Source organism: Trichodesmium erythraeum IMS101 (assembly GCF_000014265.1).
GTDB lineage: Bacteria > Cyanobacteriota > Cyanobacteriia > Cyanobacteriales > Microcoleaceae > Trichodesmium > Trichodesmium erythraeum.
On sequence record NC_008312.1, the window covers coordinates 7598706 to 7656376 of the forward strand.

General features: G+C 35.4%; 39 protein-coding genes and 3 pseudogenes (1 of these 42 only partly in view). 31 read left to right on the forward strand and 11 right to left on the reverse strand.

The features are described from left to right. Positions 1-270: 270 nt before the first annotated feature. The 4 genes from TERY_RS23995 to TERY_RS24010 form a co-directional block, all read right to left on the reverse strand. Complete coding sequence (locus TERY_RS23995; protein WP_011614184.1) at positions 271-1818, reverse strand: FAD-dependent oxidoreductase; 1548 nt, start codon at positions 1816-1818, stop codon at positions 271-273. Between the two features lie 326 nt (positions 1819-2144). Then, on the reverse strand, positions 2145-3371 hold the full coding sequence (locus TERY_RS24000; RefSeq protein WP_011614185.1) for a DUF1501 domain-containing protein: 1227 nt from the start codon (positions 3369-3371) through the stop codon (positions 2145-2147). A gap of 307 nt (positions 3372-3678) precedes the next feature. After that, positions 3679-5130, reverse strand: a complete 1452-nt coding sequence (locus TERY_RS24005) for a DUF1800 domain-containing protein (RefSeq protein WP_370496254.1) — start codon at positions 5128-5130, stop codon at positions 3679-3681. Between the two features lie 760 nt (positions 5131-5890). After that, complete coding sequence (locus TERY_RS24010; RefSeq protein WP_011614187.1) at positions 5891-7627, reverse strand: trypsin-like peptidase domain-containing protein; 1737 nt, start codon at positions 7625-7627, stop codon at positions 5891-5893. 765 nt (positions 7628-8392) lie between these two features. On the opposite strand from TERY_RS24010, the gene TERY_RS24015 reads away from it, so the two are divergent. Then, a complete protein-coding gene (locus TERY_RS24015; protein ID WP_011614188.1) occupies positions 8393-10708 on the forward strand; it encodes an EAL domain-containing protein in 2316 nt (771 codons plus the stop codon). Between the two features lie 516 nt (positions 10709-11224). Here TERY_RS24015 and TERY_RS26075 read toward each other — a convergent pair. After that, on the reverse strand, positions 11225-12238 hold the full coding sequence (locus TERY_RS26075) for a Gfo/Idh/MocA family oxidoreductase (protein ID WP_011614189.1): 1014 nt from the start codon (positions 12236-12238) through the stop codon (positions 11225-11227). Positions 12239-13653: 1415 nt separating this feature from the next. Here TERY_RS26075 and TERY_RS24025 point away from each other — a divergent pair. Further along, positions 13654-14106 carry a COP23 domain-containing protein gene (locus TERY_RS24025; RefSeq protein WP_011614190.1) on the forward strand — a complete coding sequence of 151 codons (453 nt, stop codon included), beginning with the start codon at positions 13654-13656 and terminating at the stop codon, positions 14104-14106. 307 nt (positions 14107-14413) lie between these two features. Here TERY_RS24025 and TERY_RS24030 read toward each other — a convergent pair whose 3' ends face one another. Then, positions 14414-17089 (reverse strand): AAA-like domain-containing protein, encoded by a 2676-nt coding sequence (locus tag TERY_RS24030; RefSeq protein WP_011614191.1) that lies wholly within the window; start codon positions 17087-17089, stop codon positions 14414-14416. A 704-nt stretch (positions 17090-17793) separates the two neighbouring features. Here TERY_RS24030 and TERY_RS24035 point away from each other — a divergent pair. Then, complete coding sequence (locus tag TERY_RS24035; RefSeq protein ID WP_011614192.1) at positions 17794-18231, forward strand: helix-turn-helix domain-containing protein; 438 nt, start codon at positions 17794-17796, stop codon at positions 18229-18231. Between the two features lie 478 nt (positions 18232-18709). Here TERY_RS24035 and TERY_RS24045 read toward each other — a convergent pair whose 3' ends face one another. Beyond that, the gene (locus TERY_RS24045) at positions 18710-22747 is read right to left on the reverse strand and encodes a HEAT repeat domain-containing protein (RefSeq protein WP_011614193.1); all 4038 of its coding nucleotides are present in this window, start codon (positions 22745-22747) and stop codon (positions 18710-18712) included. 749 nt (positions 22748-23496) lie between these two features. Here TERY_RS24045 and TERY_RS24050 point away from each other — a divergent pair. The 5 genes from TERY_RS24050 to TERY_RS24070 all read left to right on the forward strand — a co-directional run bounded on the left by TERY_RS24050 (position 23497) and on the right by TERY_RS24070 (position 32959). Then, a complete protein-coding gene (locus TERY_RS24050) occupies positions 23497-25035 on the forward strand; it encodes a TAXI family TRAP transporter solute-binding subunit (RefSeq protein WP_011614194.1) in 1539 nt (512 codons plus the stop codon). A 481-nt stretch (positions 25036-25516) separates the two neighbouring features. After that, on the forward strand, positions 25517-26620 hold the full coding sequence (locus tag TERY_RS24055) for an acyl-CoA dehydrogenase family protein (RefSeq protein ID WP_011614195.1): 1104 nt from the start codon (positions 25517-25519) through the stop codon (positions 26618-26620). Positions 26621-26885: 265 nt separating this feature from the next. After that, entirely contained in the window at positions 26886-27740 is an 855-nt protein-coding gene (locus TERY_RS24060) for a hypothetical protein (RefSeq protein WP_011614196.1), read from the forward strand. A 41-nt stretch (positions 27741-27781) separates the two neighbouring features. Continuing rightward, entirely contained in the window at positions 27782-31543 is a 3762-nt protein-coding gene (locus tag TERY_RS24065; RefSeq protein ID WP_071820720.1) for an NB-ARC domain-containing protein, read from the forward strand. 255 nt (positions 31544-31798) lie between these two features. Further along, positions 31799-32959 carry a radical SAM protein gene (locus TERY_RS24070; protein WP_011614198.1) on the forward strand — a complete coding sequence of 387 codons (1161 nt, stop codon included), beginning with the start codon at positions 31799-31801 and terminating at the stop codon, positions 32957-32959. A gap of 630 nt (positions 32960-33589) precedes the next feature. Here the strand turns inward: TERY_RS24070 and TERY_RS24075 are convergent. Beyond that, positions 33590-34393, reverse strand: a complete 804-nt coding sequence (locus TERY_RS24075; protein ID WP_011614199.1) for an EamA family transporter — start codon at positions 34391-34393, stop codon at positions 33590-33592. A gap of 333 nt (positions 34394-34726) precedes the next feature. Here TERY_RS24075 and TERY_RS24080 point away from each other — a divergent pair, with 333 nt between their 5' ends. From TERY_RS24080 to TERY_RS26080, 19 genes and pseudogenes are all read left to right on the forward strand, one after another. Beyond that, on the forward strand, positions 34727-35827 hold the full coding sequence (locus TERY_RS24080; RefSeq protein ID WP_011614200.1) for a Rieske 2Fe-2S domain-containing protein: 1101 nt from the start codon (positions 34727-34729) through the stop codon (positions 35825-35827). Between the two features lie 666 nt (positions 35828-36493). Continuing rightward, positions 36494-37429, forward strand: a complete 936-nt coding sequence (phnD, locus tag TERY_RS24085; protein WP_196797167.1) for a phosphonate ABC transporter substrate-binding protein — start codon at positions 36494-36496, stop codon at positions 37427-37429. A gap of 273 nt (positions 37430-37702) precedes the next feature. After that, on the forward strand, positions 37703-37786 hold the full coding sequence (locus TERY_RS37980) for a hypothetical protein (RefSeq protein WP_081432517.1): 84 nt from the start codon (positions 37703-37705) through the stop codon (positions 37784-37786). Positions 37787-38022: 236 nt separating this feature from the next. After that, positions 38023-38190: a hypothetical protein gene (locus tag TERY_RS34170; RefSeq protein WP_155994616.1), complete on the forward strand. Its 168-nt coding sequence runs from the start codon at positions 38023-38025 to the stop codon at positions 38188-38190. Positions 38191-38290: 100 nt separating this feature from the next. Further along, positions 38291-39073, forward strand: a complete 783-nt coding sequence (gene phnC, locus TERY_RS24090) for a phosphonate ABC transporter ATP-binding protein (protein WP_011614202.1) — start codon at positions 38291-38293, stop codon at positions 39071-39073. Beyond that, complete coding sequence (gene phnE, locus TERY_RS24095; protein WP_044137055.1) at positions 39042-39839, forward strand: phosphonate ABC transporter, permease protein PhnE; 798 nt, start codon at positions 39042-39044, stop codon at positions 39837-39839. The genes phnC and phnE (TERY_RS24095) overlap by 32 nt, the downstream gene beginning before the upstream one ends. A 39-nt stretch (positions 39840-39878) precedes the next feature. Beyond that, entirely contained in the window at positions 39879-40673 is a 795-nt protein-coding gene (phnE, locus tag TERY_RS24100; RefSeq protein WP_011614204.1) for a phosphonate ABC transporter, permease protein PhnE, read from the forward strand. Continuing rightward, a complete protein-coding gene (gene phnG, locus TERY_RS24105) occupies positions 40673-41137 on the forward strand; it encodes a phosphonate C-P lyase system protein PhnG (protein ID WP_011614205.1) in 465 nt (154 codons plus the stop codon). The genes phnE (TERY_RS24100) and phnG overlap by 1 nt, the downstream gene beginning before the upstream one ends. After that, positions 41124-41702: a phosphonate C-P lyase system protein PhnH gene (gene phnH, locus TERY_RS24110; RefSeq protein WP_011614206.1), complete on the forward strand. Its 579-nt coding sequence runs from the start codon at positions 41124-41126 to the stop codon at positions 41700-41702. The genes phnG and phnH overlap by 14 nt, the downstream gene beginning before the upstream one ends. Positions 41703-41793: 91 nt before the next feature. Then, entirely contained in the window at positions 41794-42888 is a 1095-nt protein-coding gene (locus TERY_RS24115) for a carbon-phosphorus lyase complex subunit PhnI (protein WP_011614207.1), read from the forward strand. Further along, entirely contained in the window at positions 42885-43832 is a 948-nt protein-coding gene (locus tag TERY_RS24120; protein WP_011614208.1) for an alpha-D-ribose 1-methylphosphonate 5-phosphate C-P-lyase PhnJ, read from the forward strand. Before TERY_RS24115 ends, TERY_RS24120 begins: the two co-directional genes overlap by 4 nt. Then, positions 43816-44646, forward strand: a complete 831-nt coding sequence (locus TERY_RS24125) for an ATP-binding cassette domain-containing protein (protein WP_011614209.1) — start codon at positions 43816-43818, stop codon at positions 44644-44646. The genes TERY_RS24120 and TERY_RS24125 overlap by 17 nt, the downstream gene beginning before the upstream one ends. A 6-nt stretch (positions 44647-44652) precedes the next feature. After that, positions 44653-45396, forward strand: coding sequence for a phosphonate C-P lyase system protein PhnL (gene phnL / locus TERY_RS24130; protein WP_011614210.1), 744 nt, complete (start codon positions 44653-44655; stop codon positions 45394-45396). Between the two features lie 127 nt (positions 45397-45523). After that, on the forward strand, positions 45524-46672 hold the full coding sequence (locus TERY_RS24135) for an alpha-D-ribose 1-methylphosphonate 5-triphosphate diphosphatase (RefSeq protein WP_011614211.1): 1149 nt from the start codon (positions 45524-45526) through the stop codon (positions 46670-46672). Positions 46673-46933: 261 nt separating this feature from the next. Beyond that, positions 46934-47155 (forward strand): annotated as a pseudogene (locus TERY_RS37985) (Rieske 2Fe-2S domain-containing protein); the annotation flags it as partial. Next, entirely contained in the window at positions 47156-48268 is a 1113-nt protein-coding gene (locus tag TERY_RS24140; RefSeq protein ID WP_370497343.1) for a hypothetical protein, read from the forward strand. Positions 48269-48450: 182 nt separating this feature from the next. Beyond that, positions 48451-49020, forward strand: coding sequence for a hypothetical protein (locus tag TERY_RS35665; RefSeq protein ID WP_011614212.1), 570 nt, complete (start codon positions 48451-48453; stop codon positions 49018-49020). 91 nt (positions 49021-49111) lie between these two features. After that, on the forward strand, positions 49112-49282 hold the full coding sequence (locus tag TERY_RS31830) for a hypothetical protein (protein WP_011614213.1): 171 nt from the start codon (positions 49112-49114) through the stop codon (positions 49280-49282). 988 nt (positions 49283-50270) lie between these two features. Next, on the forward strand, positions 50271-51467 hold the full coding sequence (locus TERY_RS26080) for a HEAT repeat domain-containing protein (protein ID WP_011614214.1): 1197 nt from the start codon (positions 50271-50273) through the stop codon (positions 51465-51467). Positions 51468-52993: 1526 nt separating this feature from the next. Here the strand turns inward: TERY_RS26080 and aroB are convergent. After that, on the reverse strand, positions 52994-54085 hold the full coding sequence (gene aroB, locus TERY_RS24160) for a 3-dehydroquinate synthase (protein WP_011614215.1): 1092 nt from the start codon (positions 54083-54085) through the stop codon (positions 52994-52996). A gap of 83 nt (positions 54086-54168) precedes the next feature. Between aroB and TERY_RS24165 the strand changes: the two genes are divergently transcribed. Next, positions 54169-54270 carry a cytochrome b6-f complex subunit PetL gene (locus TERY_RS24165; RefSeq protein ID WP_044137056.1) on the forward strand — a complete coding sequence of 34 codons (102 nt, stop codon included), beginning with the start codon at positions 54169-54171 and terminating at the stop codon, positions 54268-54270. 671 nt (positions 54271-54941) lie between these two features. Here the strand turns inward: TERY_RS24165 and TERY_RS34175 are convergent. Continuing rightward, positions 54942-55127, reverse strand: a complete 186-nt coding sequence (locus tag TERY_RS34175) for a hypothetical protein (RefSeq protein ID WP_047155828.1) — start codon at positions 55125-55127, stop codon at positions 54942-54944. A gap of 17 nt (positions 55128-55144) precedes the next feature. Between TERY_RS34175 and TERY_RS34180 the strand changes: the two genes are divergently transcribed. Together TERY_RS34180 and TERY_RS35670 are read left to right on the forward strand one after the other, a co-directional pair. Next, the gene (locus tag TERY_RS34180) at positions 55145-55288 is read left to right on the forward strand and encodes a hypothetical protein (RefSeq protein WP_155994617.1); all 144 of its coding nucleotides are present in this window, start codon (positions 55145-55147) and stop codon (positions 55286-55288) included. Positions 55289-56207: 919 nt separating this feature from the next. Next, positions 56208-56372: pseudogene (locus tag TERY_RS35670) on the forward strand (IS630 family transposase); the annotation flags it as partial. Here the strand turns inward: TERY_RS35670 and TERY_RS34185 are convergent. Beyond that, on the reverse strand, positions 56344-56511 hold the full coding sequence (locus tag TERY_RS34185) for a hypothetical protein (protein ID WP_155994618.1): 168 nt from the start codon (positions 56509-56511) through the stop codon (positions 56344-56346). The pseudogene TERY_RS35670 and the gene TERY_RS34185 overlap by 29 nt on opposite strands. 710 nt (positions 56512-57221) lie before the next feature. Between TERY_RS34185 and TERY_RS34190 the strand changes: the two are divergent. Then, a pseudogene (locus TERY_RS34190) lies at positions 57222-57671 on the forward strand (transposase); its annotated part runs 175 nt beyond the window's last position; the annotation flags it as partial.

Below are 57671 nucleotides of genomic sequence, written 5' to 3' on the forward strand. Positions count from 1 at the left end.
CATTAATCTTTGTGTTACAAACTAACTATTTATTAACATAATTTTAAATGATAACTTCTACATTTATTTAAATATATTCATGTTTAAACGAGGAAAATAAACTATATTTAGTATTTGAGTTTAGGTTATAAATTTTGTGTTTTAGGGGATCTAGAGAACTTAGTAAAGAGCAGCAATATCGAGATAGTCTTAAGGGTTAAGACTATATAAACACCCTTGGGTAATTTCTGTCATTATATTGTGAACTACCCAACCTTAAAGGTACAGTAACTAATTACCTGGAGTTGATATTACTAATCTTTCCAACATTTCTCTGTGCTTCGATACAGGAGCAAGAGTATTTGCTGCTATCATCCCACTTACTGCCACTGCAGGTAAACCAATACCAGGAAAAGTAGAGTCACCACAACATAATAACCCCGGTAATGCTATAGGTCCAGGGAATAACCCCTCCCCAGCACGAATTGCCGGACCATAAGACCCCCGATGACGACGAAGAAAACGTTCGTGAGTTATGGGAGTTCCTACTAATTTAACTTCACAACGGGAACGAATATCAGGTATTATTCTCTCTAACCCTCGCCACATTACCTCAGCTCTTTCCTGCTTTTGTTGTGCATATTCTTGACTCTTTCTATCCATACCCTGCCATAGTTGATATGGTTCATTTCCTGGAGTATAAACATGAATAACGTGCTTTTTTGGGGGTGCAAGAGTAGAGTCTATTAAGGATGGAATAGATACTAATACAACATTTTGGGGCGCATCTATTTGATCCCAATGATTGACAATAATATGATGACAGGATAGATCTGGTTTGATATCTGTAGCATCAATACCTAAATGTAAGTGCATAAAACTATTACATTCTGGTGTTGCTTGTCGTTCTTCCCGCCAAGATGTTGAAACAGCATCCTCTGAAAGTAATTTCAAAGTATCCCAGACAGAAGCATTTGAAACTACTGCTTGCTTTGCCCGAATTTCCTCTCCATTCTGCAACAATACCCCAACAGCACGCCCACCTCTAATTACTATCTCTTCCACATGAGCATTTAACATTAGTTGACCGCCATGACGTTTTAACCCCCTCACTAAAGCATCAACTATTGCTCCACTACCACCTATAGGATAGTCAAGTACAACTCCCGGTCGATACCATTCAGCAAACATAAATGCAACTTCAGCAGCACTGGTACCATTTGCTGGCAAGCCTGAAAGTAGGAAGCAAAGCAAATCAAACCAATTTCGGATAAAAGGGTCTGTGACAACCTCTTCAAGAATTTCGGAAAACGCTCCCGTTAACTTAGCAATGTTAAAAGTGTGCTTTGCCATAGTAGGTAGAAATTGCCCCATTGTCATTATTGCTCCTAGGTCAAAACGGACAGAAGCAGGAGGAAGAGCGATCGCTGCTTCTGCTAGTGGAGCCATAATTTTTTGTAGTTTACGCCACTCTGCTACAGCACCTTCACCTCTCAGCTTTTGGAGAACATCACAAAATTGGTCTGCACCCACTGATGTATTAAAGTTACCTTCTGGTAAACAACAACCCCAAGTCTTATAAGTTACACAGGGTACTGACTCACCGATAGCATCCAAAACTTGTGCTAGTGGGTTAGTAGAAGGGCGATAGGAAAGACCAGAATGTAAAGATGGTCCTGAGTCAAATTTAAATCCCTGACGCTCAAAACTATGAGCAGCACCTCCAGCAATAGAATGACTTTCGCAAACTACGACATCAAAACCATAGTGCGCTAGTAAAGCAGCACAGCTTAAACCACCAATTCCACTACCAATTACAATTACATCTGTTTGAGACATTTTATTTGGTTAATTATTTTATTTGGTTAATTATTTAATTTAGCGTTTTATTGATCAGGATAACAGCAAAAGTCTAAAATTTGTAGAAAATGTGCTAAACCTTAGTCCAATAATATAGACGGGTGGGTTAGTAATCTTGGATAGTTAACTTTCTACAGTTGAAAACTAGTATTTTTGTACACAGTATGGTAGAGTAGTAATAAAAATAACACTCCACCTCAAGTGTCAGAATTAATCCAACAGTGGAAAAGGTTGTATTCAAAATCTCTATCCATGAGCACTGATGTTTTTCAATTTTGATGACAGAATGTTCCACCAACAGCATTTTAAAATAAAGGTAAAGGTTGATTGAAATCATAACCAGGAAACACCCGTGCTATTTGCGATTTACTGAAACCAAAGTGCTGTTGAAAAATACTAGCGATCGGATTTCGGAAATCTGTCGTTACAGTTAAATCACGTTTTTGGAATAATTCTGATTCATCTAAACCAGGCCATTCTCCATAAACCTGACCCCCACGCAAGCCACCACCTAAGATCCACATCACATTACCATGACCATGATCGGTGCCACCATTACCATTTTCTTTAACTGTGCGACCAAACTCTGATATTACTAAAATCACGGTATTTGAGTAAAGTGAACCCAATTCCTGAACTAGAGTAGCTAAACCTTCCCCAAGAGGTTTTAATCGTCTTGCTAACACACCTTGACTGTTGCCTTGGTTAACGTGAGTATCCCAACTACCCAGAGCCAAAAACCCTAATTGCGTTCTGGAATCACCAACCATAATTTGAGCCAAATTTTTAGCATCACTTGCAAAGCCTGTTGGCGGTGGTGCGCCACCCGAAGATTCTACCATTTCTTTCTCCAAGTCAGCTAATAATAAGTCCCTTGCTTGACGACCTTCTTGGTAAACTATACTCAGTTCATCATTGCCGTTATAAAGGCGATCGAATGCTGCATAAACTTTGGGGCGATCTATTGGCAAACTGCGGGTAGACTTTTTACCTGTGGGGAGACTGGCAACTGGCATTTCACCCATGAGAATGCGAGGTGGTGTATTGCCTAAGTTTACTGCTTGAGTAGGTCTATCTTTTGGGATGTTTGCTAACAGACGATTCATCCATCCATCAAGTATTTTTTTGTTACCTGGTATGCCTGTTTCCATATAATATTGAGCATCAAAATGAGAGCGAGTATCGTTGTTTAAACCACAAGCGTGAATAAAAGCTAAACTACGATTTTGCCAGAAAGGCATGATGCTTCCTAAAGCTGGATGTAAACCAAATTGACCGTCTAAATTTATTGCTCCATTTTCTTCTCCTGGGGCGGGAATGGCTATTTTGGGTCGCACATCATAATAAGCGTCTTCTTGATAGGGAATAACTACATTTAACCCATCGACTCCTCCTCGGAGAAAAACAACTATTAATTTTTGACGATTATTGGTTTGAGCTAATCCTTTTGCCACCCAAGCATGACTACCAATAGAGATAATTCCTGAAGCAGATAATAAACTAGCTAATTGTAAAAATTTTCTTCTTTTCATACTTCCTCCAAAATATTAAATATTGTCAAGTTTATTTTCAAATTTTAGGTATTTTTTGCTTCTAAAAATAGCGGTATCTATAGTTAATTTTTAATTTTTAATATCATCACAACTGGAAGATAATTCTCCTTGTAATTAAAAGTTGAATCTTGAGCTAAAAATCAGGTCTCAAGCCTCCCATTTCAAGAGGATAAAAAAATTAACTTCACTATTTCAAGCTATATCTTCAGTCATAGGTATTGATAACTAATAACTGATAACTAAAATGACAGATTAATCAGTAGAAAAATTGACCATAACTTTTAATTTATTTTTTCATCATTTCTGGACTACCTAAAATTAATGCTGCCTGTAAATTATCTGGACTATTGTTAATAACGGCTTGAGTTTGGGTAGAAAATCTATTTCCTAAAGTTGCCCTAAGTTGCTGATAATTTACCAGTTTAGGCTTTCCTTGATTCAACTGACCACGGGATATAATTGTAGCAAAACTAATCCGACGCATTATAGCATCAGGATTTAACCATGCTTCTTGAGTGTTTTTATAGCCGTCAGGAGTCTTACAGCCATAAAGGTTCATTCCTAATTGACCTAAAATTCTTTTAATTCTGCCGAATCTTGGGTTTTCGGTACCCGTTGATCTAGCAGCAGAAATAATATATTGATAAGGGTTTTTAAACTTACTATCATAATATTTTTCATTCCAAAACTCAGAACTATTAAATAAGGTTTCTAATACATAACGAATATTGCCATTAGTTTCTTGAAATCTTTGATCTAGTTTATTAACTAAGCTACTGGGAGGTACATCGGCAACAAAATATTGAGCTAATTTATAACTAATAAAATGGGCAGTAGATGGATGTTTTGCTAAAATATCTAAAGCCTTTTCTCCCTCTTCTACTCCACCACCTTTAATGGGTACTCCTAGGAATATTTTGTCACTATTATCATGGCGATTTTGATAAAACTTAAACCCACTACCATCTTCACTAAGGTACTTTATTCCCCAACCTGTAAAAATTCTTGCTAAAGTTATTATCTCTTGTTGTGTATAACCTCCATTAATTCCCATACTATGAAGCTCCATAAGCTCACGGGCATAGTTTTCATTTAAGCCTTTAAATTTGCCACGGGCACCTTTACTACCAGGGGCAGTATTTAGCCAATTATCTAAATAAAATAGCATTGCTGGATGATGGGCTGTTGCTCCTAATAAATTACGAAAATTACCAAGTGCATAAGGTCGAATAGCGTCTCTTTCGTAAGTCCCTACCCAGAGGCGAGTTAAGTAACCTTTACCTACAGAAATATTGAAGTGGTTAAACCAAAAATCTACCATTACTTCTTGTAGTTGTTTGTTGCTCAATATTCCTTGAAGTAAACGTGCATTTTCTGATTCCCGTAAAATTTTTCTGATATTTTTATTTCTTATTTCTATTCGTTGTTTTTGAGTCAAATTTTTATCTCTTTTTTTAACTGGAGAGACAGTTTTTTGATATAATTCTGTTGGTGATAAGTAGAAATTGGTTAACTTAGCCATTTTTTGTGTAAGTTGAGGAGATTCTCTAATAGTTTCTGGTCTCAGTTGAGATTTAATATAATTATCAATTCCTATAGACTCAACTCGTTCTATATCTCCTGGCCTAGGGCCCAAAGTCAGACGATTTAAAACATGGATTGTTTTGGTAGTAATAGATTGACTATAGGCGTAGCTAGGACTTGATATACCTAGGCAGATAATTAAGCTTAATAGCAAAGATATAATCCAGTATCTAAAGGTTTTTGGTATCAACTATTCCTCCTGAAATACTCTAATTTTTTTGACTTGTATTATTTAACTTTTATATATTTTATAGCAGTTTTAATTCTAATTTTTTTTGCTTTTAGTCAACATTATTTACAATACAGCATATTTAAAGGATATAAATTACAAATATTAACAATAAAATGTTTGTTATGTCGGCTTTTTACCTGCGTATGTCTGCCTCACCAAGGTTGAATTTACTATATCATTCACAAAACAATTAAGTAATACCAATTCACCTTAGGGATGTCAGAAATAGTTTCCAATTTCAAATGTAAAATAATAATTTGCTTAAGCTATTGTTTAATCAAAATTTTTAGTCAATTAAATTGAGCCTTGTAACTTATTTTTTTTTTAATTCTGACTTTAGTCAAACAGTATAAGTTGGCGTTAAAATCTGTCGCTATATAACAAAATGTCAATACTACTCAAGTCAACTTTTTAAATAAGCTTGGACTTAGTATACAAATCTTAATATAGTTCAGTTTTTTCATACCTATCTAACTTATAACTCCAATATTTTAATTTTACCACTACAATATTTATTACAGTATTTCTAAAAAAGTTTTGAGCCTATAAAATCTTAATGTATGGCTTTTGACTCTGCCCTTTGGTCGGAATAAAAATGTTAGTTGACTTGCATAAAATTATATAACTCATTTATTTGTGCCATAACCTATGTCTAGCTTTGCCTCAATCTAATAAACTCTAATTAGGGAGCTTTCCAAATATTAATCTTCCGGTCCCAACCACCACTAACGATGATTTGCCCATTAGGACTAATTGCTACGACACTAATATAACTGTTGTGTCCCCTTAAACTTCCTTTTAATTTACCTGTACTCAGTTCCCAAAATTTGATTGTTTTATCCCAACTACCACTAATTAAAGTTTTTCCATCAGGAGTAATAACTATTGACCAAACTCCATCTAAATGTTCTTTTAAATTATGGATTAATTTACCTGTCTGTAAGTTCCAAATATTAATTGTGCCATTACTACTACTACTAGCTAAGATTTGACTATCAGGACTAAAAACTACAGACAAAATTGAAACAGAATTAGTATTAATAGTACGAACAAGTTGTCCTGTCTGCAAATTCCACAATTTAATCTGATTATCCTTGCTACCACTAGCTAAAAATTGCCCATCTGGACTAATGGCGATCCCATTGACTATCTCAGAATGTCCGGCTATTGTTTGCAGCAACTCCCCGCTAGCCAAATTCCAAATTTTAATAGTCCCATCCCAACTCCCACTAGCAAAAATCTTACTATTGGGAGCGATCGCAACTCCATCTACCACATCAGTATGTCCTGTGAGAGTTTGCACCAAGCTAATATCATTGATATTTTTATTTTTAGGTAGTTTCCATATTTTAATAGTTTTGTCATCACTTCCACTAATAACAAATTGTTCATCAGGAGTTACTGCAACTGAGTTTACTGACTCTGGATGTGCTTTCCAGATAGCTATAATTTCTCTATTCTCGATATCCCAAACTGAAATCATACCATTACTGCTTCCCATAACGATGTAAGCATTTAGAACAACTATTGAATTAACTATTCCACTAATTTCATCAGTAATTGCTTTTGCGAGAGTAAAGTCCAGGACAGTTTCAGTATCGTCCTCTCTGGTAGCAGTATTTGTAGCAACAGGATTTGTTGTTTCTGTTGGACTTGCTGGAGCTTGGATATTTTCAGGTATTTGAGAAACAATGGGCAATGAAACTCCTTGTCGCCAGTCCCAAAAAGTATTAATTTCAATCCCTCCTGAGACAATGACATCAGAGTTTTCTTGCAATTTGACAATACCATTAATAGCTACTAAGCGACCTTCTTCATTAAGTACAGGTCCACCACTCATCCCCGCTCTGACTAAATTATCATATAGTAAACTATAACCAGCAACAGGTTGCTGACGACCTTTCACCACTCCTGGGGTGCTCAGAAAAATTCGTTGCTTGAGATTGCTACCAGAACGAGGCCATCCCCCCACAAATACCTTAGTTCCAGAAACTAATTTAGTGGAGTCTCCTGTTTCGGCAATGGGGTAGTTTTGAGAACTGCTAAATGGTATGATGGCTAAGTCTATATTTGGCAATTGCTTGATTAAGGTATAGTAAACAGGGTGCATTTTTCCATCAGGTGTACGTACTTGGTAATCTCCTACTGTATTAACAACGTGCCAGTTGGTGAGTACATAATATGTGTCTCCTTGTTTTTCAACAATTACTCCTGAGCCACTTCTGTTTCTTCCGTCAATTCTAACTGTAATTTCGGCTGCAATTTTATTAATTTCTGATGCTGTTGATCCCAGAGCAATTTTTTGTGTTATTAGTGAATTAGTGATGGTAATAGCAACAATAAAATTCCTGATATTGGTTGTGTTTATATTGAGTAAGTTGCTAATAATAATTATGACAATTGTTTTCTTTAAATTCATTTTTTTTTAGTCATACAGCAATCCTATTTTTACTTTTTCCAAAATCTTGGCGCTTTCGGGAAATAGGGGATAGGTTTGGAAGAAATTGGCAAAAGTTTTGCAGTTTATTTCTTTTTAAATTTTCACAATCATTTGATAGGATTGCTATGGGTAATTTTTTAAGCTAGATGTTTAATCCTATATTTTCAAATCCAAAATATAGCTCAAATGCTATCTATACATAATTAATTCCTCCTCAAATATTCAGGATAAAGGATATGAGAACTATTCTATCGCAGTGAGTCCTGGCATATTTACAGTTCAAACCCTCTAAAGATACTCCAAACCCTTTACAGTAAGTCTTTATTAAAAAGCTTTAAATATACCAGATAACTTCGCTATAAATTGTTTTAGGGAGTACATAAGGACTTTCTATACACAGTTCCTAGTTCGTAGCAGGGCAAGCTCATCTAAAATTTTATTGACAAATCAATATTTTTGTCACCTGCTTGCAATACAAGCTTTTCAAGGAATTATAAATATCACAGAATTTTCATATTATCGGTTTTCGCGGTTTAACAATTGGAATGTATTTTCGTCACTAAATTAATCCCAAAACCTTTCAGAGCAATAGGTTCAGAAAATATACTATTTGTTAATGATTGTTAAGATGAGCTGACCCTATAGCTCGTAGTAATTTGGGAAACAGGAAGTAAAAAAAACAAAAATTTTCTAATTGTAATATAATAGTATAAATAAAGTGCTAAATCTTATAAATTCTTAACAATGATAGAGATCAAACATGGGATGTATCAAATTAGACCAGCAGCTAGCCAAGAGTTACACTTGCTAATTGTGGAAGACGTTATGGAAGATGTGGAGTTAATCATACAGATCTTAAAATCTGATGGTATAAAGTTTACTTACGATTATGATATTGCAAAAAGTTATCTAGACTATCGACAATTGCTTAAAGATAATGTATATGATGCAATATTATCAGATTATCATGTAGTTCATTCTGATATCTTTGAAGTGCTAGGATTACTACAACAATCAGAGCAAGAAATTCCTTTAATTTTAATTGCAGAGGAGTTAGAAGAAAAGGAAGCTTTGAAAGTTTTAAAAGCTGGAGTTAATAGCTATGTTTTAAAAAATAAATTATTTACTTTATCAATTATTTTAGAGCGGGCGATCGCTGAATATAAATTAAAAAAAGAACAGCAACTGACAATTAAAAAATTAGAACAACAAGTTCAACAGAAAGCCAAAGAAACTGCTATTACTAGTCAACTAGAGCCGATCAAAATGCTTAAAGATATGCATAATATTACTGAGGGCAAACAAGCAAGAAAAGCAAAGCTAGAAAATGAACGAAGATTGCGTGCTCTGATAGAAAATACTACAGATTTAACATGGATTATTGATGCTCATGGAACTTCTAGTTATGTCAGTCCATCAGTAATGAAAACTTTGGGGTATGTACCAGAAGAAGTTGTGAGCCAAAGTATATTCGATCTAATTCACATTAATGATTTATTATTAGTGACTTGCACTATCAATAAAGCAATTAAAAATCCCAATATAAGTCAAACAGCTATTAAATACCGAGTTAAGAATAGTTCGGGTTCTTGGTGTTTCTTTGAAGGTATTTTAACTAACTTTTTAGACGATCCAGGAGTTAGAGGCATCATTATCAACAGTCACGATATTACTCAACGTAAGCTAACTGAAGAACGATGGAAATATAACGTATTCCACGATGCACTAACTCATCTCCCTAACCATGACCTGTTTATAGATCGTTTGGAGGAAAAAATCAAGGAAACTAAGTGTCGAAAAAAACTTTTGTTTGCAGTCCTACTGGTAGATATTGATAGATTTAAAGTTTTGAATAATCGTTTTGGTCATCAAATAACAAACAAACTGATAGTTATGATAGCCAAGAAGTTAAAAACATTGTTGAATCATGGAAATACAGTTGCTCGTTTGAGTCCAGATGAATTTGGAATTTTGTTAGAAAATATTTCAGATATTAGCGATGCTACGTATATTGCTGATCAAATCAACAAACAGCTAACTTTACCAATTATTTTAGATGGAAATGAGATATTTATTAATCCTAGTATCGGTATTGCTGTCGGTTCCAGAAATATCAGTTCAGCAGAACATATTTTGCAAGATGCAGAAATAGCGATGTACCATGCCAAAAATTTAAGTAGAGGGTCTCATCAAGTTTTTTGTAATTCTATGCGGAGTCAATTTTTACAGCGTGTTCAGTTAGAGAATGATTTACAAAGTGCTCTCAACAATATTCAGAGTCAATCACTTAGAAAGCAATCTGAGTTTATACTTTATTATCAACCAATTGTTTCCCTAGCTACAAATGAGATTACTGGTTTTGAAGCACTGGTACGTTGGCAACATCCAAAACTTGGTTTCATTTCTCCTGATGAATTTATTCCTCTTGCAGAGGAAACAGGATTAATTATACCTCTCGGTTTGTGGATATTAAGAGAAGCTTGTTTCCAATTACGTAAATGGCAAAATCAATTGCCGAATAATTATCATTTAAACATTAATGTTAATCTTTCTGCGAAGCAGTTTGCTCAAGTAGATTTAATTGATCAAATAGACAAAATTCTGCTAGAAACTCAGCTTGATGGTAAGAGTTTAAAACTGGAAATTACTGAAAGTACTTTGATCGAAAATAATGAGTCTATCAGAGGAAAAATGTCTCGGTTAAGAGCGAGGAATATTGATTTATATATTGATGATTTTGGCACGGGATATTCTTCTTTCAATTATTTATACAACTTTCCAATGAATACTTTAAAAATTGACCGTTCGTTTATCAATAGAATAGGCCTTACTAATTTAGTAAATAATAAGTCAATTAAAACAATAGAAATTCTTCGTTCAATTATTACTTTATCTCATAATTTGGGTATAAACGTTGTTGCTGAGGGGGTAGAAACTCCAGAGCAAGCACTTCAGCTTCAAGCTTTAAAGTGTGAATATGCTCAAGGTTATTTATTTTCTAAACCCCTTGATATGACTGCAGCAACAGGTTTAGTCGCTCAGATAAATAACCAGAAATAAGTAATCTCTTTTCTTCATAATCAGGACTTAGGTAAAAGCAATATATGTTGTAGGATTTAATAATTATAATTTTTCTTTATTTGGACTGCATATGTGTGACCAAGTTTTGTTAGAGAGTTGATTTTGTTAGAGAATTGAATTGCTCTACCAAGTCTTAGAAATAGCCTTTCTGCAAAAATATTTTACCTGGAGTATTTGCTTGGTGAATATTAGTAATAATTAACATTCGATTATGTAGCAGCTATTTCCCCACTATAATAATGTCCTGCTCACTTCATACATACTACAATACATCCTTTTGTATTTATCGGGTTATTCTTTTATCTTCAAAATAGCAGCTCCCGTATCAATATATTTTCCTTATTGCTTATTATTTGCCCGGAGAACTATAAATTAAAAAACTGCTTAGAACCAGGTCAATAAATTTGTAAAAAAACAAGTTTCATGTCTTATCTTGCCTAGTTCTAGCAAATAGTTACCAACCCACTAAATCCTTTGTAATGACTTAATAATAAGTTATATTGTTATCCAAATACCTTCATTATGACTAGAATAATTTGCTTTCTCAATTATATCAAGAACTAGACCAGCTTCGATTAATGGGAATGGTTTAGTGTCTTCAGTCTTAATACAATCTAATAAATTATCAATCAATCCATTAAACCAATTTGCATGACCAGGATTGTCAAAATGTGTAGGTACAAAAATCTGTTGAACAGGCTGATTTTTCACGCTTAAAAATATATCGTTATTTTCGATACTAATTTCTCCTTCTGTTCCCTGAATTCTGTAATAAGCTTTTGGTGTTGATCCTAAAGAGCTAACACTAATGTTAATTAATTTTTCCTCCCAATCTAAACAAAAAACAGCTAAGTCTTCTAATTTATTATGTGTTTGATTGAGATTTTTAATATGTGCAGATATGCGTTGAGGAGAACCTCCAAATAGAGTTTGAGCAACAGAAATTGCATCTAAACCATGGTCAATCATAATACCATCACCAGATAGTTCTTGATTTTCTTCCAAGCCTGGTTTGTACTGGGATACCTCACTTTGCAAATCTGCACCAAATATATTAAAAGACGCAAATAAAGGTTTGCCTATTTTACCCGAGTTAATTAAGTAAGCAGCATGTACTATTGAAGGAGCAAATTTATAATTATGACATGGATATAAAATACGTTTTCTGTTATTTGCTATATTTACTAATTCAGAGTATTCATCTTTCTTTAATACTAATGGTTTCTCGCATAAGACGTGTTTATCTGCTTCTAATGCTTGTTTAGCACTTTGGAGATGAAAAGCATTAGGCAAACAAATATCAACTATATCTATTTCATCAGAGTTTTCTTCTAGTAAATCATCAAATTTCTCATAAACTCGGATGTTTGGGTATTGTCGCAGTGCAGCTGCACGTCTTGCTGTTACAGGATCTACTACTGCTGTGAGATGAATATCAGAACGATTCTTGTAAGCTGGTAAGTGGCTTTTCTCAGCACTAAATCCAAAACCAACAATAGCTATTTTCACAATCTAAGATCCTCTTAACTATATGAGTTTTTAACATTTTTTAACAAAAGTTATAATTTTTGTCAAGTCTAGTTCAATAATTAGTTAAGCTTATAGGTCTATAAATTTGATTACTAGAAATATAGAAGCTTTCAGTTATTAAATAGTCTTGCAAACAAAATAAATTTCTGATCAGAGTTTTCCTATTTTTTTTATCTAAGCTAATCTTAAAAAACCAGATGATTTTAACATGATTTGATTTTATCAAATAAATTAAGCCTGATGAAAATTATAATTTCCCACACCGGAATGTGAGATTTTTACTACTTACTTAAAAAGCCCTGCTTTTACACCTGTTCCGAGATTAATTTTTATCCCATAAATTTTCTGATTTCATGAGGTAATGGATAAGATAGTTAATAGATATGTTCAGGGAAATTATGTACCAATTGTACCTGAATTATTTTGGCGTTAAAAACTATAAATTTAAATGTAAAACCAATCTAAATATAACTAAAAAAACATTTAAAATTAATCTATTTTTGATAAAATTAAATAGTTAATAAATAATTTAATTTTTATTATTAAGAATCTCAAATAATTACTATAATTATCTCCATAATTTTCAATTTATCTTTTGGTTTAAGAGGTAAAATTGCTGATTTTAGAGAGAATTGTTCCCTAGCAAGATGTAATGTTAGTGATTATGGAGTTTGGATGAAAAAAATATTGATGAAGCAGCTAATATCCAACATCCATTAATGCTTAATATTGCAAAAAAAAATGATTATATTTATCCATAAATTAAAACTCATTTCAAAGTATAATTAAGGGATTTTCCACTAGTATAAATACATTTTTATCCAAATATTAATTATGTTTTACATCGGATAGGTGGAAAAGATTATGACTTAGAAGCAGCTAATCTTGCTCATAGTCGCATTATGAATTTTTCTAAAATATTTTGGTTAGATTTTTTGTCAGGAAAAAGAAAGACTAAATCTTGAAGACCAAAGTTGGAGTAAATTTTGAAAAAATGACTAAGGTTAGCTGATCAACTTTTTCCTTCTTGGGTTATGCTATAAAACATAACATTTAATTTTCCTTGGAGACTAATTTTTTATTCCAAGATCATGAGTTCATGATTCATAGTTGAGTGGTGAAGTTCCCACCCAGGAAGCTAGCTGATAGCTTTTAGCTGAATACTTCAAATAACCGAAGTTAAGGTAGATAATAAATTGTAAAGGGAATATAGGTAAGCAAACTAATTAATGAGTCTGACAATGAACAATATATAAAAACCATTTATAATCATAATTTCCAGGACTTCCCAAGTATACTTGCAGAACTTTTTTCTTAAAATCCATTACTGGCACTCAATAAGTATATATAAGTTTATAAAATGTTTGTAGTGTTATACATATAGATTATAGTCCATGAAAATTTTATCATTAACTTCTATTTTTACTGCCACAATAATTGGTTTTTTAAATCTCTCTATCAGTAACCTTTCTGCTAAGGCTCAAACTCCTAATTTTTTTTGTGGTAAAATTGGGAATACTCCAGCTACAATAGCTAATAAACAAGGTAATAATATTCCGATTATTCTCTGGAGCGCTAATAATTATTTTGCTCAATCAGGAGAAGATACTCTTACCAGATGTACCAGAGTATCTGGAATTTTATCTACTCAAAAACAAAATGGATATAGGAATATTACTGTTAGTATATACAAACAGGGACAACCCATTATTTGTGCTGCTATAGGTGGTTCTTGTCGATTATTATATCAAGTTCCTCATGGTCAAAATCCTCAACAAGCTCAACAAGAATTATTGAAAAGAATTGTTGATCCTAAACCAAATTTACTACCCATTAATATTCATTAATATAACAAATAGTACCTATTTTATTCATTAATTGTATACTTAGGTAATATTTCAGTTATTAAGTCATTAATACTAGATAAGTTACCTTCAATGTAATTAGATTGCATTGCAATATTAATTATTCTTCTGATGCTAGGCATCTTACATACTTCCCTACTTTCAAAATGGTACAAGAAGTAAAAAGGTAAGAGAGAATCAGGAATAAATATTGAATAAAAAAAGACAAGAATGATAGCTATAAAGGCTCTGTAATGTTTTAACTAACCATGAAGTGAAGATATTTTATTCCTAAAAACCCTAATCCCTACTACCTACTATTCTGACAAAATTCTTCTACCCTCATAAAATAGTTTGGTCTTTTTAATAAAAACCTACATCCTTTACTCAAAAGCTCCTCTAAATTTTCCAAATAAATCAACCAAATTTGACCGTTACTATCAGCTACAGCAATTTTTTTTCCATCTGAACTAAAGGCTATATCAATTACATTTTCGGAAAATTCAAATTGGTTAATTTGTCGCCCTGATAAATTCCAAAGTCTTACAATACTATCAATTCCAACAGTAGCTATTAATCTTCCATCAGGACTAAAATTAACTAGCTTAGTATCTAAATGTAAACTTTGAAAATTATTGACTAATCTCCCAGTATAAGTCTGCCACATTTCTACTATTCCATTTGACGTTGCTGTTAGTAATATCTGAGGTTTATTAATGCTAAAATTCATACTAATAGCTTCTACATCTAGGATTTTAAATTTATTTTCAGATAAATTCCATAATCTAATAGTAGATTTCCCATCTAATGTAGCTAGAAAATTATCATTAGGGCTAAAATGAATGTTTCTAATTAAACCATGATCATCCAAAACTTGATCAGATGATATATTTATCGGCAGCGATGATAAGTTCCAAATTTGTACAGGAATATTTATGCCAGCAGTTGCTAAATACTTACCATTAGCACTAAAACTAATACTATTAACTTCAGTTTGAGATATTTCTAATACATATAATTTTATCCCTAAATTTTTCTTTAATAGACTCCATATTTTTACTGTGCCGTTACTACCAGCAGTTGCTAAATATTTATTATCAGGATGAAAAATTAGACTATTAATTGATTTTTGTTCTGTTTCCCATTCTGTAATTTTTTTGCCTTCCAGATTCCAAATAATTACTTTTCCATCTACTCCTGCTGAAGCTAAAAATTCTTGATTTGGACTAAATTTTACACTGGTAACTGCACCATTATGCCCTTGCAAAATAATTTTTCTTTTCTGAAGTATACTATCTTGAAATTGTTCTTGTTCGTCAAGTTTATCAAGAATCATTTGTAAAGCTAATATTGGTCGAGTCCCAGGATATTCTGCTAGAGGAGTATTGTTATTTACTAAAGATTTTAATCTTTTTCCTGCAGATATAGCTTTGGGTAAAGCTTCTAATAATTCCTGATTTGTTGCTGACTTTTCGATAGCTAATAATAAAGCGTCAGTGCCAATTTGTTCAATTTCATGACTAGATTGTGCTAGTTTAAATTTTTGATAGGCTAATATAGAAAAACCTATGGATAAAATCAAAGATATGCTAAAAATAGTGGAGCCTATTTGAATCCAAAGTTGAGCTTTTTGTTGTGCTTTTACAACTTCTGCTTGAGCTTTTTTAGTTTCAATTTTTGTTAATTCTAGAGCTTGTGTCTGAGCATCTAATACTAATTTTTGGCTAGTAGTCAAAAATTGGAAATCTTGATTTCTTAAACTTTTTCCTGTTGCCCAAACTAAAGCTGATTGTAAATGTTTTCCTTGCAATAGATATGATTTATCTGCACAGTTAGAATTAATCCATGCTTTAATTTCTTCTGAATAGGGAGGTAATTTTTCCAATTCTTCAAGAATCATATTTTCATGAAAAACAGTCCTATATATTAGATTAGCAACTATTAACTTATTATCTCGTTTAACTACTAATCCAGATAACCTAAGTTCCATTTGTTCTGAACTATTATCTGCTATTATTCCAGTCAAGTTATTCTGTAAAATTTCTTGATATAACCCTAATCTTCTGACTATTCGTTTATTCTTTCTTAAAATGCGGTTGCGAATAGTCTTTAAATGTTCTGGCATGTCTTGTGCTTCCCAATTATGAACAATTTTTGACCTAACAATTCCTGCTACTTCTTCCGCTGGGTTAATAATTAACTCTCCATTTTCAATTAAGAGTTTACAGACTTTTTGAGTTAAAAATGGTTGCCCTCCAGTCCAAAGTAAAACCTCTTTTAAAACTGCTTCTGGTTTCTGACAAATTCCCACTAGTCCATCTATTAATGAGAAAGCTTCATCTAATTGAAAGCCAGTTAATTCAATTGCTCTTCCAATATTAAAAGGTGTACTACTTTTATCCTGACATAAATCTTGAGGTGTACTAACTCCTAACAAAGCAAAAGTTAGACGATTATATTCATTATTATGAGCACGTTTGTTGTAACAAGCTCGAATAAATCCTAAAAAATCATCGACTGGAAAATCTAGGGCTAGAATACTATCAATTTCATCAATAAAAATTACAATATTCTGATTTATTTTTGTTAGTAATACAGTGTTAATAAATTCACTTAATCTTTGCACGGGGGCAAGATAATCTCGCTCTCGCCACCAAGTACGAATATTTACATATTCTGACAGATTAAAATTATTTTCTAATATCCGCAGAATACCTGCATACCACTGTTCGATGGTTACTCCCCGATTACCTATTTCTGAAATGTCGATTGCTGCACAACAAATACCTTGTTTTTGTAATCTTTGAATTGTTCTAACTTGCAAACTAGATTTTCCCATTTGACGAGAATTAAGAACATAACAAAACTCACCTGCTTTCAGACCTTCATAAAAGTATTCATCTGCTCGTCTTTGAACATAATTCGGTGCATTTATAGGAAGACAACCACCAACTTGATAATAAGATTTTTGCCTTGAAGTGTTCATATTATAGAAGTATTTATTGCCTAAATGAATAGTTATTTATATGATACTAATTAATAATAGTTTTGATAGTAAATTCTGATGATTGATAAACCAATATATTTTAGTAATAGATTCTTTTTTAAAGTTCTGGAATTTGAAAGGCTTATGATTTTGCTTCTATACCAGAATAGTTTTGGTTTTATCTAAATCCTATTACATTTAACCTTTGCCAATAACTTTTGATAAAAAGCAGCGATCGCTTTTTTCTGCTTGACTAAATTTATAAGTAAATATTTATAGAATTATTTAATTAACATATTGTATATTCTAGCTAACTTTTGTAAAGATTATGTAATAATTTGATAGTTGAAATACATTCATGCTTGACCTACCGTAATATTATCTGAGGCTAGCAAATATATATTAAGGGTTACCCCTGAAAAAGTCTGTCATTTTGTATATACTGATTAAGCTTAATTTATTTAGATAACTTGATTTATTTAAACCGATATGATAAAGTATTTGAAAGTAAATATATAAACCATTAAACCGTTAACACAATTGATGTAGATAAAAAATAATTTTAAGTTGTAACGGTTGATATGGACTTTACAGGGTCATCTACGTGAGGAAAGTGATCGATTATTTCCACTAGTGAAAGTTAGTCTTATTACTTTCTAATGTTGAATTGTTGATATTTCATACCCCTGATAAAGTAGAAAAAGATGCCTAAAAAAGCCTATCTCAAATCCTACTTGAGTGAGACAGAAATCAAAAACCGCTATCTCCAAATTAGAGATAGGGTTGAATCTCGGCGCTGGCACCTGCTGTGGTTAGTGTCTCAAAACTGGACTATTAAAGAAGCAGCTCAAGCTTTGGGTCTTAACTATGATTATGCTAAGGATATAGTTAAAAACTATAATCAAAAAGGGCCCGAGGGTATTTTGAACCGACGGAAAACCCGAAAGTTTTACCCTTCTCATGCTTTACTGACTCAAGAACAACAAGAACAATTACGCATAGTACTGAAAAGTCCACCTCAAGACCAAGCAGTATGGACAGGGCCAAAAGTAGCAGAATGGATTGCTAAGACAATTGGACGCGATCGCGTTTCTCCCCAGCGTGGCTGGGAATATATGAAAAAATGTAGTTCAAATGTCTGATATAGGCTTAAAGAGTCAGCTATCAACTATCAGCTGAGTCCCAAACTATTAAACCTCTCTAAAAATACCGATTTTAAGGATATATTAAGGACTTAAGAACCTGTTGGAGGAGAAGTATAATGGTTGTAAAGGATTTCAATTCTATCAATGTCTAATATTGTATTGCTATGAATAAATATTAACAGAATAAACATTAACGAAAAATTTGGTTTGCAGCTTTGCCCATAAGGGAGTGACTTTTTAGTTGTTTTTTTTGAATATATATCTTGTCCTAAATTTTCATTAATTAGTTGCCCTAGGAGAGTCCGAAACAAAAAACGGACGCGAAGACTAGCACAAACCACCCCAACCAACCCCCAAGAGGGTTGGCAAATTTCCAATGCTTTTCAGTTATATCACTAGGCGTTTTCGGCTATTGTCGAGATGAAACCCTAGGCTACATGAAATGCGGTAAGGATATAGTTTAAAGATGGTCACACTAGCTATTTTCTAATCCCTGCAATTTCTTTTTTGCCCAGTGGCGTAGTTGTTCGTCTGGGTCGTTTGCGACTCTGTCTTGTAATAGTGGGAGAATTTGCGGATGGTCTGGATATTGTTTGACTATTGCCGCTAGTACAATTTGTCGAGGGTTCTTATCCAAATATTCTTCACGTTGAAAGGGGTCATTGAGAGCGATGTGATAAAACAGCTCAAAAATTCCCGGTTCATGTTTCCAACCAGTAACTATTTGTCGCACTGCTTCACCTCGCACAGTGGAACTATGATCAGAGCTCACCCTTTCCTTGAGTAAATCTAAAATTCCCGGTTCATGTTTCCAACCAGTAACTATTTGTCGCAGTGCTTCACCTCGCACAGTGGAACTATGATCAGAGCTCATCCTTTCCTTGAGTAAATCTAAAATTCCCGGTTCATCTTTCCAACCCGCAGCTATTTGTCGCAGTGCTTCACGTCGCACAGTAGAACTATGATCAGAGCTCACCCTTTCCTTGAGTAAATCTAAAATTCCCGGTTCATCTTTCCAACCAGTAACTATTTGTCGCAGTGCTTCACGTCGCACAGTAGAACTATGATCAGAGCTCACCCTTTCCTTGAGTAAATCTAAAATTCCCGGTTCATCTTTCCAACCAGTAACTATTTGTCGCAGTGCTTCATGTCGCACAGTGGAACTATTATCAGAGTCTACCCATTGTTTGAGTAAACCAAAAGTTCCCCGCTGATGTTTCCAACCAGTAGCTATTTGTCGCACCGCTTCACGTCGCACATCCCAATTTTTATCAGACTCTACCCTTTGTTTGAGTAAATCAAAAATTCCTGGCTGATGTTTCCAACCAGCAGCTATTTGTCGCGCTGCTTCACGTCGTACATTTGGGTCATCATCAGACTCTACCCTTTGTTTGAGTAAATCAAAAATTATCGGCTGATATTTCCAACCAGTAGCTATTTGTCGCAGGGCTTCAACCCTCACATACCAGTCATCATCAGATACCAGCCTTTGTTTGAGTAAATCAAAAATTCCCGGCTGATGTTTCCAACCAGTAGCTATTTGTCGCACTGCTTCACGTCGCACATCCCAATTTTTATCAGATACTACCCTTTGTTTGAGCAAATCAAAAATTCCCGGCTGATGTTTCCAACCAGTAGCTATTTGTCGCACTGCTTCACGTCGCACATCTGGGTCATCATCAGAGACTACCCATTGTTTAAGTAAATCAAAAATTCCCGGCTGATGTTTCCAACCAGTAGCTATTTGTCGCACTGCTTCACGTCGCACATCCCAATTCTCATCAGACTCTACTCTTTGTTTGAGTAAATCAAAAATTTCCGGCTGATGTTTCCAACCAGTAGCTATTTGTCGCAGGGCTTCACGTCGCACATCCGAATTTTCATCAGAGAATACCCATTGTTTAAGTAAATCAAAAATTTCCGGCTGATGTTTCCAACCAGTAGCTATTTGTCGCACTGCTTCACGTCGCACATCCGAATTTTCATCAGAGAATACCCATTGTTTAAGTAAGTCAAAAATTTCCGGCTGATGCTTCCAACCAGTAGCTATTTGTCGCAGAGCTTCACGTCGCACATCCTGGTCATTCTCAGAGAATACCCATTGTTTAAGTAAGTCAAAAATTTCCGGCTGATGCTTCCAACCAGTAGCTATTTGTCGCAGAGCTTCACGTCGCACATCCTGGTCATTGTCAGAAGCTACCCTTTGTTTGAGCCAAGTATAGGTTAAACGCTCATCTCTCCAGGTTGTAGCTACTACTTGCACAGCTTGAGTACGAATTTCATAAACTAAGGCTGCATTTTTCTGATAAATTTCTTTAGAATAATTGTCATATTCTTCATAAGAATAACCAAGGTCATACCCAGTCAAGTGTTTTAATTTATTTAATAACCGATATCCGATATCACTAAAACTAATATTCTGATTATTTCTGACTTCAAACAAACACTTACCAGCTAAAAATAAATTCAGAAATTTTTTCTCTTCTCCATCTTGCTCCATTAAATAATAAATTATTTTTCTCGCAAACTTAGTATCTATCATCCCTACAATTAACCGCAAAACTTCATGCCATTTTTCATCCTGCCAGTGCTGACCAAAAACTTCTTCTATAAGTCTGTCTGGAGACATTTTCTGTTCTTTTTCAAACAGCCAAACAAAACTCCAAGCACAAAAATATTCTAAAAAAGTTCTATGCACAAAAGCATAATATTCTGCGCCAACAAAACACAAAATAAAATTGCGACTTCGCAACTGTTCCATCAGGGCTCTAGCCACAGTTTTTGGATCATTAATATCTTCACTTTTTAGATAAGCTCTGATAATCTTTTCTAAATCATTTCCATGAATCAAATTACCAGCTAAACCTGCCTTATTTTCCTGCATAAAAAAAGCTACCTGACGCAAAATTGCTTGCTTATCTTTATAGTCAATAGTCATGGGGTTAAGATTCGCATCAATTAATGCCCTTTCCATATCCCATTGCTGCAGTAAAATCCGGGAAGCTTGATGATAAAGTTCTGCTCTATCTCTGGGTAATTCTTGATGACGATTCAAAATAGCCATCATTGTTAATAACAAGGGATTTTCTGACAATTGCTTAATAGCTGAAGAATCTTTAATTGCCCGTTTTAACCTTTCTCTTTTCCGCTCCTTTTCTCGCTCATCTTGATAAGTCAAATCGTGCCAACGTTGAATAAAAGTTTCAATTTGTTCCGACTCCAAATCTTGCAATATAAAATGATAAAATTCTGCATCCCGGAGTTTTTGTGGCTTATAACCAATTACCCGAGAAGTAACAATAACTTGCACATTTTTATAGTCATTAGTAAACCTATGAATATCAGTAATTATCTGTTCTCTTTTGGCAAGCTCGAAAACTTCATCTAACCCATCAAACATCATAATTGCATTACCATTTTGCAATTTAGTATGAAGTTCTTCCTGAGGTAAATGGCAACTTACACCACTACCTTTTTCCAAAAAATCTAGAAAACTATTACATTTATTCTCATTATGGTTGCGTACATAAGTCCGCAGTTCAATTAATAGAGGAATTGGGTTTAAAGATAAATCTTTCAGAGGTAATTCTGCCCATTGCAAAGCGATATATTGTAATAAAGTAGATTTACCAGAACCGGGGTCTCCCAGAATAACTAAATATTTATAGTTGTTATATTCTATTAATTCTAAAACTGAGTGAGTCTGTTGCTCAAAATACCTACGCCGGACACTTTTCAGTTGTTCTTGAGAAAGTTCTGCTTCTAATTGTCTAGTGTCTCTTAATTTGGAGAGATATTCTTTAGGAATTTCATGTATTTGAGGCATAAATTCCTGAGATTCTCGGACATTTTGAGGAATAAACATTTTCCATAATTTCAATTCATTATAACTATAACCACTGGTCTCTAAACTTTCTAATTTGAGATTTCCATATTGTTCTAGGATTCCTTCTTGATATTTTTTTAAGTCAAATTCTGGTCTGATTTTAATGTCTTTGTTTACAATCTCTTCCAGATTTTTTGAATCTAATATTGACCGTAGTTCTTGGGAATTTCGGATAATATTTTTGACATTTCTCTGATGTTGCTTTGCTAGAAATTCCCAGTCAAAATTATCTGGTAAAGGTGGGTTTATTTGTTTCCATGAAATAGCCAGCTTGTGAGTATCTAAAATTTTGATTTTATTATCAAAAGCACTAATCAAAACCTCTAAAACAGATCCTTCTTTAATAAAAGATTTGAAATATTGAGAATACTTATTTAAGTCACTTTCACTCAATTCAGCATTTTCTAACTCTTGATATCCTAAGTCTAAAAAATCTTTAATTGCTTGTTTAGTAGCTTTTTTTAAAGGTTCTCCATTTGCTATTCCACCAAAAGCATCAGAGAAACTTTGCTTAAAAAAATCTTTAACATAGTCTTCGGCAGCGCCCTTAGCTAATACTCCGACAACTTCATTCGCAATACATTTAACCGCTTCACTACTTCCCCAAGTAATTAACCATTCAATCATAATTATTTAACATCATTGGTATAGTTATTATTAATTATAACCAAAAATATCTATTTGTAGTTACCCTTTAACATCAGTTTATTTAAGTAGTTCAGTGAGACTACTTGGACAAAAGAATTCATTAAACAGGTACATCTTAATCAGGTTAACTGAAATGGTTTATACATAATTTTTCTAGTCTGATGCTATATTTCTATTCAGTTCCTCTTTTTTTCAATATTTACTCTAATTTCAGTTTTTCTTATTCTCTATTACGTTTATAATAAACATTTATAACCTTTGGTATAACAAAACTGAAATAGTGTATGATAAGAGGTTAGATATTCCTAAGTATTTTTGATGATTTAAATTTTTATTTAAACATTTTATTGTAGCACATCTAGATTTATTTTGTGGGTAAGTTTCATGATTTAAGGTCTATTCCTCGACCCAACTCCAGGGAGGAGAGGGGAGAGATACTGTCCATACCCTAATAGGGAATGGGGTCTCAGGTCTAGGTCTTACTAGAATTTAAGCTAAGAGGTTTAACTACAATAATGAATGAAACATGATTTTTAGAGTTTTATAATATTATGTATAAAAATTTGGTATAGTGAAATTAATCAAATTTAATTAAATTATAGCTATTTTCAGTAAACTATAAATATGGAGATGTTGCATGAAAACTTCTTACAAGATGATCATTTTTTTGTAATTTATTTATTGGCCTTAAAACTGTTGTAAATTATTATAAAAATAGGTTACTTTAAATGTTAAATAACATATACTCCCATCACCAAAAAATCAGTAAATTAATAGGAGGAATATTATTATCAGCGATCACATTAACTAGCTGTACTCCCCAAAATCAGACCCTCATACTCTCAAGCGGCGTTGAAGGTGGAGCATACGAGCGTATTGGCAGACAAATAATACATTCAGCTAGTGATGTTGGGAAAATATCTATTGACGACAATATATCCCAGGGTTCACAGGAAAACCTACAACGCCTGCGCAATAGAGAAGCAGATATTGCCCTAGTTCAATTAGATGTAGCTAGCGAAGCTATGAAAGCTGGACAAATACAAGCAGTAGCTGTTCTTGCTAATGAATATTTGCACCTCATTACCCTATCTGACTCGGAAATAAAAACTTTTCAGGATCTCAAAGAAAAAAGAGTTAGCTTTAGTACTCCTGGCAGCGGTACTTACTTTACTGCTAAACGACTATTCAGTGCTACAAATTTAAAAATCATAGAAGAAGAACTTGATCTAGAACAAGGGTTTAATAAACTTAAACAAAGAGAAATAGATGCTTTAGTTTATGTCGGTCCCTTGGGAGGCAGTAAAAAAGTGAAAAGCCAACTAACGAGTCCTCCTAGTCTTAAATTAGTTCCCATAACGACTTCTTTTATTAACTATTTAACTATTCAATTTCCAGAGTCATACCAAAGTACAGTCTTTCCCAAAGGTAGTTATATGCCTCTATCACCAATACCGGAGAAAGATTTACCGACTATTTCTACTGCTGCTGCTTTAGTAACTCGCCCTGATGTTAGCAAAGAAAAAATTGCTCTTTTAACTTGGTCTTTGATTTCATCCTATCAAAAATACTCGTTATTTGATCCAGAATTTTCTCAGGACGACCCTGAGTCTTTGTTGAGTAATGGTTTACTATATCTCCATCCTGGTGCTAAACTATCATTTGAGCAAGGGGATCCTAGAAAAATTTGGATGCGTTACTTTGAGGAAAATCAAGACTTACAAGCTAGTTTTATTATTATTTTGTTTACAGGTATTCTCGGTTTTATGCTACGAATGTGGCGTCATAAACAGTGTAAAAAGCTGATTATAAATACCCATTTAGCTCTCAATGAAATAAGTATGTCTGCACAAACAAATCCTAGTAAAGCTCTTAAAGAGGTGGAAGAGTTAAGACACCAACATCGGTTAATGTTGGTTGAAGGAAATTTGTCTAGAGAAGCTTATGAAAAACTAGAGCATATGACACAAGATCTTGCTAATAAGTCTCGAAAACTACAAGAAAAACAACATCGAAAAGATATTCAAAATACAATAGCATTAATTGATGAGTTTCAAAGTCTTTCAGGAATATGCCAAGAAAAAATGAGAGAAAGACTGGAAACTGCAGCTAATAAATATAGGGAAATGTTATTATTAAATCAAATTGATATTCAGACTTACATTCATCTAAACCAGCAGGTTCGTTCCTATCTCAACCAAAATAATAATCATTATTATCAGGTTAATAATAATCGTCATTTTCCTATAGGTTCAGAGGATAATTGATTTGTCAAGTTTGTTGTTGTTTATGGTTCGGGTTTAGCTCTTTTTGTTAATTAATTACAATAGCAAAATTTGGTGTATAACTTTGGTTTATAACTATTGAGTTATATTTGAGATTATTTAAATGACCATTAGCACTTCCAAATACGTTAAGAAAAAATAGTTGCTACACTTTTGAAACGATAAACAGAAAATATCAATTCGCATTTGTGGCCGTTATTTTTTCTGTGACTAAAAGTTTAGTCCAAAAACTGGTAAAACAATACAAATAAAAATAACTCTTTTAGGGTAAGTATATCTCAAGATGTTAAGTTTTATTAACAAATTCAATATTTATGCTCAAACCCTTATGTTCTCGTTGCCAAAAATACACTACGAGGGTTTCAGAAGCTTCCTGAACCTGCCTTTTCTTCTTGGATATTTCCTGTTGCTAAAAATTTAATTGTGATATGATGTAGTCCAAAAACTAGTTGAGGATTTGCTTATGACTATATCACTTCCCCCTAAAAATTCAGAAAGAAACCAAAATGTAGAGCAAATTGACTATTCAATTTTACAAAATATTACTCCTGTAGCTAATGAAATTGACAGTAACCCACGAGAATTAGAAAAGGCTTTAATGAGTTTGGGAAAATCAGGTTTATTAGGACTACGAGTTCCTAAAAAATGGGGGGGTTTAGAATTAAATCAACAAGATTATTTTAATTATCAATTACTTTTAGCAAGACATTCTGGTGCGTTATCTTTTCTCCAAACCCAACATCAAAGTGCAGCGGCAATGTTAGCATCAAGTCAAAATTATCAATTACAAAAACAATATTTACCCCATTTGAGCTACGGCAAAATATTATTAGGAATAGCCTTTTCTCAACTTCGACGCTCTGGGGAAGCACCTGTGAAAGCTGTTCCAACTACGGATGGATATTATATAGAAGGAGTTGTACCTTGGATAACTGGTTGGGGTATATTTCAAGAGTTTATTATTGCAGCAAAATTACCTGATGGTCAAGCAATTTTTGGTATGATGCCTTTTGTTGAAAATAATCAATTAAATGGCAATATTACTTTCTCAAAACCTATGCAGTTGTGTGCTATTAATTCAACTAATACTGTTAGTGCTACAGTTAAGAATTGGTTTTTACCTAATTCACGTTTAGTTTCTATTAAACCTAAAAATTATATTCAAGAAAACGATATAAAAAAAATATTATACTTTACTTCGTTTGCTTTAGGATGTGCTTTGGCAGGTATAGATGTTATGATAGAAGTGTCAAAAAATAAATCTCTAGCTTTTATTACAGATACTATAAGTTCTCTGACAGCAGAGGTTAATCAATGTCGAAGTTCTATAGAATTAGCTAATAAAAATCCTGACATAGATTTTGCTACAAAACTTAATCTTAGAGCAAAAGCTATTAATTTAGCTCAACGTTGTGCTACTGCTGCTGTTACTGTTTCTAGTGGAGCAGCAAATGATAAAAATAATGCGGCGCAACGGGTTTATCGAGAGGCTCTAGTATATACAGTTTCTGCTCAAACTACAGATATTATGGAAGCTACTCTCAAAACTTTAATTCCTAGATTTTAACTAATACTAATTTTCTAAAGTCTGACTACAGATAATGTTTTAAGAATAAAATTATATCTTTTATAAACTTTAACTTACTGGCAACGGAAAGTACTGTAATAATTATGGAAATTTTATGCTATAGTCTAAAAGGTTTACCTATAATTACTAACTTTAAATAGGATTTTTCATTTTACGGAGCACTCCAAAAATGTTAATTCCTATTTTTATTGTACAATTTTATATTTTCCGTAAGTCAAGATGTGCTTTTTAAACTGAAAATAATATGACAGAAGAAAAGATGCTTGGTTTATCACGAGTATTTGAGTGTGAAAATTCTCATCCTAGAGGTGATATTGTTTTTGTTCATGGGTTAGCTGGCCACCCCTGGGGGACATGGCATCCTCAAGGTAAAAAAAATAATCAAAATTTGGACTTTTGGCCTTTTTGGTTGGGGCAAGATTTACAGAAAGATGAAATAGCTGTTAATGTCTGGACTTTTGGATATGATGCGCCTCGCTTTGGATATGTTGGTGAGGGCATGCCGCGTTTTGACTTAGCAAGTAATCTATGGGAATATCTAGATGTTAATGATATAGGCGATGGCCCTTTAATATTTATCACTCACAGTATGGGTGGTCTGGTTGTTAAAGATTTAATTCGCACTGCTCAAAATTTTGATGAGAAAAAAGCTATTATCCAACAGACTCAAGGAATAGTTTTTTTGTCTACTCCCCATCAAGGTTCACATCTGGCTAATTTAATTGATAATTTTAATGTCTTGACAAAAGCGACGGTTAATGTTAAGGAGTTGAAAGCCCATGGGCCTCAGTTACGGGACCTGAACGAATGGTATCGACAAAATATTGAAAATTTGAATATTAAAACTCATGTCCTTTATGAAACTAAGCCTATGGCTGGGGTTTTGGTTGTAGATGAGGATAGTGCTAACCCAGGAATTAAGGATGTTAAACCTGTTGCTGTTGAAGCAGATCATAATTCTATTGCTAAACCTCGAAAAAATGATTTGGTTTATCTTTCCGTAAAAAAGTTTGTAAAAAAATATTTGGTGCCTCCACCTACACGACAAAAGTTAGAATCAATATATTTGAGGCCCCCCCACTCCCAAAATATTATGTAGACCGCCCCGAATACAGTGACAATTTAAAGGCTAATCTACTGATAGATTCATTAGATAGGCCTGCTATTGTCGTGACTGCTATCCACGGTTTGGGTGCTGTGGGTAAGTCTACTCTGGCAACCGCTTTGGCTTATGATGGGGATGTACAATCTCGTTTTTGTGATGGTATTCTCTGGGTGACTTTGGGCCAAGAGCCTAATATTTTGCCTATGCTTGGTCGTTGGGTCCAGAAGTTGGGTGACTATGATTTTAAACCGACAAGTGTGGAGGTGACTGTTAATCATCTGCGGATTTTGCTTTCTGATAAGGCTGTGCTTTTGGTGGTGGATGATGCTTGGAATTCGGACCATGCTCAAATATTTAATCTGGGTGGTCCCCGTTGTCAGGTTTTGGTGACTACTCGGGAAAGGGCGATCGCTGAGGCTTTGAGTGCTAAGACTTATAGTCTGGATGTGATGACCTTGGAGCAGTCGATGTTGTTGTTGAGTGGGAGGTTGGGCCGTGAGATTTGGGGAGAGGAGGCTCGGCAGGCGGAGGCTTTGGTTCAGGAGTTGGGATATTTGCCTTTGGCTTTGGAGTTGGCGGCGGCTCAAGTTGAGGATGGTCTGTCTTGGGGTGTGCTGTTGGAGGATATTCAAGGAGAAGTTGCTCGGTTGAGAACGTTGGATCGACCGGGGGCGAGGGATGTTGTTGATGAGGCTAGTTTAAAACGGTTGAGTTTGACTGCTTCGTTGAATTTGAGTCTTAAGAGACTGGAGCCGGAAACTAGGGAGGGTTTGATTTGGTTGGGGATATTGCCGGAGGATGTGAATATTACTCAGGGGATGACGGCTGTACTCTGGGATATGGATGATGAGCGGGATGCCAGGGATGAGTTGGGGTATTTGCGGAGTAAGGCGTTGTTGTTGGATGGTGTGGCTTTGTCTGATGGTAAGAAGAGTTATCGTTTACATGATTTATTTCATCATTTGGCTCGGAATTTGTTGAGTGCTCCCCTAAAGCCAAGGGGTAGGGGTGCTCTGGCGGGGTTGGGTATTGGTCTGGCTGAGGCTCACGGAATATTTTTGGAGAAATATAGGAGGTTAACTGATAATTATCTTTGGCATACTTTGCCTGATGATGGTTATATTCATCAGCATCTGGTCTGGCATTTTGAAAGGGCGGGGATGATAGGGGATATTCATGGGTTATTGGGGGAGGAGTCGAAAAGTGGGGCTAATGGTTGGTATGAAACCTGCGATGGTTTGGGGCGAATTGGGATTTTTATTACTGATGTGGCTCGTGCTTGGGAGTTAGCAGAGGTTGACTGGGATGAAGGTCGGTTGGCTCAAGTTGTTGGTTGGCAGTGTCGTTATGCTTTGATCACTGCTTCTATTAATAGTTTGGCAGCGAATTTACGAAGGGAGTTATTGGTGGCTTTGGTTAAAAACAATGTATGGAGTCCTGAGCAAGGGTTGGCTTATGCATTACAAAAGCCAGATCTACTGGATAAAGTAAAATCTCTGGTAATGTTAGTTGATTATTTGCCAGAAAACTTCAAAAAACAGGCGCTTTCAGAAGCACTGGCTGCTGCTCGACAGACTCAGGATGAAGACGATCGCGCCAAAGCTCTCAGTGTTTTGGCTAAGAAATTGACACCAGAGTTATTACCAGAAGCTCTGGCTGCTGCTCGACATATTCAGTATGAAGACGATCGCGCCAAAGCTCTCAGTGCTTTGACTGATAAGTTACCAGAGTTATTACCAGAAGCTCTGGCTGCTGCTCGACATATTCAGGATGAAGACGATCGCGCCCATGCTCTCAGTGCTTTGGCTGAGAACTTGACACCAGAATTATTACAAAAAGCTCTGGATGCTGCTCGACGTATTCAGTCTGCATGCTATCGCGCCCAAGTTCTCAGTGCTTTGGCTGAGAAATTGATGCCAGAATTATTACCAGAAGCTCTGGCTGCTGCTCGACAGATTCAGGATGAAGACGATCGCGCCCATGCTCTCAGTGCTTTGGCTGATAAATTGACACCAGAATTATTACCAGAAGCACTGGCTGCTGCTCGACAGATTCAGGATGAAGACGATCGCGCCCATGCTCTCAGTGCTTTGGCTGATAAATTGACACCAGAATTATTACCAGAAGCACTGGCTGCTGCTCGACATATTCAGGATAAATACGATCGCGCCCAAGTTCTCAGTGCTTTGGCTGATAAATTCCCAGAATTATTACCAGAAGCACTGGCTGCTGCTCGACATATTCAGGATAAATACGATCGCGCCCAAGTTCTCAGTGCTTTGGCTGATAAATTCCCAGAATTATTACCAGAAGCACTGGCTGCTGCTCGACATATTCAGGGTGAAACACATCGCGCCCAAGTTCTCAGTGCTTTGGCTAAGAAACTGACACCAGAATTATTACCAGAAGCTCTGGCTGCTGCTCGACATATTCAGCATGATAAATATCGCGCCCAAGTTCTCAGTGCTTTGGCTGAGAAATTCCCAGAATTATTACCAGAAGCTCTGGCTGCTGCTCGACATATTCAGTCTGAGCGGGGTCGCGCCCTAGTTCTCAGTGCTTTGGCTGAGAAATTACCAGAATTATTACCAGAAGCTCTGGCTGCTGCTCGACATATTCAGGATGAATACTATCGCGCCCTAGTTCTCAGTGCTTTGGCTGATAAATTCCCAGAATTATTACCAGAAGCTCTGGCTGCTGCTCGACATATTCAGTCTGAGCGGGGTCGCGCCCACGTTCTCAGTGCTTTGGCTGAGAAATTCCCAGAATTATTACCAGAAGCTCTGGCTGCTGCTCGACATATTCAGGATGAATACTATCGCGCCCAAGTTCTCAGTGCTTTGGCTGAGAAATTCCCAGAATTATTACCAGAAGCTCTGGCTGCTGCTCGACATATTCAGGATGAATACTATCGCGCCCAAGTTCTCAGTGCTTTGGCTGAGAAATTCCCAGAATTATTACCAGAAGCTCTGGCTGCTGCTCGACATATTCAGGATGAATACTATCGCGCCCAAGTTCTCAGTGCTTTGGCTGAGAAATTACCAGCAGAATTATTACCAGAAGCTCTGGCTGCTGCTCGACATATTCAGTCTGAACACTTTCGCGCCCACGTTCTCAGTGCTTTGGCTGAGAAATTACCAGCAGAATTATTACCAGAAGCTCTGGCTGCTGCTCGACATATTCAGTTTGAGGAAGCTCGCGCCAAAGTTCTCAGTGCTTTGGCTGAGAAATTACCAGAATTATTACCAGAAGCTCTGGCTGCTGCTCGACATATTCAGTCTGAGTGGGATCGCGCCCAAGTTCTCAGTGCTTTGGCTGAGAAATTACCAGCAGAATTATTACCAGAAGCTCTGGCTGCTGCTCGACATATTCAGTCTGAGTGGGATCGCGCCAAAGTTCTCAGTGCTTTGGCTGAGAAATTACCAGAATTATTACCAGAAGCTCTGGCTGCTGCTCGACATATTCAGTCTGAGTGGGGTCGCGCCCAAGTTCTCAGTGCTTTGGCTGAGAAATTACCAGAATTATTACCACAAGCACTGACTATTGCTCAAGGGATTAAGGATAAGGAATCTCGCGCCCAAGTTATCGTTGCTTTAGCTGATAAATTGACACAAATGCCAAAAACTGAACTTTACCCACTCTGGCAAGACACCCTTCACGCCCGATCCCTCCGCACTCGCCGCGACTTACTCTTAGACATAAGAAAACTAACTCCCGTCATCTTTTATTTAGGAGGTCAAGAAGCAATCAAAAATACAGCCATTGCTATTCAAGAAATTTCCCGGTGGTGGCCTTGATATCAGTTATCAGTTATCAAAAGTTAGAACAGACAAGCAGTTCCCTGGAACAGTTATTATTAATCTCATAATTAGGCTGTACCCCTAAAATAAATATTGGTCCGGCTAAAACCCAACTACAAAAAAAATAAAACCCTCCTAACATCATATCAAAGACTCAAGCCCTACTACAAACGAATATTTTTTTTAGAACTAAATATCCCAAATATGATATAAAGAGCTGAAGCCCTTCTACAAACAAAAACCAACAAAATTATGAAAACAAACACCCATAAAATACCCCCCCGTAACAATACAAAAACTACCACCCCAACCAAAAATCGGGGAATGTCAACCACAACCAGCATCCTAGATACCCTACAGCTAGTTTTTCAAGCAGGAGGGCCAGGATTTTGTCAATTTGCCATTAATAACGCTTGTAACGCCAACTGCGGTTTCTGCAACTTTGCAAGAGACACCTTTCCTAAAGAAAAAACAAAATTTGTTAACCTTAATGAAGGATTAGACTCAATTAATATTCTATTTCGCGAAGGTATCAGATATCTAGTTTTCACAGGTGGAGAACCAACCCTTAACCCCAACTTAATCTCATTTGTTGACCATGCAACAAGATTAGGAATCAAAGTTATGGTAGTAACAAACGGTGGGTTATTAACCCCCAAAAAAATTGAGGCATTAGCAGACGCAGGTTTATCTAGTCTAATCATCTCAGTTGATGCCGCCGCTCAAGACATCCATGAAAAAAATCGTGGGTTACCTGGTGTCTGCAATAAAATAAAAGAAGCAAATCAAATCCTCAAAAATATTGGTATGTATTCCACCGCTTCCGTCACAATGAGTCATTTAGTTGACTATGATGCATTGCCAGATTTTCTCACCTCCCTAGGATTTGAATCAGTAGTTTTTTCCTATCCATTAACAAATCTTGATTCTAACTTTTTAGGATATTCTGATGCAGGTTTAGTCACTCATACCAATGAAAGTCTCTGGCAAGCCTACGAAAAAGTCAAGCAATTAAAAAAGCGATTTCGTGTAGTTAACCCCACTCTTTCTTTAGAAGAAATGCAGAGATTCGTCAAAAATGAAGAACAGCGTTATTCTTGTTTAGCAGGTTATCGTTTCTTCTTTCTTGACTGGGAATTAAACTTATGGCGTTGTCATTTTTGGCATGAACCAATGTGTTCTATTTATGAATTTGATAGCTCCAAATTAGTCAGAGATAATTGTACAAAATGTATGATTAATTGTTATCGAGATTCTAGTTTAATGCAGAATATTGCCGTATCAATGCAGGATGCTTATCAGTCAATTAAGAAGGGAAATTTATTAGATACAGCAAAAGCTTTAACAAGAAAAAGTAATGTTGATTCCCTGCGAGCAGTGGTAGAAGAATTACCTTGGATAATGCGTTTTTAAAGCCTCGGGGTAATCAAGGAATTTCAAAAGTCAAAACTCAAAACCAGAAAGTAAAAAATCAAAAATAAAAAATAAAAAATAAGAAGTCAAAACTCAAAACTCAAAAGTAAGAAATCAAAAATAAGAAGTAAGAAGTAAAGGGTCAACTCCCCCCTTTATTTCAGGGGGGGAATTCAAACTTTAGAATGTAAAATTTAAAACTAAAAAATAAGAAGTCAAAAGTAAGAAATTAAGTTTTAAAAGTCAAAACTCAAAAGAAAGAAATCAAATTTTAAAAGTCAAAATTTAAAAATCAAATTTTAAAAGTCAAAACTTAAAAGTAAGAAATCAAATTTTAAAAGTCAAAAGTCAACCCCTTCCTTTATCCCAGGGGGAAAGTCAAATTTTAGAATGTAAAACTCAAAAGTCAAAGATAAGAATTCAAAAGTAAGAAATTAAATTTTAAAATTCAAAACTTAAAAGAAAGAAACCAAAAGTCAAAAGTCAAAACTTAAAACTCAAGATTTAAAAGTCAAAACTCAAATTTTAGAAATTAAAAATAAGAAGCCAAAAGTCAACCCCCCCCTTCTCCCCTGGGGAAAATCAAAACTTAGAAGAAAATGACAGTGTTCAATATGCCTACTTTACTAATTATCTATTAATTATCAGACCAATAACAATAAAAACAATACCAATAAATCTACCCAGAGAAACCTTTTCTTTTAACCAAAACTTAGCCCCTAAAATACTACAAATATAAGTTAATGCAGTTGCCGGACGAACAAAACTAAGATCTGCCCAACTTAACACTAAAATAAAAGATAAAAAAGCAATTGCTTGACAAAGAACACCCAGCATAATCAAGGGATTTATAATCACTTTACCTATTTGCTCAAATAGACCATTGAGAGATTTAAAATTTACTTCTCCGACTTGTTTCATACCTCTAGCCAGACATAAATCTCCAGTAGAATCAGCCAAAGCAATAATAGCGATCGCCCACCAAGTTTTAGACATATAAAAACTTAAAGATAATCCCATCAATAGGATATTAAAATTATAACGTTGTCTATCTTCATAAAGACTTTTACTTAAACCAACAATAAATACACCAATAGTTATAATCAAAGTCCCCAAAAACCGCATATTGGAAATTGTTTCATCCAAAATCAACCAAGCAAATAAAGCATTTAATAAATAAGTTAAAGAATGGATTGAAAGTATATAACTTAGGTCAAGTTTAGAAAGAACAGTTAAGTATAAAACCAGGCAAAAAATCAGAGTAATTACTCCTAACCAAACCCAGAAACTTGTGAGTAAGTAAATTATGAATGGCATCCAACTTTCAGAGTTAACTAGATTAACTTCCCCAAAAATTTTCATAGCCTTGCTTAAGAAAATATCTCCTAAAACCTGAGTAATAATTAACAGAAATAGTAAGATAAAATTAGCCATAGATAACAAGCATTTGTGTATTTAAACAACTTATTATTATAATCCCATTCAAAAAAATACTATACTTAGATAATACTTTAATTATCAAATTATTAATTATCAAATTATTAATATAGAATTTTTAACATTTTGGGGAACAATTAGCCAGACCTGGTAATCATGATTCTATTTTACGAGAGCTCCACAGAATGTTATAACCAGTAGAGACTTTCCATAGAAGTTACTACCCACCCTCAAGAAAATGTAGAAAAGTTATGAAGAAATAGTATTAGAGCAAATTCCAAACTAATGTGATAAAGTAGTCAAAAAAATTAAAAGGAGTAAAAAGAAGTAATGCTTCAAAGAAATCAAAAAATCAAGAATCTACAAACTAATAGTTGCGATCGCTCATCCTCATTTGACCTCAGAAAAATTGGTTTAAACCCGAACTTTTGGTATCCTCTAGCCCAATCAAAAGAACTAAAAAAAGAAAAACCTCATCAAGTTAGTTTTGGAGGAGAACCCATTGTTTTAGTAAGAACAAAATCCAACCAAATATTCGCCCTAGAAGACCGCTGTGCCCACCGACAAATTCCCCTAAGTATGGGAGTAGTTTGTGGAGAAAAAATCACCTGTACTTATCATGGATGGCAATATGATCAGACAGGAAAAATCGCAAAAGTTTCCTATCTACCAAAAAATTGCTCCTTACCAAAAGGAGTAAAAAGCTATCCTTGCAAAGAAGCCTATAACCATATTTTTGTATTTCCTGGAAAAGTAGAATTAGCTGAAACCGTACCATTTCCAGAAATTAAAAATTGGTCTAATAATGAATATAAAACAATGTACTTTTCCCGTCGTGTAAACTGTCATTATTCATTTATGAAAGAAAATTTAATGGATATGAACCATCAATTTTTACATCGAAAGTTTATGGGAAAAGTAAAACCAACAATCATAGAAAATTCTCAAGGAGAAAATTGGGTAGAAGCCAAATATAAATTCAGTGGGGAACCTCATCCAAGTGCCAACTTAGTATTAGCAGCCGGACGAAAAGAAGACTCATCCTCAGAAGATTTAGACTTTGATATTATGACAATTCGCACAGAATATCCCTATCAAACCTTAAAAGTTTGCCCCCCAAATTCAGAAAACCCACTTTTAAACCTTTGGGTAGTTTATATTCCAGTAGATCAAGAACAAAAAATTAATCATAGCTTTGGAATGTTGATGATTCGTAAACCTAAAATTCCCGGATTAATCAATCTTCTCTGGCCATTAATGCGTTATTTTACTCAGGTTATTTTTACCGAAGATAAACTAGCAGTAGAAACCGAACAAAAAGCTTACGATATTCAGGGAGAAGATAGAAATCAAGAAGTATTTCCTTTGATACTTGATGTGCGAGAATTATTGTACAAAAAAGGAGTTTCTCTCTTTCCTAAAATCAAGTAAATACCTATATAGCAATTAGGAATAATTTACGAGATATTTAACAACAATAGGACTAACACAAAATCAACTTATCTAACATTCTCCCCTTGCAGATAGGGTATTATTTTTCCATGATTCTACATTCATTAAGATGACATACATTGACAATATTGCTATAATAGAAAATCGTGTTAAAAATATTTGAATATGAAGGCGATAGCTTTCATATATAATCTGTAAAGGAAAACAAGTTTTTAACCTCTTCTTAAACTAAAATCTTGAGGAGCTGAGGACTTCACAGAAGTAGGTTTATAAGATAGAATTTCGTGATTTGAACCAAAATACATAAACAGCAAAAATCAGATTAGTTCATAGGAGAACCTAAGAGCTAATTTATAAAGACAATCTAAAAAAAGTATTGCTCAAGTAAAATAAAGTGTTATTGTCTATACCAGTGTTATAATCTATCCAAACTTAGTATGATCGTTAGTAATGAGTTGCCCGCGAATTGTCCGACGGCGATCGCTGAGCCTCCATTAACTTAACAATGTTAACCATACCTTAACCATACCAAAATCACTTGAATCATTCAAAGTGGGAACTACTAAAGTCCTTGCAACCTTAGCCTGGCTATAAGTTGGGGCAAGGCAGTTATGTCGCACTTGTTTATTTAATGCTAGATATTATATGGAGTCATTAACCTATATGTTACGACGTAATTTTTTGTATGCCTCACTGCTTACTCTATCTTTTGCAGTTATTTCATGTAATCAAAGTATTTCTGATAATCAAACAGCTAGTTCAACCAATACTACAGACTCCCGTTCCGAATTAATAATGGGGTTAATTCCGGCGGAGAGTAACGAGGAAATGGTGGAAAAGTTTGAGCCGATGCGGGCCTACATGGAAAAGAAACTAAATCGTCCCATAAAAGTTTTTACTGCTACTGACTATGCCGGTGTGATTGAAGCAATGCGGCAAGATAAAGTTGATATTGCTTGGTTTGGTCCTCTATCATATGTATTGGCGGAACAAGAAGCTGGAGCAGAAGCATTTGCTACTGGAGTTCGTACAAAAACTGGTAAATCTACATATAAAAGTATATTAGTTGTTCCAGGAGATTCCACTGTTCAATCAATTCAGGATTTAAAAGGAAAAAATGTAGCATTTGTTGATCCTGCATCTACTTCAGGTGGGTTAGTTCCCTCTTACTTAGTGTTAAAAGCAACGGGTCAAAAGCCAAAAGATTTCTTTGGTAAGCTTACCTATGCAGGTTCTCATGATGCAGCAGGAATGGCTGTAAAAAATCAAACTGTAGATGCAGCAGGTACTAATGATATTACTTATAACAAAATGATCAACAAGGGACTAATTTCCGAAGAGAGTAATCGTATTTTGTTGGAATCAGAACCAATACCAGGTTCACCTTTAGCTTATCGTCAGGAATTAGATGAGCAAACAAAGAATAATATTCGTGAGACAGTGTTAAATGCTCATAAAGATATTAAAGTGACTGGTTATGGGGATCTTTTGAATTATGAATCTGCCACTCCCAAAGACTACGGGGTTGTCCGCGATATGATTAATACCCTGGGAATCGGTCGTGAGGAAATCCTCAAGTAATAGAGGAATGGTTAATGACTATAACTCTGGTATAGTAGGGCTTTAATAAAGTAACTATTATTATGTATAAAAAGCTTTAATAATAGTCTTTTGTATCTTCTGCCTTCACCTACTAAGTAGGGTTTGCTGAAAATTTTTTTTTAGGAAGAGAGCATTGACTTAATTCTAGAATAACTACTTAATACGTTAAAAAGCATGCCATTATACTGCCAATAACCACAAATAAAATCCATCATAACTAAGCTCAAACTGAATAATAAGCAGAAAAGCCTGATGGATCAACACGGAGGTTATAGCAGATGGTGTTACAATTGGAGGTTAAGTGTGACCGAATGCAGCTTACACAGATGGTTGTAAATCTAATACCAGTAAACTTGGAGAAATTTTTACCAATCAAACAAAACCTCTTTATCCTTGGATGAAAAAAGGCGTTAGTTAATCAAGGCATGAAAAGGAAAATTGAATAATTTTAAACATCTGTTATTCAATAGTTTAGCAATTACCAAAAAATACAAATCATACCCTAACTTACCAAGGTCAAACGCCAATATAAATTTAAGAAATGCGGTCGGCTCGACCGTGAATGTCTGTGGATGAGTAACCGCCGACGGCCTCAGTTGAAGCAGGAAGTAAATATAAATTTGTTACGTTATATGACGCTTTGTATCAGTTTTATAGAGCAGTCAGAAGTCACTAAAAGTAATGGTAAGAATTGCCCCTTGATTTTCCGGCGTGGTCAGTCTGAAACCCTGATTGTTTGAGGTTAAACTACCAAAAAGCCAGTTTTTTTCAAAAAAGGCTATAGCCTCTATATGTCAATGCTTTGAGAATTAATCAGCAAGCCCTCATTACTTAACTATTATGTATGTAATTCAAATCAATAAAGCAACTAAGACCTATAACAATGGAACAATAGCAGTTCACCCTACTAGTCTCAATTTTGAGCCAGGAACATTTAACGCTATTCTCGGACCTAGTGGTGCAGGGAAGTCAACTTTGTTACGAATGATCAATGGGTTGGAGATACCAACTACAGGCGAGATCATTATTCAAGGACAAACTTTAACGGCTAAAAATTTGCGTCAAGTTCGATCACGCACAGCAATGGTGTTCCAACAGTTTAATCTGGTGGGTCGTTTGAATGTAATGACCAATATCTTAACTGGGCGTTTGTATTACATTCCCTGGTGGAGCAGTATTTTGTATATGTTTGGCCAAAGAGATTGGAAAATTGCTCAGTGGGCACTTAATAGAGTCAGCCTAAAAGAAAAAGCTTGGGAACGGGTTGACCGACTTTCAGGAGGACAACAACAACGGGTAGGTGTAGCGAGGGCTTTGGCACAGCGCCCAGAGGTGATTTTGGCTGATGAACCCGTTGCTAGTCTTGATCCAATTGCAAGTGAAGAAATCATGGAGTTACTCAGGGAAATTTGCCGTCAAGATGGGATAACCATTGTAGCAAATCTTCATCAAGTATCCCTGGCTCTGCGCTACGCTGATCGCGTTATTGGTTTAAATAAAGGACGTGTGGTCTTTGATGATTCCCCACAGGCTTTATCTAACAACAAGAACACTTTACGCACAATTTATCAGAGGGAGGATGGTAGTGTAGATGATACCTTGGAAATGGCGGTTACCGACTAGACATGGATTTGTACCCCTATCCTGGGGATTGGGTTTGATTTTGCTGCTAGGGGCATTAGGGTCAACAGCAGTACTGATAGAATTGGATGTCTTACGGTTCCTAAAGTCAAGTGGTAATTTCTGGCAATTTTTTGGTCAATTGCTGACTATGCCAGATTGGACTTATATACCTAAATTATTACTGAAGATGCTGGAAACTATCGAAATGGGTATTGTTTCTACGGCGATCGCTCTTTTGTTTAGCTTACCTTTGGGAGTACTTGCAGCCCGAAATACCTCACCACACCTAGTTTTATATCATTGTATTCGCAATGTTCTCAATTTGATGCGTGCCTTACCGGAGTTAGTTTGGGCGTTGGTATTTGTTTCAGCTGTAGGTTTGGGGCCTCTGCCTGGGGTAATGGCACTTATTTTTGTGACAACAGGCTTTTTGGGGAAATTTTTGGCAGAAAGTATAGAAGTAGTGGATGTTAATGGAGTTACTGGGGTTAAGTCTACGGGAGCTGGATGGTTGCAAACCTTAACATTTGCAGTTTTTCCCCTCGCTTTACCAGATTTTATTGGCACTGTTCTTTACATTCTAGATCATAACGTACGAGCCGCAACAATTTTAGGGTTAGTAGGAGCTGGAGGTATTGGGTATGAGTTAGTGATGAGCATGCGGTTATTTAATTACGGTCGTTTGATATTAATTGTTGCAGCCATTTACATAGTGGTGACAATATTGGATCGCTTTTCTGATGTGATTCGGAGTCGGGTTATTTAGTTAATTACTTATTACTTTTATCTACCTTGAGGTATATTGATGTTTAATTCGTCATTGAAATTATTAGACTTACCACCCGCTCCCAGAAATTGGGTTCCTTTGTGGATGAGTCTTGCTGTTTTCCTCATTGGAGTCATGATTTGGCATCTTGGACTATCTTTTGGCAGTGTGATCGTAGGTATTGGTAATATTTTTGAATATCTCAGTCGTTATCTTAATCCCGACTTTACTGATGGGCCAAGATATTTGATCCTGATGCTACAAACATTAGCGATCGCTCTTTGGGGTACAGTATTAGCTTTTCTTACCAGTTTTTTACTCGCACCTTTGGGAGCAAACAATCTCTCACCACACCCCTTAATTTATCAGCTTATCCGGGAGTTATTCAACTTTATGCGGGCAATGCCAGACTTGATGCTGGCGTTAATTCTGGTTATTATTCTGGGGCTGGGTCCAACACCTGGTATTCTAGCATTAGCAATACATACTTCGGGATTTTTAGGTAAGTTTTTTGCTGAGAGTATGGAACGAGTAAATGTAGGTATTTATGAAGGTTTACGTTCTACTGGAGCTAATATATCTCAAGTTGTTATCTTTGCAGCAGTCCCTTCAATATTGCCAGAGATAGTAGGATATACCCTTTACATCTTTGATCGAAATGTCCGAATGGCTTCGGTTTTAGGTTTAGTAGGAGCAGGTGGTATTGGTTTGGAACTTCACGATAATTTACGTTTATTTCGGTACAACCAATCTGCAGCACTGATTTTAGTGATCCTTGTTAGTATTGTGCTTATTGATTATCTTTCTAGTTGGATACGTCGGAGAATTAGCTAATGGAACAAGTCGATAATCAATGGTTACGGGCCCTTACAGCCCATGCTCCAGAAATAGTGATTCAACTAGCAGCTCGACTCACCGAAAGTTGGCAAGTTAGTTATGAAGCTGTTCCCCAAACAGGGTTGTCATTATTGCAACTACAGGATAGTGTATTGCACGAACCCTACTACTTGGGAGAAATTCCCTTATCAACGGCTTGGGTAAAGTTAAAAATAGGCAATGGGCAGAATTATGAAGGAGCAGCCCAAGTAATGAGTGATGTGCCAAATTTAGCCACATCATTAGCAATTTGTGATGCCATTTTTGTGAATAAACTGGAAGGATGGCAAGAGGTTGCAGATTTAATTGAAAGGGGACAGGTAATTCGCCAAGAAGAAGATAACTTGCGGGGGGCTATACTGGCAAAAACCAGAGTAGATTTTTCCTTACTAAATCAGGAGGAAAGCGATGCTGAAAGTTGATTTGCCTGGGATTTGGCAAGATGAAGTACAGCAGCAGATTTTCCGTCAGTTGCTCAATTGTATGAGCTTACCAGGGACAATTGCTGATTTGAGTTCATATCTGGGAGAAAGTACTGCTTTAATAGGAGTTTTAGCTGCTTTATTAGACAATACAGTGACTCTCCATGATACCCATGAATTAATTGGCCAAAGCGATCGCCATTTTTTAAATAGCCCTACTGCACCCCTAACAGAGGCACGTTTTATCGCAGTAGATGGAACTAATGCTCCTGATACCAACTTTAACCCTAGTTTGGGAACCCTTGCTAGTCCAGAATTGGGAGCAACAATTGTAATTCAAGGTCAGCACTTGGGAAGTGGTGAATTAACTTTAAGTTTAACTGGACCAGGAATTTTATCTGCCAAGGAAAACAAGGTAGCATTGAATGGGTTCCATCATGGTTGGTTTTCTCGCCGCCAAGAATGGATAAGTGCTTTTCCTTTGGGAATTGATCTGATTTTGGTGGATGTTACACAAGTAATGATTATTCCCAGAACAACCCAGACAATTTTAAATTTGGGATAACTCTAGGGTGGCTTGCTTACGACGTAGCGGGTTTACACCACTAGTCTTCTCCTAGCTAGTAAAATTTAGCAGAAATAAAGAGGATAAAAAAGTGGGATATGTTGCAATCAAAGGTGGAGAAACCGCTATTTCTGAAGCGATCGCTTTATTGGATTTCTTGCGGGCTAAGGATAGTAATGAACCTCCTTTATCAATTGGAGGCATTCAGCATCAGCTGCACGCACTCCATAGCCGAGTATTATCAGAAGGGGGAATATACCATCCCAAATTAGCAGCCCTAGCAATTAAACAAAATGCTGGAGATACTTTAGAAGCAGCTTTTTATCTGCGTGCTTACCGTTCCACCTGTCCTCGGATTGGTATTACCCCCCTGCAGAAAACCGAGCAGATGCGCTTAATTCGTCGTATTTCCGCTGCTTTCAAAGAAATACCCGGCGGACAAATGCTAGGTCCTACCTCTGATTATTTGCAACGGTTATTTAGATTTGAACTATTAGACGAATCTCCCCAACGCTTCCAGCAAATTGCCAAAACATGGTTGCACAACATACCAGATGAGTGTCTTCCTACTAGTTTCCCCAAAGTCCTGGATAGCTTGCGGGCACAGAATTTACTACCACCTGTAGAAACAAAACTCCATCAACCCTTTGATATTACCAGGGAACCCCTAGTATTTCCAGTTCCCCGTTCTGCAGCCTTAGCTACCATGTCTCGTGCTGAAACCGGTTCCCTATTAGGAATTGCCTATTCTAATATGCGGGGTTATGGTGATATTCACCCCACTGTAGCAGAATTACGTGTGGGTTATTTACCTGTACTACTACCCCATCCTATTTCTGGAGAATTGATGGAAGCGGGTGATGTGTTAATGACAGAGTGCGAAATTGTCGCCATGTACGAAGCACCAACTAAGGATAGCAAACCTACCTTTGGCTTAGGCTATGGTGCTTGTTTTGGGCACAACGAAGTCAAGGCAATTTCTATGGCAATTCTTGATCGTGCTTTGCAAAAAGGGCAGCAACAGGGAGTAGAAAATCCTTCAGAAGACCCAGAATTTGTCCTCCTCCATGTTGATGGGATTGAATCAATGGGATTTGCTTCCCATTACAAAATGCCCCACTATGTAACTTTTCAGTCTGATTTAGATCGGTTGAGAACGACCCAAAAAAAAGGAGAAAGCCTATGAATTCCATTGCCAAATCATTCCTTCCTGATATACAGCCTAATTTATTAGCAGTTAATTCCCAAGACCAGAGCCCCACCTATCAATTTGGGTTCCTCGATAGTTTTGCGAAAAAGGAAATTCGCCGTAGCTTACTCAAAGCTGTAGCTATTCCTGGTTATCAAGTACCCTATTCCTCTCGGGAAATGCCTATTGCCCGTGGTTTCGGCACTGGTGGCTTGCAAATTACCTTATCTCTTTTGGGCAAAGATGATGTTTTGAAAGTTATCGACCAGGGCAGCGATGAATCGGTAAATGCTGTAAATATCCGTAATTTTATCAGCAAAACTTGTCCGGGGGTATCCCTCACAAAACATACTCCTGAAGCAACTATCATTCAAACTCGTCATCGCATCCCTGAGTTTCCTCTCAAGTTAGGGCAGGTGTTAGTACTACAAGTACCTTACCCAGATCCATTGGTAATTGTGGAAGCTAGCGAAGCCAAGCGCAAACAAATGCATGGAGAAGGGGATTATGCTAGATTGTGGGTCAAACTCTATGAAGATATGGTTAAATTCTCTGAAATTACCATTTCTCATCGCTATCCCACTCGCATTAATGGACATTATGTTATCGATCCCTCTCCCATACCTCGTTTTGATGTACCCAAACTCCACCAATCTTTTGGACTACATCTATTTGGAGCGGGACGAGAAAAGAAAATCTATGCAGTGCCACCATTTACTGATGCTCAACCCCTATGTTTTGAGGATATTCCCTTTCGGGTGGAGAATTTTGACGATGTTGATGGCCGTCGTCGTCCCTGCCATCGTTGCGGTTCTACTACCAGCTTTTTAGATGAGTTTCTGGATGAGCAAGGTAATTGTATTTATCAGTGTTCTGATAGTGACTACTGTAACACAATGTTGATGCAAGCAAAGGAAGATAGTTATGCAACCAATTCTTGAAGTCCGGGAACTGAGTCAAATTTATGGTCCAGGTTGTCCAGCTTGTTTTACTTCTACTGGTGCCCAAGTTAATACTAATGTTTGTCCACATTGCGACACTGTTGTTGCTATGCAGCAAGTCTCTTTTGATTTGTATCCAGGGGAAATTTTAGGAGTTATGGGAGAATCTGGGAGCGGTAAATCTACTTTAGTAAAATGTCTTTATTTTGACCAAATACCTACAAAGGGTCAGGCTATATTTTGGGATAAAGGTAAGCCCCATAATTTATTTGAACTCAACGCTGCTCAACAGCGATGGCTGAGAAATCACTGCTTTGGCATGGTATATCAAAACCCCCATTCTGGGTTGAATTTTCAAGTTTCGGCAGGAGGTAATATTGCTGAAAGATTGTTGATGTCTGAAATGCTTAACTATGGTGTTATTCGCGATCGCGCCCGTTCTCTTCTCAGTCGCACTGAGGTATTGATAGAGCGGATGGATGAACTACCATCTAATTTTTCGGGAGGAATGCAACAGCGAGTGCAAATTGCCCGTGCTTTAGCAACCGATCCCCCCCTTTTATTTTTAGATGAGGTGACAACAGGTTTGGATTTGTCAATACAAGCAAAAATTCTGGATTTAATTCTAGAAATTCAACAACAGCTTAGGGTGGCTATGATAGTTGTTACCCACGATTTGGGCGTGATTCGGCTCTTGACATCACGGACTTTGGTAATGAAGTACGGACAAGTAGTGGAAACTGGATTAACTGATCAGGTTTTAGAAGATCCCCAACATGCTTATACTCAGCAGCTAGTATCATCAGCTTTATAAATAACTATGTTGAATTCAAAAGCCCAACAAGCAAGAGTTTTATCAATCAAAAATAATTCTCCTTCAGACTTAATTTTACAAGTGAAGGAGCTGACCAAAAACTTTAACTTGCACGAACAAGGTAAAATTTTACCTGGTATCCCAGCAATTTCATTGACTGTGAAGTCTGGACAGTTAACCGCCTTAACAGGAGTTTCGGGAGCGGGAAAATCTAGTTTATTGAAATGTATTTACCGCAGTTATTTGCCTCAGAGTGGAGAAATTCATTATTATACAGCAGAAGGAAACTGGATTGATATCGCTACTGCTAAAGAATATGAAATCCTAAATTTGCGGCGCCAAGAAATCAGTTTTGTTACCCAGTTTTTGCATTGTCTGCCTCGTCAAACAACTCTGGATGTGGTAGCTAGACCCCTATTTGATTTGGGATATGAACGTTCGGAAGCTAGGAATAAAGCAGCAATCTTATTAAAAAAAATGCAGTTACCAGAAAGGTTGTGGACAATTTCTCCAGCTACTTTTTCAGGAGGGGAAAAACAGCGAGTTAATTTAGCTCGGGGAATAGTGTCGTCTCCTCGTTTGCTTTTACTGGATGAGCCAACAGCTAGTTTGGATGCAGATACCAGTCAGTTAGTTATTGAGTTGATTCAAAGTGTTAAACAAATGGGTGCTGGAATACTTGCGGTTTTTCATTCTCCAGAGTTAATTAATATCTTAGCTGATAATGTGGTAATGGTTGAATCAGGTTAAATAATTTGAGGGAAAGTAAACATTAAAATGTTAGTTCTTATGAAGTTTTATATTGGTTTGATGAAGCAGTTAAGCAATTGTGAATGAGTAAATTATTTAATCCAAAATCTAAAATTTTCTAGAAGCTATGAAAACTTATCTTACCCACTGTCGTTTAATTACTAATAATGCAGTTGTTGATGATGCTGCTGTGTTAATTGAAGATGGATATATTGTCGCTATCAATCCCGAATTTACTAACAATGTTGAATCTATTTCCCTAAATGGTCAATATTTATTACCTGGGTTAGTAGATCTTCATTGCGATGCCATTGAAAAAGAAATTGAACCTCGTCCCAATGCTTTTTTCCCTATGGATTTTGCGATCGCTCAAATAGATCGAAATAATGCTGCTGTTGGTATTACCACACCTTTCCATGCTATCTCCTTTGCCTATGAAGAATTTGGCCTTCGCAACAATGAAAAAGCAGCTCAAATTGTGCGTTCCCTCCACAATTATCAGCCCCAAGCATTAGTTAATAACCGGGTCCATTGTCGCTACGAAATTACCGACCCTACAGGGCTACCCATTTTGCTTAATCTGTTGCAGTCAGATGACATTCATTTGATTTCTTTTATGGACCATACTCCAGGACAGGGACAATTTAAAAATGTGCAAGCATACCAGGATTATTTGGCCCGCGCATACAACAAATCTGCTACAGAAGTCGAAGCAATAGCCCTCAAAAAAATCGATCAAGGAGCAGATGCTCTGGAACGGGTAAAAACTTTAATTTCCAAAGCTTTATCTTTAGGAGTACAAGTTGCTAGTCATGATGATGATAGCCCAGAGAGAATTTCTAGTATGCAGGCTTTGGGAATACATCTTAGTGAATTTCCGATCAATCTTGAAACGGCCCAAGCTGCTAAAAAAGCCGGACTCCAAACCATATTTGGTGCCCCTAATTTACTACGGGGACAAAGTCAGAGTGGTTCAATAAAAGCCATAGATGCAATTAAACATCACGTGGGAGATATTCTTTGTGCAGATTACTCACCTGCAAGTTTGCTGGCAGCAGCATTTCGAATTCCTGAATTACTTGGTTGGTCATTACCAGATGCAATAGCCCTTGTTACACACAACCCTGCACAAGCTGTAAATCTTAGTGACCGCGGTGAAATTGCTATAGGCAAACGGGCTGATTTAATTGTTGTACAGTGTCCTCATGGCTTTCCTCAAGTAACAACTACTTGGGTTGGGGGGCGAATTGTTTACCAATGTCATTACTCAAGATAAACAGATTTATTTGTAGAAATTTGCTAGATGAGATTTGCTTGATAATTGATACCAATGTGAGTATCTTTTTTTAATAGGACTTACAGAGCAATCATATATATAGCGTATTTTTGGCTATAATTTCAGATATTAACACTAATTATAGTGTCTTTGCATAAGTCCTGTTGAATTTAGTATTATATTATTAAATTTGACTTTAATGCATTAGTTAATTTAATAATGACTAACTTTTCTTGGACTAAACAATAGTATCCAGTAGCTCCTATAAACTATTTAGATGCTTCTCATCCAACCCCCATAACTTTACTTGGTAAAAAGCTAGTAATTTGGAGAGACAAACAGCAAAAATGGATAGCAATGGATGATACTTGTCCCCATAAATTGGTGCAGTTATCTTTAGGAACTATTAATCAGAATGGAGACCTAATGTGTCGCCATCATGGTTGGTGTTTTGATGGAGCAGGTAAATGTACAAATATTCCAATGTTGAGTGATGAAAAGGCTTTAAAAACTGCTTTTAATAGTAAGCGATCGCAAGTACAAATATATCCGATTCAAGTCCAACAAGGATTACTTTGGGTATGGCCAGATAATAGTTATACTGCTTTTGAAGATTCCACTTCAAAACAGCCTGCTGTGATGCCAGAATGTAAACTTGATAGCTCTTCAACAGATTGGTTTATGTTAGAAGTTCCTGTTGGTTATACTGTCTCTCTTGAAAGTAGTTTTGATCCTTCTCACTCCCAATTTTTGCATGAAGGAATTGCGGGTTTTTCTCCAGAAAGAGCTATTCCTATGGAACATTTTGAAGTATTCGGAAAAATGTCTGCTGAAGATGGTTTTACCTTAAAACATTCTGGTTATAATGTTTTTAACAAAGATATGGATGCTATGCGAAAATTTACCCCGCCCTGTTCTAATACAACAATTTATGAATATTCTAATGGTAAATCTGCTTTATTTCAATTGTATTTTGTGCCCACTAAACCAGGTTATTGTAAATATATTACTAAGTTTATTTTTGATGCAGTTCCTAAAAAAAATAACTTCTGGATGGAGCTACTACCAAAGTATTTACTTACTGGCTTACAACACTCATCTAATAATAAGTTAAGTAACCAAGATTTATCAATGATGTACTCCCAAGCTGTTAATGAATCAGCACGAAATCAAACTTGGCAAAAATCTTATTTCATGCCCGCATTATCTGATGTTGGTATAGTTACTTTTCGTAAATGGTTAGATGAATTTGCCGGGGGAAAACCTGAATGGGAAGGAGTTATAGAAACAGGTTTTAAAGAATTAAATGATGAAGAATTATATGACCGCTGGCACAGACATACAAAGCATTGTCCTAGTTGTCGAAAATCTTTAATTTTGATAGAGAAAATCCAAGATTTTTGTCAAAATTTTACGGTAGTTTTAGCACTTTTTGCCTTGTTGCTAATAGCAATAAATTTGCCAACAAAAATTATTTTTATCCCTGTTTTACTAGCGCTATTAAGTTTTATTTCTTCTTATAAATTAGACTTAATACGACATAGTTTTCTCAGCAGTATTCCGAAAAAAGGTTTACCTGTAGTCAAATTGTATTAGAACAGTAGATAACCGAAAGTCGTAAAAATCCCAAAAGAATGTGACAGAAGAGAGTCTGCTTGGTTTATCTTCAGTATTTAAGTGTGAAAATTCCATCCTAGAGTTGATATTGTTTTTGTTCATGGGCTGGCTGGCTACCCCTGGGGTACATGGCATCCTCAAGGTAAAAAAATAATCAAAATTTGGACTTTTGGCCCTTTTGCTTGAGGGAATATTTACAGGCAAATGAAATAGCTGTTAATATCCGGACTTTTGGATATGATGCGCCTCGCTTTGGATATGTTGGTGAGGTAATGCCTCATTTTGACTTAGTAAGTAATCTATGGGAATATCTAGATATTAACGATATAAGTAATCGCCCTTTAATACTTATCACTCACGGTATGGGTGGTCTAGTTGTTAAAGATTTAATTCGTACTGCTCAAAATTTTGATGATAAAAAAGCTATTATCCAACAGACTCAAGGAATAGTTTTTTTGTCTACTCCCCATCAAGGTTCACATTTGGCTAATTTAATTGATAATTTTTATTCCTTGACAAAAACGACAGTTAATGTTATGCAATTGAGAACATATGGGCCTCAGTTACGGGACCTGAACGAATGGTATCAACAAAATATTGAAAAATTGAATATTAAAACTCATGTCCTTTATGAAACTAAGCCTATGGCTGGGGTTGTGGTTGTAAATTGGGAACTACTCGAACCTCTGCTAGGGAAACGTCTCTCAACCAGGGCCAAAACCAAATGCTAATCTCACAGAAGCAGTAAGTGGTATATTCTATATCTTTTAGTCTGGTTCTCATTGGGGTTCTTTGCCCTAGGAGCTACCACCTTGGCAAACTGTGTCAAAAAAATTTCGTAAATGGCACGGATATGGCGTTTGGGAAAAAATCAATCATACTCTACGGCGAGAGACAAGAGTCCAAAAAGCACGAAATCAAGAATTTACTTTAGCAATTCTTGATTTTGATATGGTAAAAGCCATAGCAAAAAGGGGGAAGTATATGGCTTAGATGGTGGTAAAAAAGTAAAAGAATCTAAGGGTCATATCTTGGTTGATACTCAAGGAATAAATAGTACTAGGAGTAGTGGTAAGTGAGGCAAATATGGGAGAAATCTTAGGGGCTAAAGCCCTGGTGATGGAACAGGGTGAAAATATTCTAGAAGGACGAATTAGTTTCTGCTGAGTCTGGTTATAGAGGAGCGAAATTGGCGATGGCGATCGCAGACCTGATTTCAGCAGGAGTCGAAATAGTCAAGGGTAATACTCAACAATTTAAAGTCTTACCTAGAGGATAGACAGTAGAGAGAACTTTTGGATGGCTTCAGAAGTAACCTTTAGCTGTGGAGTATGAACAACTACCTCAGATAAGTGAAGCTCTAATTTAGACTGCAATGATTAGATTGATGTTAGGAGGACCTGGTACTAAAAACTCAGGCCCTTCTTAAGATTTGTTTGACAAATAGTTTCTCATCTCAGATTATTCATAACATTTATTTCAAATGCTTTAGTAGAAACTAATACTCTAGATAGTCAACTTCTAGAAAAAAAAGTCAAAATTTGGCATTATTTCAAACTTGCTGATTTATAAAGTAAATATGAAGTGCCTGAACTCTTTACTATACTTAAGCTTGGTAGTAAGTTTAATTAATTTTTGCCAAATTACTGAAAGCTCAGTTTACCAATCATCTCCCAGAGTCTTTTTAAATCCTTAGTTTAACTGTACTATTTTAAACTTCTGTTTTTGCTACACATATAGTATAATTATAGTTTATTAATTATTCATAATTTTAAAAAGTAGTTTTATAGGTAAAGCTTCCAGATTTTGTCTAAAAATTTTCATAATTTGCTGATTTTTAACTAATAGTAGGGAAGCTCAAACTAAACTCTAATGATAAAAAAAATAAGGTCTCAAAGCTTTGGCTTCAGCCAGAAGTACTCTGATAGAAATTCTCTATTAGTCTTTAAAAAGTAACTCAGAAAAATTATGAAAGAACATCATGATAGACTATAAATCCACTTTTTTGATTATTACATGGTTTACTTTCTTTTGCTTTTCTCCCACTGCGAGTAGAGCGACAATTGATGATTCCAGCATAGGTAAATTTAGTAATCGTACCTTGAAAGAAACAGAAAACGTACAAGAATCTCATCAAGTTAATTTTCTAGTTCCTCTATATATTGCTCAAGATGGTGACTCAAAAGCTAAGGAATATCAAAATAAAAAATCAAATTCTTCTGATTCAAAAGTACTATTACTAATTAGTTCTATCCTCAAAGCTTTAGGAAATCAAAAAACACTATTTCTTTTGATAAGTATAATATCTGTTCTAGTCACTAGCATAGCGGTTTTCCTTTTACTCAAGTTGTTTGACGATAATGAGCCTAAAGATTTAGATCCAGAGGAAATATCAGAAGTAAATTCATCTGATTTAAAAAATAACTATCCTCAACTCAATAGCCAAAAGTCCTCAGTATCTTCCGAAAACTATTCCGTGGCTTATACTGAAAATTCTTTAGATTATTTTGTTCCTGAAGCACAAAAAGACTTAGGGGAAAATACTTATGTACCAATTCCCCAAAATAGCTCCAAATCACATTATCAATATCAAGAAATTGAAGCAGAAACATTTCCTATAGTTGAGAGTAATTCTTCTATAGATCGCAAAGAAGATAATAACTATGAGCAAAAAGAAACTCAACTAAATTCATCAAAAACAATTGATAAAAATTATATCGTTCAAGATTCTAACTTTGACAATATTACTCACAAAAATAATTATTCTTGGCCTGAAGTTAATATTGTTGAGCAGTTGATTCACGAATTGCAAAATTTTGATCCTAATAAACGACATCAAGCTATTTGGAAGCTTGGTCAAAAAGGAGATTCTAGAGCTGTTCAACCATTAGTTAATTTACTCATAGATTCTGATTCTAAACAGCAAAGTTTAATTTTAGCAACTCTCTCAGAAATTGGTACTAGAACATTAAGACCAATGAATAGAGCTTTAGCAATATCACTACAGAATGATAATGCTGAAGTAAGAAAGAATGCTATCCGAGATTTAACACGAATTTATGAGTTAATAATTCAAAGCACCAACTTATTACAACAAGCAGAGTATGACTCAGATCCAGAAGTTGAAGAAACAGCAAAATGGGCTTTAAAAAAGTTAAATAGAACCAATATAAGATGAAGGGAATAGAGAATAGGAAGTAGAATATTGACTTGATCAAATAGTAATGGTTGAGACAAAATTCCAAGTATTTGAGGTACAAATATTAGGTAGTCCTGTATAGTAATGCTAAGAGACTGTTTGTCAAAAAAAAGCTAAAGATGGCCATGAAAAAGGATTGAAGGTAGGAAAATCAAAAAAATAATGATCACTGTCAAATAACTATCGTGAAAATCTTTAGCCATAGCTCTAAGCCCTCGTGAGTGGGAACTACTCGAACCTCTGCTACCGAAACCTCTTTCAACGAGGGCTAAAACCAAATGCTAATTTCACAGAAGTAGTAAATAGTATATTATATCAGGACTTACGTAAAGACAATATATATAGCGTATACTAAAGAGACTGATCGGTCTATAATTTATAGCGATCGCCTGAAAAAAACATGATCATAACTAATACTAAACATAGGATAGTATAATTACTTTTAGCTCTATGATATATGAACCTATCCCACTAATAAAATGCGATTAATCCAAATATTTATAGTGGCGATCGCTACAATTGCTTCAATACAAGCAGAAATACGCTCCCTTTGTACAACTAGGCAACGATATTTAGGTTGATACTAGGCAAAACAACCCTCTTATTAAAAATGAGGTACAGAAAATTTGATCGCATTTCCTAGTTTTTTTTGCCTTTCCAAAGTCGTTTTAGCATTTGAAGTCTAATCCCTCTTCCATACCTTGCTTATCTTTGTCGTTGACAATGATATCCTTTCTCAGTGGCAATGACTTAGAATTCTTTACGTGGACGACCTCCTTTATCAGTTTTCAGATTCGTACTATCAATTTACCGGAATTAGCTGTTATTTTTCATTGCCATTAGCAGGGGTAGTACAGTTAGCTACTGGTTATCCATTTCCTAGGATCAAAGTATAAATTCAAATCCCCTTCCCTTTATGGCAGCAAGCTACATCCTCTCCTTCACCCTGACAAAGGGGAAAAATAGCCCTCCACGGCTGCGGAGCCATAATTGATTAGTCCTTAGTTTTCTGCAATTCCTAGAATTTGTCCTTGTAGGTTTTTGAGAGTTCCATCTTCTTCCCAACGCTTCAGCCATCTGTGTGCTGAACCCTTGGAAGCCCAAATCTCTCAAGTTGTTACATAACAACAACGATAACCTGTTATTTAGGCAGTGAGAAGGATATGATTGTAAATATGGAAATGGAGTATGAGGCATATCTTTACCTCTTTTTTCTGGTGAAATAGGAAAAATATCTTCAAATAATTTCCATTCTATGTCACTTAATCCTTCAAATATAGCTGAGATATTCTTTCAATTTACCATAACTGAGTAAGGCTTATCGTGGAATAGGCTTTGGGAGTAATGTAATCAATATTTTACCTCTGGTTGACGAGTTCCATTTTCTCTGTTTTACTTCCCCATTGTTTTATTTTAATTTTTTTTTACAGATACTCTCTAAAATATCAAGTTTCAAAAACTTTTTATGACTAATTATCAGTAATATAATATAACTACTGACTGCATTAACTGATTCTCAACAATACTCTCCTCAACACATCTTGACTTACCTTATCTGTCACTGTAACTGATCCTATTCCAGTAGGTAAAACAAATCGTACCTTACCTGCTTTTACCTTTTTATCTGTCTGTAAAGAAACCAAAATATCATCAATATCCAAGCCATCCGGAAGTTTGGTTGGCAAACTAGCTTTTTCTATCAAGACTAACTGACGGCGATCGCTCTGCTCATCCCACATTCCTAACTCTAATGCTAACCCACTTGCTGCCACCATCCCAATACTGACCGCCTCACCATGAGTCACCGCGGTATAACCAGTCAAACTTTCCACTGCATGACCTATGGTATGACCGTAATTCAAAATTGCTCTTAACCCAGATTCTTTCTCATCTTTTGCTACCACATGTGCTTTACTTTGGCAAGACTTAATCAAGATTTCCTCTAATAACCCTGGTGTTAAATTGTTAATGTCATCAAGACTCTGACTATTTTCCATTTGAAAAAACAACTCGGCATCCCATATAACTCCATATTTGATCACTTCTGCCATCCCTCCCCGAAATTCTCGCAAGGGTAAAGTCTTTAGTACCTCTGGATCAATTAAGACTAACCGTGGTTGATGGAAAGCACCGATAAGATTTTTGCCTTGAGGATGATTAACTCCTGTTTTTCCACCAATAGCAGCATCGACCATCGCCAAAAGAGAAGTAGGAACTTGTACTACATTCAAACCGCGTAACCAAGTTGCCGCAGCAAACCCGGTCATATCCCCAACTACTCCACCACCAAGAGCGACTATTGTGGAAGAGCGTTCGAGACGGTGTGCTAAAGCTGCATCATAAATACAGTTAAGGTTTTGAGGAGTTTTATATTCTTCTCCTGAGGGGAGAATGCAGTCCGAGACATCAAAACCGGCTTCTTGGAGTGAGATAATTGCTCTTTCGCCATAATGAGCAAATATTTCTGGGTTGGATACCAGCAAGACCTTTTTTCCCAGGTTGAGGGATTCCATTTTTCTGCCAAGTTGGTCGAGGTGGCCTGAAGCGATCGCTATTTCATAGGATTTTTGGGGAAGTTGAACAGTGATGGATGCCATAAGTGGTTTAGAACTTTGCTATTTTGAACATTAAGTATTAAACTTAATATTATAATTATATTAGCTATTTTGGAGAAAATTTAATGACTGTTGAAGGAATTATTGCTTTTTTTGGGATTTTTGTTGCTGCTTTAGGTGTAGCTGCAGTTCTGATGTTTGGCTTACGTATTGTGAAGTTAATTTAGAATTCTAAAACTTCTCCCGTTAGACTTTTTTAGTAGTTTGACGGGGGTTATTAGAATATAGAGGTGAAATATGCCTAGTAAAATTCTAAGTACAGGACAAAAAGCTTGACTTTCTAATGGAGGAAAAGGCTTCATAGAAATTAAACCATAAGGTCCATGAAACCTGAAGATTTGGGAGATTATTTGACTACAAAAAAACTCTAAATTACCACTTTTGTTGGCATGGAGCCAGAATCAAATTTCTCCCTTTATTTATCTAGGCTATATTTCAAGTAGAAAGTATTAACCAGGCACAAATAGCAACTGCCTGAAATCAGGTTTGCGATCGCCATCACCAACTTCGCTTTTATATAACCAGACTCAGCCGAAACTAATTCGTCCTTTCTTTAAGTTGTCACGACTGTAGACATCAATTAGTCTAGAATTTTATCAAAAGGCTAGCAGTAAAAATAGGAAAAACTATTTACATAGTCAAACATCAGTTACTCTCAGACTAGTTGAGCTAATAATTGAAGAAGCCCACAATAAAATTTAGGGCTCGCAATGATTTTGTAGTTATTTTTTACTCTAGTTTTAACAATAGTGATTTTGTATCTACTCAATATGATGGGGTAGGCAATGATTTATAGTTGTCAAGACCAACCAAAGGAATGAATAAAGGAGCGATACGGCTAACACCACCAAATAATAGTTGCGACAGCAGAAACATTCATCGTCTGAGAAATGCGATCGCGTAAATATTCAAAAAACCTTAATCTTAGCTGACGAGCAGTAGCAACCAGGGACATAAAAGTATCCCAAGATGCCCTCCCCTCCATCGTCTGAGTTCCATAATTGATATGGCGTCGAGTTAGCATAGTTCAAGCAGCTAACTGTGCCTGGTTATTATGCAATGGCAATTGGGGATGCTCCAACACCAACAGAAACCCTCAGATGCAGGGTAACAGTTAATCGTTTTGGTTCTACCAAGCTGCTGATCACCACTCACAGTTGTGAAGTTAGAACGGAAAGAAGTTGAGAATAAAGTCATGTTCTGGTCTATTTACCTAAACCTTGAAGTTAACTTAATCGCTCTTTGTTGGGAGTAGTAAAGTAGATTGTATAAGGATTACACACTATATTTGTGGTATAATTGAGAGCACCTACACTGGCTTCTGTTTTGTCAAAGTGCTGCCAGGGACTACTTAATAGTCTCTCTTGATAAATTTCGCTTTTTGAAGTCTTAAAAAAAGACTGGTTTTTGATGAAAAATATTGACACCCTTCCCCACTGACATGGATATGCCCAAAACCGCCATCTTAAAATTTAATAGTTGATTTATATTTCCCCCATAGTACAAACCTAAGATTCAGCTTTTTATTCAAGAAGCAAATTCTGATAGCCTACCTGGTGGTAATTTTGCCATTAGGGGTTTTTCCCTTTTGAGGTGAGTAGTATTTCTGTTTAAGGAATAATACTTTATCTGTTTTGTTGGTAATATCTTGAATATCATACTCAGAAAAGTTTTTGAGCCGATACAATGACTTGGACTTGGACTTAGATTTACTCTTGCTCAGACCTACTAACTACAGTTTTTTATATTATCTTCACTTCTTAATTTTTGCTATCTAATCATCTTTTGTGCAACAAAGTCATAAAAAAGGCTTGATAATTCAACAAAAAAATAATAAAAACGAACATATTGGGTAATTATCAAGACCCTCACGGGATGAAAAGCTAGTTGAAAAGCATAGATAGAAAGGAATTTGCGTTTAGGAATTTAATAATACTTCAATTAAAAGAAAACCCTTATTGATAGAAATAAGACTTAGTTTGAGTGTAAAGCTCTCATACTACATCCCCACTTTTATTGAAAAATAGTTCAATTTTAATAGCCAGCAAAATCAGAAAAAAGGTAAATTTTATTAATTTTAATTAATCATAAAAAATTAACTATTTTTTCTCCAATTGAAAAATTTTGGTCAAAAGTGAAAGCTATTTAAATAAAAGTTAAAGCAAGAAATTATAAAGATTGAATTAATACCATTACCTCGGCTATATTAAAAGTTAGTCAACAAGATATTCGCAATTGGTTTACCCATTGTTGTTACTGTAGATCATAGCTATGGGAATTGCTATATTTAATCTAGTTTCATTTGCTTTTGCTCCTTCAATATTGTAACCTCCACTCTTACAATCTTTGAATATGGCATCAATTTTCATTCTTTGACTATATGCTTTATTAATTTTATCTGATGACAATAAATTACTAATAATTTACCAGGTTTATGCTAGATTTTCTGGTTGATTTAGCGCTTTTTGATATATTAACAAATTGCTGAGACAGACTTGCTTAACTTTAGTAATTTTTTGATTTAATAATAATTTTTTTGAGCCAACTGTTACTTTTAATCGCTCTAGTTTACAATATTTACTACCACCCTTGATTTGGGCTGTATTTTTTTGTAAAAATGGAAAGTATAGATGTTTTGAGCATAACTTTTTTCATCAACATGATATAGCAATCCCATATTGGTCGCAACAGATGTAATAGTAAGAATAACATGTCTAAGAAAAAGAAAAAAAATGAATATTATAGATAAACTAGATGATTTTATTAATCAAAAAAAAGAGCTCACAGAAATTAAAATAGTCTAGGCCGTCAAAATGAGCTTTTCAGGAAAAATACTACCATGAAATCAAAGAATTATTAAATGTAACTCAGCAGTTTAGAAAGCGAATGGAAAAACCAAGTATGATTTCATGGTTGAGAAAGTTTAAGGCTTCAGCTATCTTGGGAAACAAGGTTACTTAAAGGCAGTCGAAAAAGACAAAATAATTTAGTGCTTGAGGGTACAAGATTATCTTAGGTTATCAGATTTAAAAAACTATTTATAGAAGCAATATGATGTGGTTTTTTAGTATAATCAAAGTTATTATAAATTGCTGAAATAAAAGTTTAATGCTTCAGCTATCTTGGGAAACAAGGTTACTTAAAGGCGGTCGAAAAAGACGAAACAATTTAGTGCTTGAGGGTACAAGATTATCTTGGGTTATCAGATTTAAAAAACTATTTATAGAAGCAATATGATGTGGTTTTTTAGTATAATCAAAGTTATTATAAATTGCTGAAATAAGCGAGCATAAGTTGAGAAAAAACTTAAAAAAATAATCTTACTAAAAATGATAAATTAGTAAAAGCTAAAATAAAAAAATATAGAGAAGTTGTTAGCTAAATGGTAACCCGAAATAGAAGCTGAAAATTTGACAGTTTTTATCATTAATGAATTTTCTCTTCTATGTATAGATATATTAGGTTTTACTTGGGTAAAAACAGATGAAAGAATAGAAATTGTAATGAAAAATGAAAAAGAAAAACAGACTTATTATGGCGCTTTAGATTATCAAACTAAAGAATTTAT

What these genes read in the sequence shown, in the direction of transcription:
- TERY_RS23995 (WP_011614184.1), bottom strand. Translation starts at nt 1,818, where the DNA reads ATGTCTCAAACAGATGTAATTGTAATTGGTAGTGGAATTGGTGGTTTA.
- TERY_RS24000 (WP_011614185.1), bottom strand. Translation starts at nt 3,371, where the DNA reads ATGAAAAGAAGAAAATTTTTACAATTAGCTAGTTTATTATCTGCTTCA.
- TERY_RS24010 (WP_011614187.1), bottom strand. Translation starts at nt 7,627, where the DNA reads ATGAATTTAAAGAAAACAATTGTCATAATTATTATTAGCAACTTACTC.
- TERY_RS24015 (WP_011614188.1), top strand. Translation starts at nt 8,393, where the DNA reads ATGATAGAGATCAAACATGGGATGTATCAAATTAGACCAGCAGCTAGC.
- TERY_RS24025 (WP_011614190.1), top strand. Translation starts at nt 13,654, where the DNA reads ATGAAAATTTTATCATTAACTTCTATTTTTACTGCCACAATAATTGGT.
- TERY_RS24030 (WP_011614191.1), bottom strand. Translation starts at nt 17,089, where the DNA reads ATGAACACTTCAAGGCAAAAATCTTATTATCAAGTTGGTGGTTGTCTT.
- TERY_RS24035 (WP_011614192.1), top strand. Translation starts at nt 17,794, where the DNA reads ATGCCTAAAAAAGCCTATCTCAAATCCTACTTGAGTGAGACAGAAATC.
- TERY_RS24045 (WP_011614193.1), bottom strand. Translation starts at nt 22,747, where the DNA reads ATGATTGAATGGTTAATTACTTGGGGAAGTAGTGAAGCGGTTAAATGT.
- TERY_RS24050 (WP_011614194.1), top strand. Translation starts at nt 23,497, where the DNA reads ATGTTAAATAACATATACTCCCATCACCAAAAAATCAGTAAATTAATA.
- TERY_RS24055 (WP_011614195.1), top strand. Translation starts at nt 25,517, where the DNA reads ATGACTATATCACTTCCCCCTAAAAATTCAGAAAGAAACCAAAATGTA.
- TERY_RS24060 (WP_011614196.1), top strand. Translation starts at nt 26,886, where the DNA reads ATGACAGAAGAAAAGATGCTTGGTTTATCACGAGTATTTGAGTGTGAA.
- TERY_RS24070 (WP_011614198.1), top strand. Translation starts at nt 31,799, where the DNA reads ATGAAAACAAACACCCATAAAATACCCCCCCGTAACAATACAAAAACT.
- TERY_RS24075 (WP_011614199.1), bottom strand. Translation starts at nt 34,393, where the DNA reads ATGGCTAATTTTATCTTACTATTTCTGTTAATTATTACTCAGGTTTTA.
- TERY_RS24080 (WP_011614200.1), top strand. Translation starts at nt 34,727, where the DNA reads ATGCTTCAAAGAAATCAAAAAATCAAGAATCTACAAACTAATAGTTGC.
- phnD (WP_196797167.1), top strand. Translation starts at nt 36,494, where the DNA reads ATGGAGTCATTAACCTATATGTTACGACGTAATTTTTTGTATGCCTCA.
- TERY_RS37980 (WP_081432517.1), top strand. Translation starts at nt 37,703, where the DNA reads ATGGATCAACACGGAGGTTATAGCAGATGGTGTTACAATTGGAGGTTA.
- TERY_RS34170 (WP_155994616.1), top strand. Translation starts at nt 38,023, where the DNA reads ATGAGTAACCGCCGACGGCCTCAGTTGAAGCAGGAAGTAAATATAAAT.
- phnC (WP_011614202.1), top strand. Translation starts at nt 38,291, where the DNA reads ATGTATGTAATTCAAATCAATAAAGCAACTAAGACCTATAACAATGGA.
- phnE (WP_044137055.1), top strand. Translation starts at nt 39,042, where the DNA reads ATGATACCTTGGAAATGGCGGTTACCGACTAGACATGGATTTGTACCC.
- phnE (WP_011614204.1), top strand. Translation starts at nt 39,879, where the DNA reads ATGTTTAATTCGTCATTGAAATTATTAGACTTACCACCCGCTCCCAGA.
- phnG (WP_011614205.1), top strand. Translation starts at nt 40,673, where the DNA reads ATGGAACAAGTCGATAATCAATGGTTACGGGCCCTTACAGCCCATGCT.
- phnH (WP_011614206.1), top strand. Translation starts at nt 41,124, where the DNA reads ATGCTGAAAGTTGATTTGCCTGGGATTTGGCAAGATGAAGTACAGCAG.
- TERY_RS24120 (WP_011614208.1), top strand. Translation starts at nt 42,885, where the DNA reads ATGAATTCCATTGCCAAATCATTCCTTCCTGATATACAGCCTAATTTA.
- TERY_RS24125 (WP_011614209.1), top strand. Translation starts at nt 43,816, where the DNA reads ATGCAACCAATTCTTGAAGTCCGGGAACTGAGTCAAATTTATGGTCCA.
- phnL (WP_011614210.1), top strand. Translation starts at nt 44,653, where the DNA reads ATGTTGAATTCAAAAGCCCAACAAGCAAGAGTTTTATCAATCAAAAAT.
- TERY_RS24135 (WP_011614211.1), top strand. Translation starts at nt 45,524, where the DNA reads ATGAAAACTTATCTTACCCACTGTCGTTTAATTACTAATAATGCAGTT.
- TERY_RS24140 (WP_370497343.1), top strand. Translation starts at nt 47,156, where the DNA reads ATGTTGAGTGATGAAAAGGCTTTAAAAACTGCTTTTAATAGTAAGCGA.
- TERY_RS26080 (WP_011614214.1), top strand. Translation starts at nt 50,271, where the DNA reads ATGATAGACTATAAATCCACTTTTTTGATTATTACATGGTTTACTTTC.
- aroB (WP_011614215.1), bottom strand. Translation starts at nt 54,085, where the DNA reads ATGGCATCCATCACTGTTCAACTTCCCCAAAAATCCTATGAAATAGCG.
- TERY_RS24165 (WP_044137056.1), top strand. Translation starts at nt 54,169, where the DNA reads ATGACTGTTGAAGGAATTATTGCTTTTTTTGGGATTTTTGTTGCTGCT.
- TERY_RS34175 (WP_047155828.1), bottom strand. Translation starts at nt 55,127, where the DNA reads ATGCTAACTCGACGCCATATCAATTATGGAACTCAGACGATGGAGGGG.